At 59.3% G+C, this 57,671-nt stretch carries 48 protein-coding genes, 2 tRNA genes and 1 other RNA gene (2 of these 51 cut by a window edge); 29 read left to right on the top strand and 22 right to left on the bottom strand.

Annotation, left to right across the window (positions count from 1 at the left end; genetic code table 11):
* On the top strand, window positions 1-480 hold the 3' portion of the coding sequence (locus ACW9IB_RS04570; RefSeq protein WP_071984697.1) for a restriction endonuclease. It extends 432 nt beyond the left edge of the window; only the last 480 of its 912 coding nucleotides appear in the window; the start codon falls outside the window, past its left edge; its stop codon occupies window positions 478-480.
* Window positions 481-655: 175 nt separating this feature from the next.
* Here ACW9IB_RS04570 and ACW9IB_RS04575 read toward each other — a convergent pair whose 3' ends face one another.
* The 9 genes from ACW9IB_RS04575 to ACW9IB_RS04615 all read right to left on the bottom strand — a co-directional run bounded on the left by ACW9IB_RS04575 (window position 656) and on the right by ACW9IB_RS04615 (window position 11,109).
* The gene (locus tag ACW9IB_RS04575; protein ID WP_071984696.1) at window positions 656-2,161 is read right to left on the bottom strand and encodes a YfjI family protein; all 1,506 of its coding nucleotides are present in this window, start codon (window positions 2,159-2,161) and stop codon (window positions 656-658) included.
* A complete protein-coding gene (locus ACW9IB_RS04580) occupies window positions 2,158-2,406 on the bottom strand; it encodes a helix-turn-helix transcriptional regulator (protein ID WP_071984695.1) in 249 nt (82 codons plus the stop codon). The genes ACW9IB_RS04575 and ACW9IB_RS04580 overlap by 4 nt, the downstream gene beginning before the upstream one ends.
* A 246-nt stretch (window positions 2,407-2,652) precedes the next feature.
* Window positions 2,653-3,042: a transfer-messenger RNA gene (ssrA, locus tag ACW9IB_RS04585) on the bottom strand.
* A gap of 100 nt (window positions 3,043-3,142) precedes the next feature.
* Window positions 3,143-3,424, bottom strand: a complete 282-nt coding sequence (locus tag ACW9IB_RS04590; protein ID WP_457412543.1) for a hypothetical protein — start codon at window positions 3,422-3,424, stop codon at window positions 3,143-3,145.
* Between the two features lie 136 nt (window positions 3,425-3,560).
* Window positions 3,561-6,371, bottom strand: coding sequence for an FAD-binding and (Fe-S)-binding domain-containing protein (locus ACW9IB_RS04595; RefSeq protein WP_457412544.1), 2,811 nt, complete (start codon window positions 6,369-6,371; stop codon window positions 3,561-3,563).
* On the bottom strand, window positions 6,368-7,039 hold the full coding sequence (locus tag ACW9IB_RS04600) for a LutC/YkgG family protein (protein ID WP_457412546.1): 672 nt from the start codon (window positions 7,037-7,039) through the stop codon (window positions 6,368-6,370). The genes ACW9IB_RS04595 and ACW9IB_RS04600 overlap by 4 nt, the downstream gene beginning before the upstream one ends.
* Window positions 7,039-8,493: a LutB/LldF family L-lactate oxidation iron-sulfur protein gene (locus ACW9IB_RS04605; RefSeq protein ID WP_457412547.1), complete on the bottom strand. Its 1,455-nt coding sequence runs from the start codon at window positions 8,491-8,493 to the stop codon at window positions 7,039-7,041. Before ACW9IB_RS04605 ends, ACW9IB_RS04600 begins: the two co-directional genes overlap by 1 nt.
* Window positions 8,490-9,314: a (Fe-S)-binding protein gene (locus ACW9IB_RS04610; RefSeq protein ID WP_457365749.1), complete on the bottom strand. Its 825-nt coding sequence runs from the start codon at window positions 9,312-9,314 to the stop codon at window positions 8,490-8,492. The genes ACW9IB_RS04605 and ACW9IB_RS04610 overlap by 4 nt, the downstream gene beginning before the upstream one ends.
* 100 nt (window positions 9,315-9,414) lie before the next feature.
* Window positions 9,415-11,109 carry a lactate permease LctP family transporter gene (locus ACW9IB_RS04615; protein ID WP_457412549.1) on the bottom strand — a complete coding sequence of 565 codons (1,695 nt, stop codon included), beginning with the start codon at window positions 11,107-11,109 and terminating at the stop codon, window positions 9,415-9,417.
* Window positions 11,110-11,371: 262 nt separating this feature from the next.
* Between ACW9IB_RS04615 and ACW9IB_RS04620 the strand changes: the two genes are divergently transcribed.
* Window positions 11,372-12,139, top strand: a complete 768-nt coding sequence (locus ACW9IB_RS04620) for an FCD domain-containing protein (RefSeq protein ID WP_457365751.1) — start codon at window positions 11,372-11,374, stop codon at window positions 12,137-12,139.
* A gap of 35 nt (window positions 12,140-12,174) precedes the next feature.
* Here the strand turns inward: ACW9IB_RS04620 and smpB are convergent, their stop codons facing one another.
* Window positions 12,175-12,657 (bottom strand): SsrA-binding protein SmpB, encoded by a 483-nt coding sequence (gene smpB / locus ACW9IB_RS04625; RefSeq protein WP_457365752.1) that lies wholly within the window; start codon window positions 12,655-12,657, stop codon window positions 12,175-12,177.
* 165 nt (window positions 12,658-12,822) lie between these two features.
* Between smpB and ACW9IB_RS04630 the strand changes: the two genes are divergently transcribed.
* Both ACW9IB_RS04630 and ACW9IB_RS04635 read left to right on the top strand, forming a co-directional pair.
* A complete protein-coding gene (locus ACW9IB_RS04630) occupies window positions 12,823-13,257 on the top strand; it encodes a type II toxin-antitoxin system RatA family toxin (protein ID WP_016973780.1) in 435 nt (144 codons plus the stop codon).
* Entirely contained in the window at window positions 13,250-13,552 is a 303-nt protein-coding gene (locus tag ACW9IB_RS04635; protein ID WP_457412550.1) for an RnfH family protein, read from the top strand. The genes ACW9IB_RS04630 and ACW9IB_RS04635 overlap by 8 nt, the downstream gene beginning before the upstream one ends.
* A gap of 62 nt (window positions 13,553-13,614) precedes the next feature.
* Here the strand turns inward: ACW9IB_RS04635 and ACW9IB_RS04640 are convergent, their stop codons facing one another.
* Entirely contained in the window at window positions 13,615-14,142 is a 528-nt protein-coding gene (locus ACW9IB_RS04640; protein ID WP_457412551.1) for an outer membrane protein assembly factor BamE, read from the bottom strand.
* 98 nt (window positions 14,143-14,240) lie between these two features.
* Here ACW9IB_RS04640 and fur point away from each other — a divergent pair, with 98 nt between their 5' ends.
* Complete coding sequence (fur, locus tag ACW9IB_RS04645) at window positions 14,241-14,645, top strand: ferric iron uptake transcriptional regulator (protein WP_003194220.1); 405 nt, start codon at window positions 14,241-14,243, stop codon at window positions 14,643-14,645.
* A gap of 87 nt (window positions 14,646-14,732) precedes the next feature.
* Here the strand turns inward: fur and recN are convergent, their stop codons facing one another.
* Window positions 14,733-16,406 (bottom strand): DNA repair protein RecN, encoded by a 1,674-nt coding sequence (gene recN / locus ACW9IB_RS04650; RefSeq protein ID WP_457412552.1) that lies wholly within the window; start codon window positions 16,404-16,406, stop codon window positions 14,733-14,735.
* A gap of 254 nt (window positions 16,407-16,660) precedes the next feature.
* Here recN and grpE point away from each other — a divergent pair, with 254 nt between their 5' ends.
* The 8 genes from grpE to ACW9IB_RS04690 all read left to right on the top strand — a co-directional run bounded on the left by grpE (window position 16,661) and on the right by ACW9IB_RS04690 (window position 27,135).
* Window positions 16,661-17,221 (top strand): nucleotide exchange factor GrpE, encoded by a 561-nt coding sequence (grpE, locus tag ACW9IB_RS04655; RefSeq protein ID WP_457365756.1) that lies wholly within the window; start codon window positions 16,661-16,663, stop codon window positions 17,219-17,221.
* A 102-nt stretch (window positions 17,222-17,323) separates the two neighbouring features.
* Entirely contained in the window at window positions 17,324-19,246 is a 1,923-nt protein-coding gene (gene dnaK, locus ACW9IB_RS04660; protein WP_457365757.1) for a molecular chaperone DnaK, read from the top strand.
* Between the two features lie 319 nt (window positions 19,247-19,565).
* Complete coding sequence (gene dnaJ / locus ACW9IB_RS04665; protein WP_457412553.1) at window positions 19,566-20,690, top strand: molecular chaperone DnaJ; 1,125 nt, start codon at window positions 19,566-19,568, stop codon at window positions 20,688-20,690.
* Between the two features lie 9 nt (window positions 20,691-20,699).
* Entirely contained in the window at window positions 20,700-21,506 is an 807-nt protein-coding gene (gene dapB / locus ACW9IB_RS04670) for a 4-hydroxy-tetrahydrodipicolinate reductase (protein WP_457412554.1), read from the top strand.
* A 259-nt stretch (window positions 21,507-21,765) separates the two neighbouring features.
* The gene (gene carA, locus ACW9IB_RS04675; protein WP_457365760.1) at window positions 21,766-22,902 is read left to right on the top strand and encodes a glutamine-hydrolyzing carbamoyl-phosphate synthase small subunit; all 1,137 of its coding nucleotides are present in this window, start codon (window positions 21,766-21,768) and stop codon (window positions 22,900-22,902) included.
* A gap of 105 nt (window positions 22,903-23,007) precedes the next feature.
* On the top strand, window positions 23,008-26,229 hold the full coding sequence (carB, locus tag ACW9IB_RS04680; protein ID WP_457365761.1) for a carbamoyl-phosphate synthase large subunit: 3,222 nt from the start codon (window positions 23,008-23,010) through the stop codon (window positions 26,227-26,229).
* The gene (gene greA, locus ACW9IB_RS04685; protein WP_457365762.1) at window positions 26,226-26,702 is read left to right on the top strand and encodes a transcription elongation factor GreA; all 477 of its coding nucleotides are present in this window, start codon (window positions 26,226-26,228) and stop codon (window positions 26,700-26,702) included. Before carB ends, greA begins: the two co-directional genes overlap by 4 nt.
* A gap of 28 nt (window positions 26,703-26,730) precedes the next feature.
* Complete coding sequence (locus ACW9IB_RS04690) at window positions 26,731-27,135, top strand: MFS transporter (protein ID WP_457412581.1); 405 nt, start codon at window positions 26,731-26,733, stop codon at window positions 27,133-27,135.
* Between the two features lie 9 nt (window positions 27,136-27,144).
* Here ACW9IB_RS04690 and yhbY read toward each other — a convergent pair whose 3' ends face one another.
* Entirely contained in the window at window positions 27,145-27,453 is a 309-nt protein-coding gene (gene yhbY / locus ACW9IB_RS04695; RefSeq protein ID WP_457365763.1) for a ribosome assembly RNA-binding protein YhbY, read from the bottom strand.
* Between the two features lie 105 nt (window positions 27,454-27,558).
* On the opposite strand from yhbY, the gene rlmE reads away from it, so the two are divergent.
* The 16 genes from rlmE (at window position 27,559) to ACW9IB_RS04775 (ending at window position 43,520) form a co-directional block, all read left to right on the top strand.
* Window positions 27,559-28,209, top strand: a complete 651-nt coding sequence (gene rlmE, locus ACW9IB_RS04700; protein WP_457365764.1) for a 23S rRNA (uridine(2552)-2'-O)-methyltransferase RlmE — start codon at window positions 27,559-27,561, stop codon at window positions 28,207-28,209.
* Window positions 28,210-28,409: 200 nt separating this feature from the next.
* Entirely contained in the window at window positions 28,410-30,320 is a 1,911-nt protein-coding gene (ftsH, locus tag ACW9IB_RS04705) for an ATP-dependent zinc metalloprotease FtsH (protein WP_457365765.1), read from the top strand.
* A gap of 8 nt (window positions 30,321-30,328) precedes the next feature.
* Entirely contained in the window at window positions 30,329-31,180 is an 852-nt protein-coding gene (gene folP, locus ACW9IB_RS04710) for a dihydropteroate synthase (RefSeq protein WP_457412555.1), read from the top strand.
* Window positions 31,181-31,196: 16 nt separating this feature from the next.
* Window positions 31,197-32,534, top strand: a complete 1,338-nt coding sequence (glmM, locus tag ACW9IB_RS04715; protein WP_457365767.1) for a phosphoglucosamine mutase — start codon at window positions 31,197-31,199, stop codon at window positions 32,532-32,534.
* Between the two features lie 66 nt (window positions 32,535-32,600).
* The gene (tpiA, locus tag ACW9IB_RS04720) at window positions 32,601-33,356 is read left to right on the top strand and encodes a triose-phosphate isomerase (RefSeq protein WP_015885920.1); all 756 of its coding nucleotides are present in this window, start codon (window positions 32,601-32,603) and stop codon (window positions 33,354-33,356) included.
* Between the two features lie 4 nt (window positions 33,357-33,360).
* Complete coding sequence (gene secG, locus ACW9IB_RS04725) at window positions 33,361-33,744, top strand: preprotein translocase subunit SecG (protein ID WP_010206600.1); 384 nt, start codon at window positions 33,361-33,363, stop codon at window positions 33,742-33,744.
* 22 nt (window positions 33,745-33,766) lie between these two features.
* A tRNA-Leu gene (locus ACW9IB_RS04730) sits at window positions 33,767-33,852 on the top strand.
* A gap of 97 nt (window positions 33,853-33,949) precedes the next feature.
* A tRNA-Met gene (locus tag ACW9IB_RS04735) sits at window positions 33,950-34,026 on the top strand.
* A gap of 140 nt (window positions 34,027-34,166) precedes the next feature.
* On the top strand, window positions 34,167-34,625 hold the full coding sequence (gene rimP / locus ACW9IB_RS04740; protein WP_003235029.1) for a ribosome maturation factor RimP: 459 nt from the start codon (window positions 34,167-34,169) through the stop codon (window positions 34,623-34,625).
* 47 nt (window positions 34,626-34,672) lie between these two features.
* Window positions 34,673-36,154: a transcription termination factor NusA gene (gene nusA / locus ACW9IB_RS04745; protein WP_457365768.1), complete on the top strand. Its 1,482-nt coding sequence runs from the start codon at window positions 34,673-34,675 to the stop codon at window positions 36,152-36,154.
* Between the two features lie 27 nt (window positions 36,155-36,181).
* On the top strand, window positions 36,182-38,710 hold the full coding sequence (gene infB / locus ACW9IB_RS04750) for a translation initiation factor IF-2 (RefSeq protein WP_457412557.1): 2,529 nt from the start codon (window positions 36,182-36,184) through the stop codon (window positions 38,708-38,710).
* Window positions 38,711-38,869: 159 nt separating this feature from the next.
* The gene (gene rbfA, locus ACW9IB_RS04755; RefSeq protein ID WP_457365770.1) at window positions 38,870-39,265 is read left to right on the top strand and encodes a 30S ribosome-binding factor RbfA; all 396 of its coding nucleotides are present in this window, start codon (window positions 38,870-38,872) and stop codon (window positions 39,263-39,265) included.
* Window positions 39,266-39,268: 3 nt separating this feature from the next.
* Window positions 39,269-40,186 (top strand): tRNA pseudouridine(55) synthase TruB, encoded by a 918-nt coding sequence (gene truB, locus ACW9IB_RS04760; RefSeq protein ID WP_457365771.1) that lies wholly within the window; start codon window positions 39,269-39,271, stop codon window positions 40,184-40,186.
* Window positions 40,187-40,302: 116 nt separating this feature from the next.
* Window positions 40,303-40,572, top strand: a complete 270-nt coding sequence (gene rpsO / locus ACW9IB_RS04765) for a 30S ribosomal protein S15 (RefSeq protein ID WP_003177875.1) — start codon at window positions 40,303-40,305, stop codon at window positions 40,570-40,572.
* A 196-nt stretch (window positions 40,573-40,768) separates the two neighbouring features.
* Window positions 40,769-42,874 (top strand): polyribonucleotide nucleotidyltransferase, encoded by a 2,106-nt coding sequence (pnp, locus tag ACW9IB_RS04770; protein WP_457365772.1) that lies wholly within the window; start codon window positions 40,769-40,771, stop codon window positions 42,872-42,874.
* 298 nt (window positions 42,875-43,172) lie between these two features.
* Window positions 43,173-43,520: a BON domain-containing protein gene (locus ACW9IB_RS04775; protein ID WP_457345780.1), complete on the top strand. Its 348-nt coding sequence runs from the start codon at window positions 43,173-43,175 to the stop codon at window positions 43,518-43,520.
* Window positions 43,521-43,804: 284 nt separating this feature from the next.
* On the opposite strand, the gene ACW9IB_RS04780 is transcribed toward ACW9IB_RS04775, so the two are convergent.
* From ACW9IB_RS04780 to ACW9IB_RS04820, 9 genes are all read right to left on the bottom strand, one after another.
* Entirely contained in the window at window positions 43,805-46,735 is a 2,931-nt protein-coding gene (locus ACW9IB_RS04780) for a DUF748 domain-containing protein (protein ID WP_457412558.1), read from the bottom strand.
* A gap of 87 nt (window positions 46,736-46,822) precedes the next feature.
* Window positions 46,823-47,839, bottom strand: coding sequence for a class I SAM-dependent rRNA methyltransferase (locus tag ACW9IB_RS04785; RefSeq protein ID WP_457412559.1), 1,017 nt, complete (start codon window positions 47,837-47,839; stop codon window positions 46,823-46,825).
* A gap of 87 nt (window positions 47,840-47,926) precedes the next feature.
* On the bottom strand, window positions 47,927-49,864 hold the full coding sequence (gene acs / locus ACW9IB_RS04790; RefSeq protein ID WP_457412561.1) for an acetate--CoA ligase: 1,938 nt from the start codon (window positions 49,862-49,864) through the stop codon (window positions 47,927-47,929).
* A 105-nt stretch (window positions 49,865-49,969) separates the two neighbouring features.
* Window positions 49,970-51,634: a glucose-6-phosphate isomerase gene (gene pgi / locus ACW9IB_RS04795; RefSeq protein ID WP_457365776.1), complete on the bottom strand. Its 1,665-nt coding sequence runs from the start codon at window positions 51,632-51,634 to the stop codon at window positions 49,970-49,972.
* A 212-nt stretch (window positions 51,635-51,846) separates the two neighbouring features.
* A complete protein-coding gene (gene panC / locus ACW9IB_RS04800; protein WP_457412562.1) occupies window positions 51,847-52,698 on the bottom strand; it encodes a pantoate--beta-alanine ligase in 852 nt (283 codons plus the stop codon).
* Window positions 52,695-53,495, bottom strand: coding sequence for a 3-methyl-2-oxobutanoate hydroxymethyltransferase (gene panB, locus ACW9IB_RS04805; protein WP_457365778.1), 801 nt, complete (start codon window positions 53,493-53,495; stop codon window positions 52,695-52,697). The genes panC and panB overlap by 4 nt, the downstream gene beginning before the upstream one ends.
* 249 nt (window positions 53,496-53,744) lie before the next feature.
* Complete coding sequence (gene folK, locus ACW9IB_RS04810; protein WP_457412564.1) at window positions 53,745-54,230, bottom strand: 2-amino-4-hydroxy-6-hydroxymethyldihydropteridine diphosphokinase; 486 nt, start codon at window positions 54,228-54,230, stop codon at window positions 53,745-53,747.
* A gap of 2 nt (window positions 54,231-54,232) precedes the next feature.
* Window positions 54,233-55,636, bottom strand: a complete 1,404-nt coding sequence (locus tag ACW9IB_RS04815) for a polynucleotide adenylyltransferase PcnB (RefSeq protein WP_457412565.1) — start codon at window positions 55,634-55,636, stop codon at window positions 54,233-54,235.
* Window positions 55,637-56,333: 697 nt separating this feature from the next.
* Window positions 56,334-57,671 carry the 3' portion of a sigma-54-dependent transcriptional regulator gene (locus ACW9IB_RS04820; RefSeq protein WP_457365781.1) on the bottom strand. Its footprint extends 93 nt past the window's final position, so 1,338 of the gene's 1,431 nt are visible here — the last part of the coding sequence; its start codon lies beyond the right edge, outside the window; it ends in the stop codon at window positions 56,334-56,336.

Raw genomic sequence — 57,671 nt, forward strand, 5'->3', positions numbered from 1 at the left:
CTGGTGCAGTCACTGGCCGATGAGCTGTTGGCGCAGGTCAGGGCGGCAACGCCAGGGTTTTTCGAGCAACTGGTGGTCGATCTGATGTTGGCCATGGGCTATGGCGGTTCGCGCAAGGAGGCCGGCAAGGCGACCCAGGCCACCAACGATGACGGCATTGACGGCATCATCAAGGAGGACAAGCTCGGCCTGGACGTGATCTACCTGCAAGCCAAGCGCTGGACCAATACGGTGCATCGTCCCGAGATCGACAAGTTCATCGGCGCGCTGACCCGGCAGCGGGCACGCAAGGGCGTATTCATCACCACCTCGGAGTTTTCCGCAGGCGCACGCGAGGCGGCACTTGGCCTGGATATCAAAGTGGTACTGATCGACGGCGTCGAGCTCGCGCGGCTGATGGTCGAGAACAACCTGGGCGTGAGCGTTAAACAGGTGTACGAGGTGAAGCAGCTCGACAGCGATTACTTTGCTGAAGAGTGACTCACAACCCTGGTGGCTGGTTCAGCCCAGCAGGTACGAGGTCGGATATCACTGTTGGGCTGGCAGTTAGTATCCCAACCAGGGGGTAGGGCTACCTACAAAACCTACAGAACAAGGTTTCGTAGGTTTTGTAGGTAGCCCTGCCGGCCTTTTGAGTAAACAGGTTGGGTCGAGGCTACGTTTTTCGCCAGACATAGCGTGTCGATGGGCGGCCACCTTTCTCACCGGCAACCTCGTAGCCAACGATGAAGTCGTGTTCAACCAGAATTGCGAGCGCATTATTCACGGCGTCCTGCGAGCCCAATCCCGTCCAGTCCTTCTGGCGCACCTCTCGTGCGGTAAACGGCTCGGGTAATTTCTGCTGACGTTCCAGGAGCAACCGGGCCCCCAGTAGTGGGGCGTTAATTGCTGCACCGTACAACCGCTGTGCATGGCTCATCAGGTAGGCCGCCCAGCTAATTGCTCGGGTAGCAGCCTCTGCACTGACCACTTGCTGTCCTCCGCCGATAAGCTCGAATAGAAGTGCTAATCCGGCAATGGTCTGCGGCATTTTTAGGAAGTGGGATTGCAATGCTGGATGTAATTCTTCCCTCCGGCTTTTCTGCATGTGACGGGTATACCAAGCGTTAAATATCTCCTGTGCCTCCGGGCTGAACCTGAGTGCAGAACGAGGCTCATCGGGTATTTGGTCGAGCTGCTCGATAACCCAATCCACGCGCTCAGTGGCGGCTTTGTTCGGCCAGCGGTCCACCAGACGCCATTCGCGGACATCGTCGGGATAAACGGCGAGTTGCAGGCGCTGAATCAGGCCGTCATCCAATTCACCGCTGATCGCGGCGCGCACCAGCGATGCGATTCGTGACGGTTGAATGCCGCCGATCAAGGATAAACAGCATGACTCGATGAAAATGGTGCCGCGCCCAATGCGGTCGTAGGTGAATGAGCCGTTGCCATCGAAACATTCCAGGTAGAACGCTCGCGCAACAGAACCGTCCTCGCTCTGTATCGTCGCCAGCCAGCCTCCCAGCTCGTCACGCACAAGCAGTAGGCCGTTGGGGTTTTCGTTGAGCAGCTCGCCGAGTTTCTCGACAGTTGAGTCGTTGACGATGTACCGGCGCAGGACTGGAGCCTGCATGTCGCTGGAAAGTCTGTTCAGTTCCGCCAAAGCTGCGTTCTTGTCGCCGCTACCGAGAAGTTTTTTTGCCTTGACCTTGGCGGCGTTGCGCTCCATTTCGAGCAGCTCGCTGCTGGCCTTGTGCTCGGCCTCAGCCAGGCCGTACTGTTTTCGCTCCCTGGACTCCAGGGCATGCAGTGGGCGCAGTGCCTGTTTGAGTGCTGGCGATTTCATCGCAGATGGCCGACCGATGATGACGCCCCATTGATTGGGGACGACCATCCAGTCGTCGTGCTGTTTCGGGTGGATGGTAAATTTGCGACCCACCACGGTGCTGACAGCAACCACGAGTGCGACCCCAATAAAATCTGGCGGGCACTGGGTGCGTTCAGCGACATCACGTACATATTCCCGCAGATCGGCCGGCAATAGCTCGTCACGCCAGGGCATGACCCTAGACAGCCCGCTCGGGAGCGGCTTTGGCGCAATTTCCGGACTCAGATATGAGGCAAGTGCCGGTTCGGACATCTCTGCCAAGAACGGCGGGATCTGCTCGTGTTTGGTCATTGCTCATCTCTCTTGGAGAGATCCGGGGTGACTCCATCACGCTCGCTGATCTTGTTCTCCAGCCAGGCCTCCACCTCCGCGACGACGAAGTAAACGCCAGCCTGTTTGCTCGGGCCAAATTTGATGGGGCGAGGGAAGCTGGGATCGGTTTCGCGCAGCTTTTCGAGGCCGGAGCGGCTCTTGTCAAAGCAGTGCTGCAGAGAGGTGTGACTGATCAGGTATTTCTTGGGGGCATGTGTCGACATGTGTGGGGCTCTGTGTGTAAGTCGACTCCTATTAAATATCCTGTCCAGCCAGCTGGGGGGCGATTTCAAACCAGAAAAGCGCCGGAAAACGTTCTGTCGGTTGTTGAGGTAAAGGCGACAGCCGCGGATGGGCTTCGCGGGCAGACAGGCTGTCATAAAGCTGGCATAACCCAGCCAAAACAGCCCTAAAAGGCACAAAAAAGGCACTGTAGCTATTCGCTAAGTGCCTGATTTATATAGCTAATTTGGTGGAGCCGGGGGGATTTGAACCCCCGTCCGCCAGTACTCCGCTGTCGGTACTACATGCGTAGCCGTGTCTATTGAGTTAACCCTCAGCGACCCGACGGGCAGGGTGCTTTGGGCGAGTTGTGTAAGTTTTAGCCGCTTCGTCCACAACGTACTGCACGGCGATTCTGTTCTATATGACAATCATTTTGGGTTTACAGACATCCCCTGATGATTGCTGGGCCCGAAGGCACCAGGAGTGCATGTCAGCTGCAATTAAGCAGCGAGAGCAGCACCGTATTGGTCGTCATTGGCAACTATAAGAAGTTGCAACAGTGGATTTACGAGTTCTGTTACCAACTCGGCATGCACCTAAAGTTTCGCAACCGGCGTCGAATCCTAAACGGCCCCGTGCTTGTAACTCGTTGTTTCTTGGTGAGTGACAAGCCTGTGCAGTGTACGCCAAACGGTCACGGAAGGCCAACCCGAAGGTTGGCCTTGAGCGTTCGGGCTATTGGCCGCCTTTGGCCATGTTCTTCAGGTCTTGAATGGCCTTGGCGGATATTTCGATACATTTTTTATCGTCGCCGGCTGCGTGGGCGGCCTTGGCTTGTGATTCGGCGGTGTTGATTTCGCCACTTTTCCCGGTGCTGTCCGTGGCCAGTGTGGCTTTGCCGTCGTTGATTTGCTGCAGGTTGATCTGGCACAGGTCCTTTTCGTTACCGGCTGCAAAAACAGGGGAGGCCAGCATCGCAGCGGTAATGAACAAGCCAGCAAGAGCGGAACGCTTCATAGGGTATCTCCTTGCGAAAAAGGGCTCGACGCTGCTGGCGTTTGACCGCGGCCAGCGACATCACGGTTGAGCCTCGTGCGTCGAGGCCTATGCAGATGACTGCGCCAGCGCGCAGGGGTTCGGTTTTTTTGCAGGTTCAATGGGCGCGAGGCCGGGTTACCCGGTCTACCAGGTAGACGAGCCCGTGATAATCGATGCCGCCGTGCTGGCTCAGGCCGATCTCGCAGGTGCGGCTGGTGGAGATGCCTTCGCTGCAATATTGCACGGCGTCCTTGAGGGAGCGCAGTGAGTGGGCGTTGAGCTCCGGCGTGGTGAAGCCTTTGTCGCCGGCAAACCCGCAACAGTGGATGCCTTCTGGAATCACCACGGTGCTGGCGCAACGCCGCGCGAGGTCGATCAGCGCCTGGCTTTCTCCCAGGTGCTGGGTGCTGCACGTGACGTGGACGGCAATCGGCGCCTCCTGGGGGATGAAGTCGAGGCGATCCATCAGGTGGGTGCGGATGAAACGCACCGGGTCGTAGAGGTCCAGGCGGGTGTCGCCGAGGTCTTGAACCAGGCGCAGGGTGCAGGGGCTGGTGTCGCAATAGATCGGGTCGAGCCCGCCGCGGCTGGCGTGGAGCAGGGCGCCGATCAGTTCCTGGCGCTTGTGCTCGGCTTGTTCGGCGTAGCCTTTGGAGGCAAAGGGCTGGCCGCAGCACAGGTTGTCCTGGTTGTCGGGAAAGACGACCTGGTAACCGGCCTTTTCCAGCAGCCCACGGGTTTTGTCGTACAGCGACATTTGCTCTTTATCCCCGGCGGCCGGGCCCATGGCGCGTGAGACGCAGGCTGCCAGGTACACCACCCGTGGCCGCTCGTCGGTCACGGCGGGGCTGAAGCGAATGGCTTTTTCCGGTTGCGGCATGGCGGAGGTCCACTGGGGGATTTGCCCTTTGGACAGCCGCGTCAGGGTGCCCGACAGCTTGGCCAGGCGCGGCGCGCCGAGCAGCATGCGCGCACCGTTGGCGACGTGCAGGGTAAAGCGCGCGCCTTGCATGGCGGTGGCGAAATGGCTGGCCAGCCACTCGGCGGTTTTCGTACGGCTGGCGTCGTGGCTGCGCAGCTTTTTCACCAGGTCGCCGGTATTGATTCCCACCGGGCAGCGTTGCGCGCACAGCCCCGTGGCGGCACAGGTGTCGATACCTTGATAGTGGTAGGCCGTTTCCAATTCTTGTGTGTCGATGCCGGCGCGTTTCTTCGCCTGAATATCCCGCCAGATGACGATGCGTTGGCGCGGGCTCAAGGTCAGGCCTTTCGATGGGCACACCGGCTCGCAGAAGCCACACTCGATGCACTTATCCACAAGCTCGTCCGCCGCCGGCAGCGGCTTGAGGTGCTTGAGGTGGATCTGCGGGTCCTCGCTGAGCACCACGTCGGGGTTGAGAATGCCGTTGGGGTCGAGCAGGCGTTTGAGCTGCCACATCAGTTGGTAGGCATCGCTGCCCCATTCCAGCTCGACGAACGGCGCCATATTACGACCCGTGCCGTGCTCGGCTTTCAGCGAACCGCCAAACTCCACGGCCACCAGTTGGGCTACGTCGTCCATGAATGCCTGGTAGCGTGCGACTTCTTCCGCGCTGTTGAAGCCTTGTGTGAATACGAAGTGCAGATTGCCTTCCAAGGCGTGTCCGAAAAGGATCGCTTCGTCGTAGTTATGTTTGTCGAACAGGTCGATCAAGCGATTCACGCCGATGGCCAGTTGTTCCACCGGGAAGGTCACGTCTTCGATGATCACGGTGGTGCCGGTTTTACGCACGGCACCGACGGCAGGGAAGGTGTCTTTGCGGATGGCCCACAGACGGGCGTTTTCCTGCGGGTCTTCGGTGAAGTCGACCTGTTTCTCCACCGGGAACGGGGCGAGGGACGCCATGATCAACGCCAGTTGCTCGTGCAGCAATGAAGATGACGCCGCACGGGATTCGATCAACAGAGCGCAGGCCCCTTCCGATAGGTGTTGTACGAAAGCGGGCATGCCCGGCTTGTTCTGCACCGAGCGAAGGCTGCGTCGGTCCAGCAGCTCGACGGCCGAGACCGGCTGGGTCTTGAGCACGGTGACGGCGTTGCAGCAGGTCTCGACATCCGGGAACACGATCAGCGCCGACGCTTTGTGCGGGTGATCAACGACGGTGTCGTAGGTGACCGCGCTGATGAACCCCAGCGTGCCTTCGGAGCCTACGAGCAAGTGGCTGAGGATCTCCAGCGGGTCGTCGAAATCCACTAGGGCATTGAGTGACAGGCCGGTGGTGTTTTTCAGACGGTATTTGTGGCGGATCCTGGCCGCGAGTTCAACGTTTGCCCGCGTCTCTCGGCCCAATGTCGCCAGGCGTTCAAGCAGGGCGCGGTGCTGTTCGCGAAAGCTATTGACGCTGGCGGCATCTTCGGTGTCCAGCCGACTGCCATCGGCCAGGACCAGACGAATGCCCGCCAGGGTGTGGTAAGTGTTCTGCGCCGTGCCGCAGCACATGCCACTGGCGTTATTGGCGACGATCCCGCCAATCTTGCAGGCATTGATCGATGCGGGGTCGGGCCCGATCTTGCGCCCGAACGGGGCCAGCCAGGCGTTGGCCTGGGCACCGATCACGCCGGGTTGCAGGCGAATCTGCGTGCCTTGCCCGCGAATCTCGCGACCGTTCCAGTTGTCTCCCAGAACGATCAGCACCGAATCGCTGATGGCCTGTCCCGAGAGGCTGGTGCCCGCTGCGCGGAAGGTCACGGGTACGTGGTCCCGCTGGGCCAGTTTTAGCAGCCCGACCACTTCGTCTTCCGACTCCACGCGGATCACCAGTTGTGGGATCAGTCGGTAAAAGCTCGCGTCGGTGCCGAAAGCCAGGGTGGAAAGAGGGTCGTCGAAGCGTCGATCGTTCGGGATCAGTTGTGTGACATCAGCAAGGAAAGCGGCAGGCAGGCTCATTGGTCCTCCAGGATCAGTACCACAAGGTCCTTCGGACCATGGGCACCGTAAGCCAAGACTTGTTCGATGTCGGCGGTCTTCGACGGGCCGGACACCAGCAGCGCATTGGTGGGCATGCCCTGGGCCCAGGCGAATTGTTGCTGCACCTGATAAAAATTGTCGTGAATCTCACTGGCCTTGAGCAGCGCGAAGTGGACCGGCGGCACCAGGCTCATCAAGCGCGGTTCTTCCCGCGTCGGCCACAGAATCAGGCTACCGGTGGCGGCGATTGCTCCGAGGGTAGTCGTCAGGCTGGCGGATGTCTCGTTGAACAGCTCGGCTTTCCACGCTTCGATGGGTCGATCGTAGGCCTTGAGCAACGGCAACCGTGGGTTGTTTGCCCAGTGTTCGGTAATGCGGCGGCCGTGGGGCGTGGTGGGCGCGATCAGGAGATTGGGCAGCTTGCGCGCCGTCAGCAGGTTCGCCAGCAGAGCTGGCCAGTCGGCAGTCGTGGTCAGGTGGACCTCGGTGTGCACGGCTTCCATCAGCTTGCGCAATTGCGCGATGCGTTGCTCGGGCGGGTAGGTGTAGGCGTCTGTCACCAAGGCTTCGTCGAAGTTGTCGGGCACTGGTGTGGTGCCTGTCAGACTCTGGCGCAGCTTGCCGAGAATAGTGTGCTTGGCGCTCATCAACGCGCTCCCTGTTTGGCCAAATGCTCGCGTGCCAGCTCATGCAGCGAGCGAGCGGCGGGTTTCGGTGCGCTGTGGTGTTGTGTCCATGGCCCGAGCTGGTTGGGGGTCAGGGCGCGCAGGCGGGTGACGCCAAAGGTGAACAGGCGATACAGCGTCGGCGAACGGTTGAGCCGGGCCCAGGCGTTCCAGGCAAATCGTTCCTTGCGCGAGTATTGGCTGCCTTGGCCGCGCAGGGTCGGGTGGGCGCCGCCTGGGGCTTTTACGTTCTCTTCCCGCAGGCGGCGCAGCAGTGCCGGGATGGGGATCTTAACCGGGCACACCTCACCGCAGGCGCCGCACAGTGACGAGGCGCTGGGATGGTCCGGTACCCTGGCCAGACCGACCATGTGGGGGGTGATGATTTTTCCGATAGGGCCTGGGTAAACCTCGCCATAGGTATGGCCACCGATTCGGGTGTACACCGGGCAATGATTCATACAAGCGCCGCAGCGAATGCAGTTGAGGGTCTGGCGCAATTCGCTGTCGGCAAACGCCTGGCTGCGGCCATTATCCAACAGCACCAGGTGCACTTCTTCAGGGCCGTCTCGTTCATCGGCTTTGCGCGGGCCGGAGATCATGTTGACGTAGGTGGTGATCGGTTGGCCGAGGGCGGATCGAGTCAGCAAGGACAGCAGCGGTACCACGTCCCGCAGGTTTTCCACGACTTTCTCGATGCCGGTCACGGCGATATGCACCGGCGGCACGCTGGTCGACATCCGGCCGTTGCCTTCGTTTTCCACCAGCAGCAGGGTGCCGGTTTCGGCTACGGCGAAGTTGACGCCGGACACGCCGATGTCGGCCTCGAAGAACTTTTCCCGCAGGACGCGACGACCGATCTGAATCAGTTGGTCCACATCTTCGGTGTGCTCCACGCCCAGTTTGTCGTGGAACAGCGAGGCGACCTGACCCGCGTTCTTATGGATGGCGGGCATGATGATGTGGGACGGTTTCTCGTGGTCGAGTTGAACAATGAACTCGCCCATGTCGGACTCCAGACACTCGACGCCTTGGGCGGCGAGCACATGGTTCATGTCCATCTCTTCGCTGACCATGGACTTGCCCTTGATCACCTGGGTCGCGCCCCGTCGGCGGATGATCGACAGCACAATGTCGTTCGCCTCTTCGACCGTTTCGGCCCAATGCACGGTGACGCCGTTGCGGGTCAGATTGGCTTCCAACTGCTCAAGCAGGTCCGGCAGTTTCGATAAGGCGCGCGCACGTATGGCATTGCCCAGGCTGCGCAGGTGTTCGCGCTCGTGTGCATCGCTGAAGGACGTCGCCCGCTTGGTCATCAGCGAATCCATCGCGTTGCGAAAGTTGTTTCGTAGTTGTGTGTCAGCCAAGGCCGTATGGGCACGGCCACGAAAATCGTCTGATAGTTCGACGGCAGGGATTCGCGCGGCAGTATTCATCGCGAGCCTCCGGTTCGTTGCCATAAAAAACTGGCCAGGTGTTGCCCGCGCAGGGCGGCCTGTTGCTTTTCCAGGGCACCATTGATGTTCATCAGGCAGCCACAATCGGCACTCAGGACTTGATGCGCGCCGGATGCCTGCAATGCGCGGGTTTTGTCGGCCACCATCGCGCCGGAAATGTCTGGCATGCGCACACTGAACGTCCCGCCAAAACCACAGCATTCGCTTTCATGGCTGTGCTCCACGCGCTCGACATTGCGCAGTTGGGACAGTAGCTCACGACCATGCAGGTGGGTGTTCATTTCCCGGCGCGCGGAACAGGAGGTGTGCAGCGCTACTTTTATCGGTGCGCCGCTGTCGTGGAGTTGTACCTTGCACACGAACAGCAGGAATTCGGCAAGTTCGTAAGTGCGAGCGGCGAGGGCTTGCACCTGTTTCAGTGTATCGGGCTCATCCTTGAACAGGTCGGCATAGTGCTCGCGCAACATGCCGGCACAGGAGCCGGAGGGCACCACCACGGGGTAGTCCTCGGCGAATAATGCCAGCTGTGCGCGTGCGACTTGCCTGGCCTGTTCGGTGTAGCCCGAGGTGTAGGCCGGTTGCCCGCAGCAGCTTTGGTCCTGCGGATAGTCGACACGAATGCCCTCGCGTTCCAGCAAGTGAATCGCGTCCATGCCGGCTTCGGGATAGAACAGGTCGACCACGCAGGTGCCGAACAGGTAGACCCGCTCTGGCCTCGCGTCGGGGTACTGACGCGGCGGCGCCGGAGGTGGGGCCACGCGGGTGGCATTGGGTACGGCGTTGTAAAAAAGCTCGCTCATCAGGCGTGTTCTCCGGGTGGTCCCGGTTATCCGTCGGTCGGGGCGCCGACGGGTTGTGGAGTGTTGACGCCGGAAACGCTGCCCGGCGTCGGTGAGGGCGCTAGTGCACCAGCATGCCGGTGAACCAGTAGGCCTGGACCAGGGTGATCAGCCCGACAATCGTGGCGAAAAACAGACTGTGTTTGAGGGTGAAACGGAACAGGTCGGACTCCTTGCCTACCAGGCCGGTGGCGGCGCAGGCCACGGCGATCGATTGCGGCGAGATCATCTTGCCGGTCACGCCGCCGCTGGTGTTGGCGGCGACCAGCAGGGTGTCGTTGACACCGATCTGGTGTGCGGTGGTGGCTTGCAGCGAGCTGAACAGCGCGTTGGACGAAGTATCGGAACCGGTCAGGAAAACGCCCAGCCAGCCGAGGAACGGTGAAAAGAAGGGGAAGGCCGCGCCGGTGCCGGCCAATACCAGCGCCATGGTCGACGACATGCCGGAGTAGTTGGTGACGAAAGCGAACGCCAGCACCATGCCGATGGAGAGGATCGGCCAGCGCAGCTCGAAGAAGGTTTCTTTTAAAGTGGTAAGACCAGTTTTGATGTTGATGTTCAGCACCCACATCGAGATCAGTGCGGAGAAGAAAATCGCGGTGCCGGTGGCTGAAATCGGGTCCAGCTTGAACACCGCCGGAATGGCGGTGGGGTTGACCACGATGGGCGCGACTTTGATCACCAGTTGGTCAAGGTGAGGGATCGCGAAGTTGAACACCCAGCTGTACATCGAGCCACCTGCGACGAACATCGCCTTGAAGGGCTTGAGGGTCCAGATCGTGACCAATACGGTGAGGATCAGGAAGGGCGACCAGGCCTTGAAAATCTGCCCGAGGCTGTAGGGTGAAGCCTGTGTGTTGCGTGGCTGGCCAAAGCCGCCGACGCTGGCGGGGATGGCCGCGCTGGAGGTGGCACCGGCAATCTGCGCGCCAGCGGTGCGCTTGGGTTGCCAGACTTTGAGGAACAGGGTGAGGGCGACCAGGCTCGCGAGGGCGGAAGTGATGTCCGGCAGTTCCGGGCCGATGAAGTTGGAGGTGAAGTATTGCGTGACGGCGAAGCTCAGGCCCGCGACCAGCGCTGCCGGCCAGGTTTCGCGAACGCCGCGCAGGCCGTCCATCATGAATACCAGCCAGAACGGCACGAACAGCGACAGCAAAGGCAACTGGCGGCCGGTCATGGCGCCGATCTTGAACGCATCGATGCCCGTGACTTGGCCTGCCACGATGATCGGAATGCCCAGTGCGCCGAATGCCACCGGCGCGGTGTTGGCGATCAGGCACAGGCCGGCGGCGTACAGGGGGTTGAAGCCCAGGCCCACTAGCAGTGCGGCGGTGATGGCCACGGGAGCGCCGAAACCTGCCGCGCCTTCCAGGAACGCGCCGAAGCAGAAGCCGATCAGCAGGACTTGCAGGCGCTGGTCGTCGGTGATCGACAGGACTGAACTGCGGATGATCTCGAACTGACCGCTCTTGACCGTGAGTTTGTAGAGGAATACGGCGGCGACGATGATCCATGCAATGGGCCACAGGCCATAGGCAAAACCGTAGCCGGCGGCGGCCAGCGCCATGTCTGCCGGCATCTGGAAGGCGAAGATCGCGACCAGGATCGACAGCGCCAGGGTGATGCTGCCGGCGACGTGGCCTTTGAGGCGAAACACAGCCAGTGCCAGGAAGAAAAATACGATCGGAATGACGGCGGCCAGTGCGGACAGGCCAAGGCTGCCGAGTGGGCTGTAGAGCTGTTGCCAGGTTTGCATATGGGAGGGCCCCTAATTGTTGTTGGTCAGGCACTTTTTAATTAGCTTGGATAATTGGTAATACCAATTTACAGTCGCCGTCGGCTAGATTAAAAGCCTTGATCGGGGTGTGTCAATTTGCCGCCCGCGAAACTTTGGTCGTAAGGAGGTGAAAGGGGTGTGCTGATCGGGTGTAACGAGGGCGTTCTGATAGGTGCCGCCGACGCGGCGATAGGCCAGAATAGAGGGCCCGTCGCATGGTCGGGATCGTGGAGAGTGAGTTATGGGGTTTGATCAGGTGCGTCAGCGCCGTTTGTCTGACGATATCGTCGAGCAGCTTGAGGGCATGATCCTCGAGGGCACGTTGAAGTCTGGCGAGCGCTTGCCGGCCGAGCGTGTGTTGGCCGAACAGTTTGGTGTGTCTCGCCCGTCATTGCGTGAGGCGATCCAGAAGCTGGCGGCCAAGGGGCTGCTGATCAGTCGCCAGGGTGGCGGCAACTATGTGGCGGAATCGTTGGGCTCGACGTTCAGCGACCCGCTGCTGCATCTGTTGGAAAACAACCCGGAGGCCCAGCGCGACTTGCTTGAATTTCGCCAGACGCTCGAAGCGTCCTGTGCTTATTACGCGGCGTTGCGCGCGACTGAGGTTGACCGCGAGCGGCTGACAGCCGCCTTCGAGGCGCTGCAGGACTGCTATGCCCGTGCTGATGAAGTAAGTCGGTTGGAGGAGGGCGCTGCCGATGCGAGGTTTCATCTGGCCATTGCGGAAGCCAGCCACAACGCGGTGTTGCTGCACACTATTCGCGGCTTGTTCGACCTGCTCAAGCGCAATGTGGTGACCAACATTGGTGGCATGTACCAGCAGCGTACGGAAACCCGCGACATGCTGATCAGTCAGCACCGGGATTTGTACTTGGCGATTATCGAAGGGCGAGCCGAGCAGGCGCGCGAAGTCTCGACACGTCACTTGCTGTATGTGCAGGAAGTGTTGGAGGAAGTGCGTCAGGAGGTTCAGCGCGTGGCACGTGCGGAGCGGCGCAAAGGTCTGTAGCCAGGGCTGGGTCCGAGGCTACAGGGCGGCGAGGATTATTCTTCCTTGCCCTTGTTGCGCACGGCGCGATGCAGCTCGCGATTGGAGTCGCGTTCGCGCTCGGTGTCGCGCTTGTCGTATTCCTTCTTGCCCTTGCCCAGCGCAATCTCGCACTTGACCAGGTGCTTGCTCCAGTACCAGGACAGGCAGACGCAGGCGTAGCCTTTCTGTTGTACGGAAGCGGCGAGCTTGTCCAGTTCGCGGGCGTTGAGCAGCAGCTTGCGCGTGCGCACCGGATCGGCAATCACGTGGGTGCTTGCAGTGGTCAGCGGGGTGATATGACTGCCGAGCAGCCATGCCTCGCCGTCCTTGAGCAGCACATAGCTGTCGACCAACTGCAGCTTGTTGGCGCGCAGACTTTTTACTTCCCAGCCGGCCAGGACCAGACCAGCCTCGAAACGATGCTCGATGAAGTAATCGTGTCGCGCCTTTTTGTTTTGCGCGATGGTCCCTGTGGGGTGTTTCTTTTGTTTAGCCATAGGGGCGGCATTATAGGCAGTTGCGAGCGTGTCGGCTACGGTCAACCTGCGTGCTTGAGCGTGTTGGATGAATCCCGGACAATGCAGGCAGTTCTTTGGTTTTTTTCTTGCGCGAATTGGCTGTTCTTTCGCGATGTTTGCCTCAGCAGTGGAAATAACGCTCACATGACGACGCATATTCAACGTTCGGCATTACTGCCCTATCCGGCACAGGCGCTCTATGACCTGGTCAACGACGTGGCGCGTTACCCGGAGTTCCTGCCTTGGTGTTCGGCTGCCGAGGTGTTGGAGAGCAGTGACGAGCACATGGTGGCCAGTGTCGGCGTAGCGAAAGGTGGGCTTAGCCAGCATTTCGTCACGCGTAATGTGCTGGTACCGGGGAAATCCATTGAAATGAATTTGCAGGAGGGGCCTTTTACCCAACTGCATGGTGTGTGGGTGTTCAAGGCGCTGACGGACAAAGCCTGCAAGATCAGCCTGGACCTGTCATTTGATTACGCAGGACCGATTGTGCGGGCAACGCTGGGGCCTCTGTTCAATCAGGCGGCTAACACACTTGTGGATGCCTTCTGTCAGCGGGCCAAGCAACTGCATGGTTGAAATTGAAGTGGTGTACGCCGCCGAGGATCGCCAAGTGCTGCTCGCGTTGGCGGTGCCTGCGGCGACGAGTTTGAGAGCGGCAGTGCGCTTATCCGGTATGGCGGCGCAGTTTCCGGGAGTGGACCTGGAGGGTTGTCCTTTGGGGATTTTCGGCAAGGTGGTCGCAGACGCGACTACGCGTGCCGTGCAAGCGGGCGACCGCATTGAAATCTATCGACCTCTGCTCGCGGACCCCAAAGAGGTGCGCAGGCTGCGTGCGGCCAGGGCGGCATTGGCCAGGCAACAGTCTTCATGACATTGCCTTGCGACAGATAGCAAAAAGCCCGGCATGCCGGGGCTTTTTGTTGTACGTCGTTTTTATTGCGGGCTGGCGTCCAGAGGTTCTGGCGTTGGCACCGGTACGGTTTTCACGCCGTCGACGTCTTTCTGGATCTGATCGAGCAACGAGCCTGGCTTGGCAGGTTCTTCTGGTTTCGGCTTGTCGGCGTTCTGCGCAGGCGCGGTCACGCTATTGCCGTTGTCCTTGCCGAGCAGAGCTTCATCACGGCTGACGCCAGGCATGAAATCACCGGACAGGCTGACGAGCTGGTCATTGCCATTGAAAATGACGCTGACACGTTCCTGTTGGCGTTCACCGCCACCTGGTTGAATGCTGTAGAGATAATCCCAGCGATCGGCATGGAAAGTGTCGGTCAGCAGGGGGTTACCCATGATAAACCGTACTTGCCGTCGGGTCATTCCCGGACGCAACTGGTCTATCATATCCTGCGTGACGACATTGCCCTGCTGGATGTCGATTTTGTAAACCCCGGGGAATGAACAACCGGCGAGTGCGAGCAGTCCCACAAAGGTGAAACTGGTTAGCAAGAGCTTGGTGTTTTGCATCGGTGGGCGACTTCCACTATCTTGGCTGGGACAACGTAAACGCCGATCATACCCGTATTAAGAGAAGCTGCGAAGCAGCATCCGCGAGAAAGCTAACCATGGTTGAAAATAGCGAACTACGCAAAGCCGGTCTCAAAGTGACTCTGCCACGAGTCAAGATTCTACAAATGCTCGATTCTGCTGAGCAGCGCCACATGAGTGCCGAGGACGTTTACAAGGCGCTGATGGAGTCTAACGAGGACGTCGGCCTGGCCACGGTTTACCGTGTGCTGACCCAGTTTGAAGCCGCAGGACTGGTGGTTCGCCATAATTTCGACGGCGGTCATGCGGTGTTCGAATTGGCTGATGGTGGTCATCACGATCACATGGTTGACCTGGATACCAACGAGGTTATCGAGTTCACCAGTCCGGAAATCGAAGCTCTGCAGCACAAGATCGCTGAGGAGCACGGCTTCGATTTGGTTGACCACAATCTGGTCCTGTACATCCGTAAGAAAAAGTAAAAAGCGCTGCAGATTCACTTTGCAGAACGATCGAAGGCGACCTCAGGGTCGCCTTCGTGCTTTCTACTATAAAGAAGCCGTTTCAGCTCAAGCCTTCGCCGCCACGACCATTTTCTTCGCGTGCGCCAAAGACTCCTTGGTCAAGTCGATGCCGCCCAGCATCCGTGCCACCTCTTCCACGCGTTCCGATTTGTTCAGCTTGGACACGGCTGTGTGGGTTGCGTCGCTGTTCCTGACCTTGTGTACAAACAGATGCTGATGCCCTTGGGCTGCCACTTGCGGCAAGTGAGTTACCGTGAGCACCTGGCCTCGATCCCCGAGGCGACGCAGTAGCTGGCCGACGATCTCTGCCGTGGGACCGCCGATGCCCACGTCCACTTCGTCGAATACCAATGTGGGCACGCGTGAGGTCTGTGCGGTGATCACCTGGATGGCCAGGCTGATACGTGAAAGCTCGCCGCCAGACGCTACTTTCGCCAAGGCCTTGAGCGGTTGCCCGGGGTTCGCGCTGACCAGCAGCTCCACTTGCTCAAGGCCGTGGGGTTGTAGCTCATCACTGGTGTTGGCATGCAGCTCGATGCTGAAGCGACCGCCAGGCATGCCCAGGCGCTGGATTTCCTGCTCTACAGCACTGGCGAGGCTGGTGGCCGCCTGCTGGCGCAAATCGCTCAGTTCGCGAGCCTTTTCCTGGTAATGGCGGGCGAAGGCGGTGAGTTCATCGTTCAGGCGCTCGATAGATTCGTCGTTGGCGTTCAGTGTTTCGATTTCATCCAGCAGTTTTTGCTGCATCGTGGCCACTTCGGTGGGTTGGATGCGGTGTTTGCGCGCCAGGGTGTAGATGGTGTCCAGGCGTTCTTCTATTTCCTGCAGGCGTGCCGGGTCAGCGTCGAAATGGTCCAGGAAGCGGTTGAGTTCGCCAACGGCTTCTTCTACCTGAATCTGTGCGCTGGTCAACAGGGTCGTGGCTTCAGTGAGTGCGCCGGAAGCACTGTTTACGCTGGAAAGGCGATTGAGGCTGGCGGTCAGGGCATTCAGCACGTTGCCTGAGTCGCTTTCGCTGCATTGCTCGACCACTTGGCGACAAATACCCAGCAAGGTCTCGGCGTTGGTCAGGTTTTTATGTTCCTGTTCCAGTTGCTCCAGTTCGGTCTCACCCAGCCCCAGGCTTTCCAGCTCTTCCAGCTGATAACTCAATAACTGGTGGCGCGCGCGTTGCTCATCGCCGGAGTTGGACAGGCGCTCCAGCTCTTGTCGGGTCTGTCGCCAGCGTTGTGCGGCCAGTTGCACCTGTCGCGCCAGGTCGGTGGCGCCCGCGTATTCGTCGAGCAGGCGGCGATGGGTGTCGGTCTTCAGCAGGGATTGGTGTTCGTGCTGGCTGTGAATGTCGATCAGTAGTTCGCCCAGGGCTTTCAGGTCGCCAAGGGGGCAGGGGGTTCCATTGATATAGCCGCGGGAGCGTCCTTCGGCAGTGATGACACGACGCAGGATGCAGGGCCCTTCGTTATTCAGGTCGCGCTCGGCCAGCCAGGCTTCGGCCTCGGGAATGTCCGAAAGGTCGAAGGTCGCCAGGATATCGGCCTTGTCCGCGCCTGGGCGTACGACACCGCTGTCGGCGCGATCACCGAGGGTCAGCCCCAGGGCATCGAGCATGATCGACTTGCCGGCGCCGGTCTCGCCCGTGATGACGCTCATCCCGCGATCCAGTTCAAGATCCAGGTGTTCGACGATGGCGTAGTTGTGTACGGACAGGTGCACGAGCATGAAGGCCGCTCCCAGGCTTTAGGTCTGGTTATTTATACAGTGTTTTGTTTGGGGCTGACAATCCTGGCGCTTAGCTCGATTTGCTTGAGTGAACATTGTTTTTAGCGCGATCAGGCATTGAGAGGCGGGAAATGAGGAGCGACTGCTGAAAGGCTTTTGGTCATCGGCATGCCCTTGAACCTGAAAATTGTGGCCCCATATACCGGAACAGAAGCGCGAGATGAGTTCGCGCATGATTTTGAGAGGAGAAATCTATGGCTGACGAACAGACGCAGGATACGCAAACTCCAGACGCCAATCAGGCTGCCGGCGACGAACTGGCGACCCGTGTGCAAGTGCTCGAAGAGCAATTGGCTGCTGCGCAGGACCAGTCTTTGCGTGTCGCCGCCGATCTGCAGAACGTCCGTCGCCGTGCCGAGCAGGATGTGGAAAAGGCCCATAAGTTCGCGCTGGAAAAATTCGCAGGCGATCTGCTGCCGATCATCGACAGCCTGGAGCGCGGGCTTGAGTTGTCCAGTCCGGATGATGAAAACATCCGTCCGATGCGCGAAGGGATCGAGCTGACCCTGAAAATGTTCCAGGACACCCTGAAGCGTTATCAGCTGGAAGCTATCGATCCACAAGGCGGCGAGCCGTTCAACGCTGAGCATCACCAGGCAATGGCCATGCAGGAAAGCCATGACCTTGAGCCGAACAGTGTTCTGAAGGTGTTCCAGAAGGGTTACCAGCTCAACGGTCGTTTGTTGCGCCCGGCGATGGTGGTGGTGAGCAAGGCGCCTGCGCCCGTTACACCTTCTATTGATGAGCAGGCTTGAAATCCGCCGCAACGCCCTCATCTATAAGTCAAGCGTTTAAGTGCTACCGCAGTTGGCCCCAACCGCTGCGGCAACCAAATCTAAAGTTTCGGGAGAGTTAACATGGGCAAAATTATCGGTATCGACCTGGGGACCACCAACTCCTGCGTCTCCGTGCTGGAAAACGGCGTAGCCAAAGTGATCGAGAACGCCGAAGGCGCGCGTACCACTCCGTCGATCATTGCATACGCCAATGATGGCGAGACCCTGGTTGGCCAGTCGGCCAAGCGTCAGGCGGTGACCAACCCGCACAACACTCTGTACGCGGTAAAGCGTCTGATCGGTCGCAAGTTCGACGAAGAAGTCGTACAGAAAGACATCAAGATGGTGCCGTACAAAATCGTCAAGGCTGACAACGGTGACGCCTGGGTTCAAGTGAACGACAAAAAAATGTCGGCACCGCAAATCTCGGCCGAAGTCTTGAAAAAGATGAAAAAGACTGCCGAAGATTACCTCGGCGAAGCCGTGACCGAAGCGGTAATCACCGTTCCGGCCTACTTCAACGACAGTCAGCGCCAGGCGACCAAAGATGCCGGTCGCATCGCGGGCCTGGACGTAAAACGTATCATCAACGAACCGACCGCAGCGGCTCTGGCCTACGGTATGGATAAGGCCAAGGGCGATCACACCGTGATCGTTTATGACCTGGGCGGCGGCACCTTTGACGTTTCCGTGATCGAGATCGCTGAAGTCGATGGCGAGCACCAGTTCGAAGTGTTGGCCACCAACGGTGACACGTTCCTGGGTGGTGAAGACTTTGACATCCGTCTGATCGACTACCTCGTTGACGAGTTCAAGAAAGAAAGCGGCATGAACCTCAAGGGTGACCCGCTGGCAATGCAGCGTCTGAAAGAAGCTGCCGAAAAAGCCAAGATCGAGCTGTCGTCCAGCAACGCAACCGACGTGAACCTGCCTTACATCACGGCAGACGCCACCGGTCCTAAGCACTTGAACGTGAAGATCTCTCGCGCCAAGTTGGAAGCGTTGGTCGAAGACCTGGTTCAGCGCACCATCGAGCCGTGCCGCATCGCTCTGAAAGACGCCGGTATCGACGTGGGTGCTATCAATGATGTGATCCTGGTCGGCGGTCAGACCCGTATGCCGCTGGTACAGCAGAAAGTGACCGAGTTCTTCGGCAAGGAAGCACGTAAAGACGTGAACCCTGACGAAGCAGTTGCCATGGGTGCTGCCATCCAGGGTGCGGTACTGGCTGGTGATGTGAAAGACGTGCTGCTGCTGGACGTGAGCCCGCTGACCCTGGGTATCGAAACCATGGGCGGCGTGATGACCGCGCTGATCGAGAAAAACACCACGATTCCTACCAAGAAATCGCAAGTGTTCTCGACCGCCGATGACAACCAGGGCGCCGTGACCATTCACGTGCTGCAGGGTGAGCGTAAGCAAGCTGCGCAGAACAAGTCCCTGGGCAAGTTCGACCTGTCCGAGATTCCACCGGCTCCACGTGGTGTGCCGCAAATCGAAGTGACCTTTGACATCGACGCCAACGGCATTCTGCACGTTGGTGCGAAAGACAAGGCTACCGGCAAAGAGCAGAAGATCACCATCAAGGCCAACTCCGGTCTGTCTGATGAAGAAATTCAACAGATGATTCGTGATGCTGAAGCCAACTCTGAAGAGGACAAAAAGTTCGAAGAGCTGGCTGCTGCCCGTAACCAGGGTGATGCCTTGGTTCACTCGACGCGCAAAATGGTCGCTGATGCAGGCGACAAGGTGACCGCTGAAGAGAAAGCTGCCATCGAAGCTGCTGTGGTTGCCCTGGAAGCTGCCGTTAAAGGCGACGACAAGGCTGCCATCGAAGCGAAGGTTGAAGAGCTGTCGAAAGTCTCAGCGCCGGTTGCCCAGAAAATGTACGCCGAACAAGGTCAGCCAGCTGACGGTGCTGCGCAGCACGCAGAGCCTGAAGCCAAGCACGACGACGTTGTCGATGCCGAGTTCGAAGAAGTAAAAGAAGACCAGAAGAAGTAACTTGGTCGCCCGGTTGACCGCTATCAAGCGGTGACTGGTAGGATGTCGCCGCGCGGGAGCTTGCTCCCGCGTTGGCGTGTCTGGGGTATGCGAATTTTTACAGCATGCGACAGCGTTCGGATGCTGGCGGTGTGATCGGGAATGCTCCTGCTTTCCGAGCAGTAAATACCGCACTTTTGGCCGGGTCCCTGGCTAAAAAGTAGTAATGACCAGGATCGTTGAATTGACGTGAGTTGGGTCCGGGCCTGTATTGGGGCTCAACGAGTTTGGCAAGGCTCAGGAGGGTCTGGCTGAACGTCCTATAAGAGTGCAAAGACTTATGGCAAAGCGTGACTATTACGAAGTGTTGGGTGTGGAGCGCGGTTCCAGCGAGGCGGACCTGAAAAAGGCTTACCGTCGCCTGGCGATGAAGCACCACCCGGACCGTAATCCGGATAGCAAAGAATCCGAAGAGCTGTTCAAAGAGGCCAACGAGGCCTACGAATGTCTGTCTGACCCTAACAAGCGTGCGGCCTACGACCAGTATGGCCATGCAGGTGTCGACCCGAGCATGGGCAGCGGCGGTGGCGGTTTTGGTGGTCAGAATTTCTCCGATATCTTCGGTGATGTGTTCAGCGACTTTTTCGGTGGTGGCCGTGGTGGTCAGCGTGGTGGTGCCCAGCGTGGCAGCGACTTGCGCTACACCCTGGAGTTGAATCTGGAAGAAGCCGTGCGCGGTACCAGCGTCAACATCCGTGTGCCGACGCTGGTCAACTGCAAGCCGTGCGATGGTTCGGGGGCGAAGAAAGGTTCGTCGCCGATCACCTGTCCGACTTGCGGCGGTATTGGTCAGGTCCGCATGCAGCAGGGTTTCTTCTCGGTGCAGCAGACCTGTCCGCGTTGCCATGGCCAGGGCAAAATCATTTCCGATCCGTGCGACTCCTGCCATGGCGAAGGGCGTGTCGAAGAGTACAAGACGCTGGCGGTGAAGGTGCCGGCCGGCGTGGATACCGGTGACCGCATTCGCCTGTCCGGCGAGGGCGAGGCGGGTACTCAGGGTGGACCTACGGGCGACCTGTATGTGGTGATCAATGTGCGCGAGCACTCGATCTTCCAGCGTGACGGCAAGCACCTGTTCTGCGAAGTGCCGATCAGTTTTGTCGACGCAGCCCTGGGTGGGGAGCTGGAGATTCCGACTCTCGACGGCCGGGTCAAGCTGAAGATTCCCGAGGGGACCCAGACCGGCAAGCAGTTCCGTATTCGTGGCAAGGGCGTTGCGCCGGTGCGCGGTGGTGGGGCGGGCGACCTGATGTGTCGTGTGGCGGTGGAAACACCGGTCAATCTCAATCGCCGCCAGCGTGAACTGCTTGAAGAGTTCCGTAGCTCGCTGGAAGGCGATGACTCCCATTCGCCGAAGACTACTGGCTTTTTCGACGGCGTGAAGCGCTTCTTTGGCGACCTCTAAGGAATGAATATGCGACGTATAGCCGTGATGGGCGCTGCAGGGCGCATGGGCAAGACGCTGGTCGAGGCTGTGCAGCAGCGTTCTCCGGCTTCCGGGCTGACGGCGGCGATCGTTCGTCCTGGCAGTACCTTGATTGGTGCGGATGCCGGTGAGTTGGCTTCGCTGGGGCGCATTGGCGTTTCGTTGTCGGGCAGTCTCGAGCAGGTGGCTGAAGAGTTCGATGTGCTGATCGACTTCACCCTGCCAGAGGTTATGCTGAAAAACCTGGCCTTCTGTCGCAAGGCGGGCAAGGCCATGGTGATCGGTACCACGGGTTTGACGGCGGAGCAGAAGCAGTTGTTGGTCGAGGCGGGCAAGGATATTCCAATCGTCTTCGCGGCCAACTTCAGCGTGGGTGTGAACCTGTCGCTCAAGCTGCTGGATCTGGCGGCGCGTGTGCTGGGGGATGAGGCGGACATCGAGATCATCGAGACCCATCACCGGCACAAGATTGATGCTCCGTCGGGTACCGCGCTGCGCATGGGTGAGGCCATTGCTGATGCGTTGGGTCGCGACTTGTCGAAGGTCGCGGTGTACGGTCGTGAAGGGCATACCGGTGCACGTGCGCGCGACACCATCGGTTTTGCGACTGTGCGCGGTGGTGACGTGGTGGGGGATCACACGGTGCTGTTCGCAACCGAGGGCGAGCGCCTGGAAATCACCCATAAGGCTTCCAGCCGCATGACGTTCGCCAAGGGGGCGGTACGTGCTGCGCTCTGGCTGGACGGTCGCGAACCGGGGCTGTATGACATGCGTGACGTGCTGGATCTGCACTAATCAGTCGCTAAAACGGGGTCTCGGGCTTATACTTTGGCCCCGTTTTCAACCGCTAAGCGACGTCCTGTCGCATTCCTCTGCCTTTAAGGCTCTTTAGCGGTGGACCAAAAAAGCCTTTTTCTGTAAGCTACAGCTTTAGTGTGTCCACTAAAAGCGCGCAGAATAATTCAGTGAACAAGCGGGGTGACGTGTCCATACGTCACTCCGCTTTTTTACAACCTGCGATCGCCCTTTCAGGCTTTATTTACGGGAGGTCTTCTTGACTAAGCCAGCCATACTCGCCCTTGCTGATGGCAGCATTTTTCGCGGCGAAGCCATTGGAGCCGACGGTCAGACCGTTGGAGAGGTGGTGTTTAACACCGCAATGACCGGCTATCAGGAAATCCTTACCGATCCTTCCTACGCCCAACAGATCGTTACCCTGACTTACCCGCACATCGGCAATACCGGCACTACACCGGAAGACGTCGAGTCTGACCGTGTCTGGTCGGCCGGCCTGGTGATTCGTGACTTGCCACTGGTGGCGAGCAACTGGCGTAACACGTTGTCGCTGTCGGACTACCTGAAGGCCAACAATGTTGTAGCCATCGCTGGCATCGACACCCGTCGCCTGACTCGTATCCTGCGCGAGAAAGGCTCGCAGAACGGCTGCATCCTGGCCGGTGACAACATCACCGAAGAAGCCGCGATTGCCGCAGCGCAAGGCTTCCCGGGTCTGAAGGGCATGGACCTGGCGAAAGTCGTCAGTGTCAAAGAGAAATACGAGTGGCGCTCCACGGTCTGGGACTTGAAGACCGACAGCCACCAAACCATCGAAGCCGCCGAGTTGCCCTACCATGTTGTGGCCTACGACTACGGCGTCAAGTACAACATCCTGCGCATGCTGGTCGAGCGCGGCTGCCGCGTGACCGTGGTGCCTGCACAAACCCCGGCCAGCGATGTGCTGGCACTGCAACCGGACGGCGTGTTCCTGTCCAACGGCCCGGGCGACCCTGAGCCTTGCGACTACGCGATCCAGGCCATCAAAGACGTGCTGGAAACCGACATTCCGGTGTTCGGCATCTGCCTGGGTCACCAGCTGTTGGCTTTGGCCTCCGGCGCCAAGACCCTGAAAATGGGCCATGGCCACCACGGTGCCAACCACCCGGTGCAAGACCTGGACACTGGCGTTGTAATGATCACCAGCCAGAACCACGGTTTTGCCGTGGATGAAGCGACCTTGCCGGGCAATGTCCGGGCGATTCACAAGTCGCTGTTCGACGGTTCCCTGCAAGGCATCGAGCGTACCGACAAGAGCGCGTTCAGCTTCCAGGGCCACCCTGAAGCCAGCCCGGGCCCGAACGACGTTGCGCCGCTGTTCGACCGTTTCATCAATGAGATGGCTAAGCGACGCTGAGTGAGCGGCCCGAGGGCGGCCCCGCAATGCGGTGGCCCCTTCAGGCTCTGCAAAGATTGTTCAAGACGGCTTGCCGACTGACCTGCGGATTTGAGTGACAAACCCATGCCAAAACGTACAGACATAAAAAGCATCCTGATTCTCGGCGCTGGCCCGATCGTGATCGGCCAGGCCTGCGAATTCGACTACTCCGGCGCCCAGGCCTGTAAAGCCCTGCGCGAAGAGGGCTACCGCGTCATCCTGGTGAACTCCAACCCGGCCACCATCATGACCGACCCGGCCATGGCCGACGCTACCTACATCGAGCCGATCAAGTGGCAGACCGTTGCCAAGATCATCGAAAAAGAGCGTCCGGACGCACTGCTGCCGACCATGGGCGGCCAAACCGCACTGAACTGCGCCCTGGACCTGGAACGCGAAGGTGTTCTGGAAAAATTCGGCGTAGAGATGATCGGCGCCAACGCCGACACCATCGACAAGGCTGAAGACCGTTCGCGTTTCGACAAGGCCATGAAGTCCATCGGCCTGGCGTGCCCGCGTTCCGGTATCGCTCATAGCATGGAAGAAGCCAATGCGGTCCTGGAGACCCTGGGCTTCCCTTGCATCATCCGTCCGTCCTTCACCATGGGCGGCACCGGTGGTGGTATCGCGTACAACCGTGAAGAATTCGAAGAAATCTGCGCCCGTGGCCTGGACTTGTCGCCGACCAAGGAGCTGCTGATCGACGAGTCGCTGATCGGTTGGAAAGAGTATGAAATGGAAGTTGTCCGCGACAAAAAGGACAACTGCATCATCGTCTGCTCCATCGAAAACTTCGACCCGATGGGCGTGCACACCGGTGACTCGATCACCGTGGCGCCAGCACAGACCCTGACCGACAAGGAATACCAGATCCTGCGTAACGCCTCCCTGGCGGTACTGCGCGAGATCGGCGTGGAAACCGGCGGTTCCAACGTTCAGTTCGGTATTTGCCCGAACACCGGCCGCATGGTCGTGATCGAGATGAACCCGCGTGTATCCCGCTCCTCGGCCCTGGCGTCGAAAGCCACTGGTTTCCCGATTGCCAAAGTCGCGGCCAAACTGGCTGTGGGTTACACCCTGGATGAGCTGTCGAACGACATCACCGGCGGCAAGACTCCGGCATCCTTTGAGCCGTCCATCGACTACGTGGTGACCAAGCTGCCGCGCTTTGCCTTCGAGAAATTCGCTCAGGCAGATGCCCGCTTGACCACCCAGATGAAGTCGGTGGGTGAAGTGATGGCCATCGGCCGGACCTTCCAGGAGTCCCTGCAGAAAGCCCTGCGTGGCCTGGAAGTGGGCGTGTGCGGCCTGGATGAGAAGCTCGACCTGAGCAACCCGGACAGCATGAGCGTGCTCAAGCGTGAACTGACCGTACCGGGCGCCGAGCGTATCTGGTACGTAGCGGATGCGTTCCGTGCAGGCCTGAGTGTCGAAGACATTTTCGGCATGAACATGATTGACCCTTGGTTCCTGGTGCAGATCGAAGATCTGATCAAGGAAGAAGAGAAGGTCAAGACTCTGGGGCTGGCCAGCATCGACCGCGACATGATGTTCCGCCTCAAGCGCAAGGGCTTCTCCGATCAGCGTCTGGCCAAGTTGCTGGGCGTCACCGAGAAAAACCTGCGCACCCACCGCCACAAGCTCGAAGTGTTCCCGGTCTACAAGCGCGTTGACACCTGCGCGGCCGAGTTCGCCACCGACACCGCTTACCTGTATTCCACCTACGAGGAAGAATGCGAGGCAGCGCCGTCCGGTCGCGACAAGATCATCATCCTGGGTGGTGGTCCCAACCGTATCGGCCAGGGTATCGAGTTCGACTACTGCTGTGTGCACGCCGCGCTGGCCCTGCGTGACGACGGGTACGAGACCATCATGGTCAACTGCAACCCGGAAACGGTTTCCACCGACTACGACACCTCCGACCGTCTGTACTTCGAACCGGTGACCCTGGAAGACGTGCTGGAAATCGTGCGTGTCGAGAAGCCAAAAGGCGTGATCGTGCAGTACGGTGGCCAGACCCCGCTGAAACTGGCGCGTGCCCTGGAAGCAGCCGGCGTGCCGATCATCGGCACCAGCCCGGACGCCATCGACCGTGCGGAGGACCGTGAGCGCTTCCAGCAAATGGTCGAGCGCCTGAATCTGCGTCAGCCACCCAACGCCACCGTGCGTAGTGAAGATGAAGCCATCCGTGCCGCCAGCAAGATCGGCTATCCGTTGGTGGTGCGTCCGTCCTATGTGCTGGGTGGTCGGGCGATGGAAATCGTCTACCAGGAAGAAGAACTCAAGCGTTACCTGCGTGATGCGGTGAAAGTGTCCAACGACAGCCCGGTGCTGCTGGATCACTTCCTCAACTGCGCCATCGAAATGGACGTGGACGCGGTTTGCGACGGCACCGACGTGGTGATCGGCGCGATCATGCAGCACATTGAACAGGCAGGTGTTCACTCCGGTGACTCCGCTTGCTCGCTGCCGCCTTACTCGCTGCCGGCGCACATCCAGGACGAGATGCGTGAGCAGGTCAAGAAGATGGCGCTCGAACTGGGCGTGGTCGGCTTGATGAACGTGCAGTTGGCGTTGCAGGGCGAGCAGATCTACGTGATCGAAGTGAACCCGCGTGCCTCGCGTACCGTACCGTTTGTGTCCAAGTGCATCGGCGTTTCCCTGGCGATGATCGCGGCGCGCGTCATGGCCGGTAAAACCCTGAAAGAATTGGGCTTCACCAAGGAAATCATTCCGAACTTCTACAGCGTGAAAGAGGCGGTGTTCCCCTTCGCCAAATTCCCTGGTGTGGACCCGATCCTGGGCCCGGAAATGAAGTCCACCGGTGAAGTGATGGGTGTGGGCGACACCTTCGGCGAGGCATTCGCCAAGGCCCAGATGGGCGCCAGCGAAGTGCTGCCGACCGGCGGTACCGCGTTCATCAGCGTGCGTGACGACGACAAACCACTGGTTGCAGGCGTGGCGCGTGATCTGATCAACTTGGGTTTCGAAGTCGTGGCCACCGCCGGGACCGCCAAGCTGATCGAGGCTGCCGGCCTGAAAGTGCGTCGCGTGAACAAGGTGACGGAAGGCCGTCCACACGTGGTCGACATGATCAAGAATGACGAAGTCACCCTGATCATCAATACCACCGAAGGTCGCCAGTCGATCGCGGATTCCTACTCCATTCGCCGTAACGCCCTGCAGCACAAGATCTACTGCACCACCACCATTGCTGCTGGCGAAGCTATCTGCGAAGCGCTCAAGTTCGGTCCGGAAAAGACCGTGCGTCGCTTGCAGGATCTACACGCAGGATTGAAGGCATGACCAAATACCCAATGACCGTCCAGGGCTTCAAGGCCCTGGAAGAGGAGCACGCCCATCTGACCAAGGTCGTCCGTCCGAAGCTGAGCCAGGACATCGGTACGGCCCGCGAGTTGGGTGACTTGAAGGAAAACGCCGAATACCATGCTGCTCGCGAGCAGCAGGGTATGGTCGAGGCGCGTATTCGTGACATCGAAGGCCGTCTGCAGAACTCGGTGGTGATTGACGTCACCACCATTCCCAAGACAGGCAAGGTGATTTTCGGTACGACCGTGGAAATTGCCAATGTCGAGACGGATGAAAGCGTGACTTACCACATCGTGGGTGAGGACGAGGCTGACATCAAACAAGGCAAGATCTCTGTAGGTTCGCCGATTGCCCGCGCCTTGATCGCCAAGGAAGAGGGTGATGTGGTGGCCGTCAAGACGCCAAGTGGCGTGATCGAGTACGAGATTGTCGAAGTTCGTCACATCTGAAAGACGGCGCCCGCTACGTGCGGGCGCCATGCTTTGGCAGTTCGCCCAGATGCTTTGGGTGGGCGGCCTTTGGCTATTGCATATGGGTGTACTGCCGGCGTTGGGCTTGATTGGCCTTGCGCCGTTGCTGATCGATGAGATCGGCGGATTATTGAGTGCGCTGCTGGTGGGATTTGCGGCGGCGTGCGTGACGCTTCAAGCGCTTGTGCTGGTCAAGGCCGAGGGTTTGGGCAGTTTGTGGCGGGATATGCGCGGCCAGTTGCTGCTGATGGCACTGTATGCGTGCGCAATGTTTTGCCTGGTGCGTCTGTTTTGGCCCGAGGCGTTGCGCTGGCAGTTGTTCAGCTATCTTGTGTTGGGCCTTTCAGGTTTGCTGCTGGTCTTGCAGCCGGCGCCGGGATGGAGTGGCAGGGCGTGCGAGGCACGCCCGTGACCCTTTTCTTCACTTGAAGCGATGAACGTTCGACAGTTGTTTGTTAACGTCGAAGTTGCGGCGGTACAGCAGTGCCATCTTGCCGATGATTTGCACCAGATCAGCCTTGCCAGCCTTGCCCAACTCCGCGATGGCGGCCAGGCGGGCTTCGCGGTCGAGGATGTTGACCTTGACCTTGATCAGTTCATGATCGCTGAGTGCGCGTTCGAATTCGGCTAAAACACCTTCAGTCAGACCATTGTCAGCCACAATCAGAACTGGTTTCAGATGGTGGCCAATGGATTTGTACTGTTTCTTCTGCTCTGGAGTGAGCGGCATAATCTGACCTCTGCGTCTGATCTTGTAAAAAGCGGCGGCCAGTTTACCCGAGCGAGTCCGGGACCGCCCACTTAATCACGACCGGTTTTATTTTCGAGGTGGCCCGTGGCCCGTTCCAAAACCAGCCTTAACTGGCTAAAAGAACATTTCAACGACCCTTACGTCAAAAAGGCACAGAAGGACGGCTATCGTTCGCGCGCCAGCTATAAGCTGCTTGAGCTGCAGGACAAAGACAAGTTGTTCCGTCCCGGTATGAGCGTGATTGACCTGGGTGCGGCCCCGGGTGGCTGGTCGCAGGTGGCCAGTCGTCTGATTGGTGGGCAAGGCCGGTTGATCGCATCCGATATCCTCGAGATGGACAGCATCCCGGATGTAACCTTCGTTCATGGCGACTTTACCGAGGATGCCGTACTGGCGCAGATCCTGGAGGCCGTAGGAAATTCTCAGGTAGACCTTGTGATTTCCGACATGGCCCCCAATATGAGTGGATTACCGGCTGTCGATATGCCGCGAGCCATGTTCCTCTGCGAGTTGGCATTGGATCTGGCGGGTCGGGTACTGCGTCCGGGCGGAGATTTCCTGGTCAAGGTCTTCCAGGGTGAGGGCTTCGACGAGTACCACAAGAACATCCGCAAACTGTTCGACAAGGTGCAGATGCGCAAGCCGGACTCCTCGCGGGACCGCTCGCGCGAACAGTACTTGTTGGCACGGGGTTTCCGGGGCATCGAAGGTGCTGCCAGCGATGAGCGTCTTTGAGAGTTTGAGGGAGGCCGATAGGTTTTTTTATATCGCTTTCGTCACGAAGCTTTACGAATATTGTGTAGTCAAAGTTTCACAAAGGGTTACAGACGGCGCCTGCCAGAGTTGTAGGTAATGTAGTAAGTTAGGCCGGTGAATATCATGCGAAGCGCGCGCCAGTAGCGGAGCTTGCTTCAGAGGGTAGTTAATTGAACGATATGGCAAAGAATCTGATCCTGTGGTTGATCATCGCGGCTGTCCTGGTGACGGTGATGAACAACTTCTCCAGCCCTAACGAACCACAGACCCTCAACTATTCCGACTTCATCCAGCAAGTCAAGGATGGCAAAGTCGAGCGCGTGGCGGTTGACGGCTTCGTTATCACCGGCAAACGCAACGACGGCGACAGCTTCAAGACCATTCGTCCGAATATCCCGGATAACGGCCTGATCGGCGATCTGGTGGATAACCACGTGGTTGTCGAGGGCAAGCAGCCTGAACAGCAGAGTATCTGGACCCAGTTGCTAGTCGCCAGCTTCCCGATTCTGGTGATCATTGCCGTGTTCATGTTCTTCATGCGCCAGATGCAAGGGGGCGCGGGAGGCAAGGGCGGCCCGATGAGCTTTGGCAAGAGCAAGGCGCGTCTGCTTTCTGAAGATCAAGTGAAAACCACCCTGGCCGACGTGGCGGGTTGCGACGAGGCGAAGGAAGAGGTCGGGGAACTGGTCGAATTCCTGCGCGACCCGGGCAAGTTCCAGCGTCTGGGTGGTCGCATTCCACGTGGCGTGCTCATGGTAGGGCCTCCGGGTACCGGTAAAACCCTGCTGGCCAAGGCGATTGCCGGCGAAGCGAAAGTGCCGTTCTTCACCATTTCCGGCTCTGACTTCGTTGAAATGTTCGTCGGTGTCGGCGCAAGCCGTGTTCGAGACATGTTCGAGCAGGCCAAGAAACACGCTCCATGCATCATCTTCATCGATGAAATCGACGCCGTTGGCCGCCATCGTGGTGCTGGCATGGGCGGTGGTCACGATGAGCGCGAGCAGACGCTCAACCAGTTGCTGGTAGAGATGGACGGCTTTGAGATGAATGACGGGATCATCGTCATTGCAGCCACCAACCGTCCGGATGTGCTCGACCCTGCGCTGCTGCGTCCGGGCCGCTTCGACCGTCAGGTGGTGGTGGGCTTGCCGGATATCCGTGGTCGCGAGCAGATCCTGAAAGTACACATGCGCAAAGTGCCTATGGGCGATGACGTGGCTCCGGCCGTGATCGCCCGTGGTACCCCGGGTTTCTCCGGTGCTGACCTTGCCAACCTGGTGAACGAAGCTTCGTTGTTCGCCGCGCGTGTCGGCAAGCGTATTGTCGAGATGAAAGAATTCGAGCTGGCCAAAGACAAGATCATGATGGGCGCCGAGCGCAAATCCATGGTCATGTCCGAGAAAGAGAAGCAGAACACCGCGTATCACGAGGCGGGTCACGCCATTGTGGGGCGCGTTGTGCCTGAGCATGACCCGGTCTACAAGGTGTCGATCATCCCGCGTGGTCGTGCGCTGGGTGTCACCATGTTCCTGCCGGAAGAGGATCGTTACAGCCTCTCCAAGCGTGCACTGATCAGTCAGATTTGCTCGCTGTACGGTGGTCGGATCGCGGAGGAAATGACACTGGGCTTCGATGGTGTGACCACGGGCGCTTCCAACGACATCATGCGTGCGAGCCAGATTGCGCGGAACATGGTGACCAAGTGGGGGTTGTCGGAAAAACTCGGTCCCTTGATGTATGCCGAAGAAGAAGGCGAAGTGTTCCTGGGGCGTGGCGGCGGTGGTCAGAACGCCAGCTTCTCCGGTGAGACGGCCAAGCTGATCGACTCTGAGGTGCGTAGCATCATCGACCAGTGCTATGGCACCGCGAAGCAGATCCTGACGGATAATCGCGACAAGCTGGATGCCATGGCGGATGCGCTAATGAAGTACGAGACGATTGACTCGGATCAGATCGACGACATCATGGCGGGTCGCGAGCCTCGTGAGCCTCGCGATTGGGAAGGCGGTTCGGGGACTTCTGGCACTCCGCCAGTGGTTCGAAACGAGCGCCCTGAAGCCCCGATCGGCGGTCCCGCAGCTGACCACTAAGGTTTGAAATGACTTCTGCGTTGTCCTCGACCCGATTGCCTTGCGGCAATCGGGTTCTTGATTTGGCCCATACACATGTCATGGGCATTCTGAATGTAACCCCCGATTCCTTTTCCGATGGCGGCCGCTTCAGCCAGCTTGACGCAGCTTTGCGCCATGCCGAGGCGATGGCGGCGGCTGGTGCGACGCTGATCGACGTGGGAGGGGAGTCCACCCGTCCAGGTGCCCGCGTTGTCTCTCCTCTGGAGGAGCTTGAGCGGGTTGCGCCTATTGTCGAGAGAATGGCTCGAGAGCTGGATGTGATCATCTCGGTGGATACCTCGACGCCGGCCGTGATGCGCGAAACCGCACGCCTTGGTGCTGGCTTGATCAATGATGTGCGCTCCCTGCAGCGCGATGGCGCCCTGGATGCGGCTGCGGCCACGGGGTTGCCGGTGTGTCTGATGCATATGTTGGGCGAGCCCGGCAATATGCAGGACAGCCCGCACTATGATGATCTTGTGGGCGAGGTCTCGGGCTTTCTGGCTGATCGCATCAGTCAGTGCGCTGCGGCAGGAATTCCTGCTGACCGGATCATCCTTGATCCGGGGTTTGGCTTTGCCAAGACCCTTCAGCACAACCTGAGCCTGTTCAAGCATATGGAAGCACTGCATGCCCTTGGTCGGCCCTTGTTGGTCGGTGTTTCACGCAAGAGCATGATAGGGCTGGCGTTGAATCGCCCGGTGGGCGAGCGGTTATACGGCGGCCTGGCGCTGGCGGCGCTGGCCATGGCCAAGGGCGCGCGTATCCTGCGTGTCCATGACGTCGCTGAAACCGTGGATGTGGTACGCATGATTGCCGCTGTAGAATCGGCCGAATAAGAATGATGGAGCACTTATGACTAAAAAATACTTTGGCACCGACGGTATTCGTGGTCGGGTCGGCGAGTTTCCGATTACTCCAGATTTCATGCTCAAGCTCGGCTGGGCGGCAGGCATGGCGTTCCGCAGTATGGGCGCGTGTCGCATCCTGGTCGGTAAGGACACCCGTATTTCGGGTTACATGTTTGAGTCGGCGTTGGAGGCAGGTCTGTCCGCCGCTGGTGCGGATGTGATGCTGCTCGGGCCAATGCCGACGCCGGCGATCGCTTACCTGACGCGTACCTTTCACGCTGAAGCCGGTATTGTGATCAGTGCTTCGCATAACCCGCATGACGACAATGGCATCAAGTTTTTCTCCGGCCAGGGCACCAAGCTGCCGGACGAGATCGAGCTGATGATCGAAGAGTTGCTGGATGCGCCGATGACGGTGGTCGACTCCAGCAAGTTGGGCAAGGTTTCGCGTATCAACGATGCTTCGGGCCGCTATATCGAGTTCTGCAAAAGCAGTGTGCCGACCAGTACCAACTTTGCCGGTTTGAAGATCGTCGTCGACTGCGCGCACGGCGCGACCTACAAGGTGGCGCCGAGTGTATTCAAGGAGTTGGGGGCGGATGTGACGGTGCTGTCGGCCCAGCCCAATGGCTTGAACATCAACGAAAACTGCGGCTCCACCCATATGGAGCAACTGCAGGCCGCCGTCCTGGCCGAGCATGCCGACCTGGGTATCGCGTTCGACGGTGATGGTGATCGCGTGCTGATGGTGGACCATACAGGCACTATCGTCGACGGCGATGACCTGTTGTTCATCATTGCGCGTGATCTGCACGAGCGTAACAAGCTGCAAGGCGGTGTCGTCGGTACGCTGATGAGTAATCTGGGGCTTGAGCTGGCCCTGGCCGATCTGGGAATTCCTTTTGTTCGTGCCAACGTGGGCGACCGTTATGTGATTGCCGAGCTGCTGGAGCGTAACTGGCAGGTGGGCGGTGAAAACTCCGGGCATGTCGTGTGCTTCCAGCACACCACCACGGGTGATGCGATCATTGCCGCGTTGCAGGTTCTGCTTTCGTTGCGTCGTCGTGAAGAGAGCCTGGCCCAGGCGCGCCAAGCTTTGCGTAAATGCCCGCAAGTGCTGCTCAACGTGCGTTTTGCCGGCGGCGAAAATCCGATCGATCACCCTGCTGTCAAAGAAGCTTGTGAGCGTGTGACGCTCGCTATGGCGGGCCGTGGGCGAGTGCTGCTGCGTAAGTCCGGCACAGAGCCTCTGGTGCGTGTCATGGTCGAAGGTGACGATGAAAATCAGGTTCGCGGCCATGCCGAAGACCTGGCAAAACTGGTAACTGATGTTTGCGCCTGAATTCGGCTTGCCAGTGATGATGTGGTTGGGTAACATCTGCGCCCACTTTGACCGACGAGGTACAGCATGCGTCGCACTATGGTAGCTGGTAACTGGAAGATGCACGGTACCCGCGCCAGTGTCGCTGAGCTGATCAATGGCCTTCGTCACCTGGCTTTGCCTAGCGGTGTCGATATCGCGGTTTTTCCGCCTTGCTTGCATATCACCCAAGTGGTTGATGGCTTGAAAGGCAAGTCGATTCAAGTCGGTGCGCAGAATTCTGCGGTGGAAGCGATGCAGGGTGCGTTGACCGGTGAGATTGCGCCGAGTCAGTTGGTTGATGCGGGTTGTTCCTATGTGCTGGTTGGGCACTCCGAACGCCGTCAGATGATGGGCGAACGTGATGGGACGCTCAATCGCAAGTTTGCAGCAGCACAGGCTTGTGGCCTGATTCCAGTGTTGTGCATAGGGGAGACCCTGGAGCAGCGTGAGTCGGGCAAGACTCTTGAGGTTGTCTCGCGTCAGCTGGGCAGCATCATCGAGGAGCTGGGTGTAGGTGCTTTTGCGAAAGCAGTCATTGCATACGAGCCGGTCTGGGCCATTGGCACCGGGCTGACTGCTACACCGCAACAAGCGCAGGATGTGCACGCCGCCATCCGCGCGCAGTTGGCGGCAGAGAATTCTGAGGTCGCACAAGGTGTGCGTCTTCTATACGGCGGCAGCGTGAAGGCGGCCAATGCGGTCGAACTGTTCGGCATGCCGGATATCGATGGGGGGCTCATTGGTGGAGCTTCCCTGAATGCAGATGAGTTCGGTGCGATCTGTCGCGCCGCGGGAAACTGAAAAAATGCTGGAAACAGTCGTAGTCGTTTTTCATCTGTTGGCTGCCCTGGGCGTAGTTGCCCTGGTTTTGTTGCAACAGGGTAAAGGTGCGGATGCTGGTGCGTCTTTCGGTGCAGGTGCTTCAAATACTGTGTTCGGAAGCCAAGGTTCCTCTACCTTTCTTAGTAAGTTTACTGCTATACTTGCCGCCGGTTTCTTCATAACCAGCTTGGGGTTAGGTTACTTTGCTAAAGAGAAGGCTCATGTGCTGACTCAAGTAGGTTTGCCAAACCCAGCGGTGCTGGAAGTACCAAAAGCAAAACCGGCTTCTGATGATGTCCCGGTGCTTCAAGAGCAAAAGTCGGCTACTCCAGCGACTGACGTACCTCCAGCTCAAGAGCAGAAGTAAGAAGGGTTGTAAACGCTGTATTGCCGAGGTGGTGGAATTGGTAGACACGCAACCTTGAGGTGGTTGTGCCCATAGGGTGTAGGGGTTCGAGTCCCCTTCTCGGTACCAATTAGTCAGGAGAGCCCGCAATTGCGGGCTTTCTTGCAGGTGGAAGGTTACATTGACCCTGCAAGGGATCGGTCGTATACTTCCGCCCCAGCTTTGTCGCGGGGTGGAGCAGTCTGGTAGCTCGTCGGGCTCATAACCCGAAGGTCGTCGGTTCAAATCCGGCCCCCGCAACCAGTTTTAGCGGAGCCCCTTTTAAGGGGCTTTTTGTTAGCTGGACACTTTCAACGCCGCTGTTCGACGGCGTTTCAAGGATGGGCGTTTCGCCCATTTTTTTATTTTGCACAGCATGCACATACATGCACGAGGGGGTTCAGGTGTCGAGCAAGCTAGAAGAGTTGCAGGCCTTGTTGGCCCCGGTGGTCGTGGCCCTAGGCTATGAATGCTGGGGTATTGAGTTTTCGGCTCAAGGTCGCCACTCAATGTTGCGCGTTTATATCGATAAAGAGGGCGGCGTGCTGGTGGACGATTGCGCCATTGTCAGCCGTCAGATCAGCGGTGTGCTGGATGTTGAAGATCCAATCTCCGTTGAATACACCCTCGAAGTTTCCTCGCCAGGCATGGAACGCCCACTGTTCACTATTGATCAGTTTGCAAAATTTGCCGGTGAACAAGTGAAGATCAAGCTGCGATCTCCCTTTGAAGGGCGGCGCAACTTTCAGGGCCTTCTGCGCGGTGTAGAAGAACAGGATGTCGTGGTGCAGGTAGAAGACCATGAGTTCCTGTTGCCGATCGATATGATCGACAAGGCCAATATTATTCCCAGTTTTGACTGAGACGCGGATCCCGCGGATCCAATGGCTTGCGAAAGGCGAGGCGTACGATGAGCAAAGAAGTACTGCTGGTTGTTGAGTCGGTATCCAATGAAAAGGGCGTACCGGCAAGCGTGATTTTTGAAGCGCTGGAGCTGGCCCTGGCCACTGCTACCAAAAAGCGTTTTGAAGACGAAGTTGATCTGCGTGTGGAAATCAACCGCCACACCGGTGCCTATGAGACGTTCCGTCGCTGGACGGTCGTCGAAGAAAACGATCTTGATGATCCGGCCATCGAAACCTGGCCAAGCAAGGTTGCGCAAACGCACCCGGGCGCCAGCGTGGGTGATGTCGTCGAAGAAAAGATCGAGTCGATCGAATTCGGCCGCATTGCTGCACAGACCGCCAAGCAGGTCATCGTGCAAAAGGTTCGCGAAGCCGAGCGTGCCCAAGTCGTTGACGCCTATCGCGAGCGCTTGGGTGAAATCATCTCCGGTACCGTGAAGAAGGTCACCCGCGACAACGTGATCGTTGACCTTGGCAACAACGCCGAAGCGTTGCTGGCCCGCGAAGACATCATCTCCCGTGAGACCTTCCGTGTCGGCGTGCGTCTGCGCGCGCTGCTCAAGGAAATCCGCACCGAAAATCGCGGCCCTCAGCTGATCCTGTCGCGTACCGCGCCGGAAATGCTGATCGAGCTGTTCCGTATCGAAGTGCCGGAAATCGCCGAAGGCCTGATCGAAGTCATGGCAGCGTCCCGCGACCCGGGCTCTCGCGCCAAGATCGCTGTGCGCTCCAAAGACAAACGCATCGACCCGCAAGGCGCGTGCATCGGTATGCGCGGCTCGCGTGTCCAGGCCGTGTCGGGTGAGTTGGGTGGCGAGCGTGTCGATATCGTGCTGTGGGACGATAACCCGGCGCAGTTCGTGATCAACGCGATGTCGCCGGCTGAAGTGGCGGCAATCATCGTTGACGAGGATGCCCATGCCATGGACATCGCCGTCGGCGCAGACAACCTGGCTCAAGCCATTGGTCGTGGTGGTCAGAACGTGCGTCTGGCTAGCCAACTGACCGGCTGGACCCTGAACGTGATGACCGAATCGGACATCCAGGCTAAGCAGCAAGCTGAAACCGGCGACATCCTGCGCAACTTCATCGACGAGTTGGAAGTCGACGAAGAGTTGGCACAGGTGCTGGTAGATGAAGGTTTCACCAGCCTGGAAGAGATTGCCTACGTACCGTTGGAAGAAATGCTCAACATCGACGGCTTTGACGAAGACATCGTCAACGAGCTTCGCGCTCGTGCCAAGGATCGTTTGTTGACTAAAGCCATCGCTACTGAGGAAAAGCTGGCAGACGCCCATCCGGCCGAAGACCTGCTCTCGCTTGAGGGTATGGACAAGGATTTGGCGATGGAACTGGCGGTGCGCGGCGTAATTACCCGCGAAGACCTGGCCGAGCAGTCTATTGACGACCTGCTCGACATCGACGGCATTGACGATGATCGTGCCGGCAAGTTGATCATGGCCGCCCGAGCCCATTGGTTCGAGTAATTAGGCGCGGCCTGAGGAGAGAAGTGCATGACGCAAGTCACGGTGAAACAACTGGCCGATGAGGTCAAAACACCGGTAGAGCGCCTGTTGCAGCAGATGCGTGAGGCAGGTCTGCCGCACACCGCCGCCGATGAAGGTGTGAGCGACAGTGAGAAGCAGTCTTTGCTGACTCACTTGAAGAGCAGCCACAAGGCGAAAGTGGAAGAACCGCGCAAGATTACATTGCAGCGCAAAACCACCAGCACCCTGCGGGTTGCTGGTAGCAAGAGCATCAGCGTTGAAGTACGCAAGAAGAAAGTCTTCGTACAGCGCAGCCCGGAAGAAATCGAAGCCGAGCGCAAACGCGAACTGGATGAGCGTCGCGCAGTAGAAAATGCTGCCCGTCAGAAGGCTGAAGAAGAAGCCAAGCGTCGCGCCGAAGAAGAAGCGCGTCGCCAGCCTGCTGCTGCGCAACCTGCCGTCACCGAAGCAGTTGCTGCTCCTGCCGTTGCCGCGCCTGTCGAGCCTGTGCGTGAAGCCGCTCCGGTTGCCCCTGCTCCGGCACCTGCTGCCGACCGCAAGCGCGACGAGCCGCGTCGTCCGGACAAACCACGTGCCGACGATAACAACCGTCGCGGCGGTGGTGGCGATGGCGAGCGTAAAAACGCTCCGCATCGTGCCTCGGTCAAAGAGAAAGCACCTGCTCCACGCGTTGCCCCACGTACTACCGACGAAGAAAGCGATGGCTTCCGTCGTGGTGGTCGCGGCAAGGCCAAGCTGAAGAAGCGCAACGCCCACGGTTTCCAGAGCCCGACCGGCCCTGTCGTGCGTGAAGTGAAGATCGGCGAGACCATCACTGTGGGCGACCTCGCCCAGCAGATGTCGGTCAAGGCTGCTGAAATCATCAAGTTCATGTTCAAGCTGGGTACACCGGCCACCATCAACCAGGTACTGGATCAGGAAACTGCCCAGCTTGTGGCTGAAGAGTTGGGCCACAAAGTGACCCTGGTCAGTGACACCGCCCTGGAAGATTCCTTGGCTGAGTCCCTGAAGTTTGAAGGTGAGGCGGTCTCCCGTGCACCGGTTGTGACCGTAATGGGGCACGTTGACCACGGTAAGACTTCCCTGCTCGACTACATCCGTCGTGCCAAGGTTGCTGCTGGCGAAGCCGGTGGTATCACCCAGCACATCGGCGCATACCACGTTGAAACCGACCGTGGCATGGTGACGTTCCTCGATACCCCGGGTCACGCTGCGTTTACCGCCATGCGTGCCCGTGGTGCCAAGGCGACCGACATCGTGATCCTGGTGGTTGCAGCGGACGACGGCGTGATGCCGCAAACCATCGAGGCTGTCCAGCACGCTCAGGCGGCTGGCGTTCCTCTGGTGGTTGCAGTGAACAAGATCGACAAGCCGGGTGCCGACCTCGATCGCATCCGCAGCGAACTGTCGGTTCACGGCGTGACATCGGAAGATTGGGGTGGCGACACGCCTTTCGTACCCGTCTCGGCGAAGATGGGTACCGGCGTTGACGAACTGCTCGAAGCTGTTTTGCTGCAGGCTGAAGTGCTGGAACTGACCGCCACCCCATCGGCCCCAGGTCGTGGTGTCGTGGTTGAGTCCCGTCTCGACAAGGGCCGTGGCCCGGTTGCGACCGTTCTGGTTCAAGACGGTACCCTGCGCCAAGGCGACATGGTGCTGGTCGGTTCGAACTACGGCCGTGTACGTGCGATGCTCGACGAGAACGGCAAGCCTATCAAGGAAGCTGGTCCTGCGATTCCGGTCGAGATTCTCGGCCTGGACGGTACGCCGGACGCTGGCGACGAGATGAGTGTGGTGGCCGACGAGAAGAAGGCCCGTGAAGTTGCTCTGTTCCGTCAAGGCAAGTTCCGTGAGGTCAAGCTGGCCCGTGCTCACGCCGGCAAGCTGGAAAACATCTTCGAGTCCATGGGCCAGGAAGAGAAGAAGACGCTTAATATCGTCCTCAAGTCCGACGTTCGTGGTTCTCTGGAGGCGTTGCAAGGCGCCCTGAATGGCCTGGGTAACGACGAAGTGCAAGTGCGCGTGGTCGGTGGCGGTGTCGGTGGTATCACCGAGTCCGACGCCAACCTGGCATTGGCTTCCAATGCTGTACTGTTCGGCTTCAACGTGCGTGCCGATGCCGGCGCTCGCAAGATCGTCGAGCAGGAAGGTCTGGACATGCGTTACTACAACGTCATCTACGACATCATCGAAGACGTCAAGAAAGCCCTCACCGGCATGCTTGGCAGCGACGTCCGGGAGAACATCCTGGGTATCGCCGAAGTACGTGACGTGTTCCGTTCGCCGAAGTTCGGTGCGATTGCCGGCTGCATGGTGACCGAAGGTACCGTGTACCGTAACCGTCCGATCCGCGTACTGCGTGAAGACATCGTTATCTTCGAAGGCGAGCTGGAATCCCTGCGCCGCTTCAAGGATGACGCGTCCGAAGTGCGTAACGGCATGGAGTGCGGTATCGGCGTCAAGAGCTACAACGACGTCAAGGTCGGTGACAAGATCGAAGTCTTCGAGAAGGTTCAGGTTGCTCGCAGCCTCTGACTCACGGACTTCAAGGGCCACAGCGCGTGTGGGCATGTACATGCCCTGCGCGGTGTCCGGACTCTAAACGCAACGCCCGGTCTGGCTTTTGTCAGGCCGGGCGTTTGCCGCTTTCAGACCCCACGGCTTTCGCCGTGTGGCAGTAACAGGTAACAAGACATGGCAAAAGAATACAGCCGTACCCAGCGTATCGGCGATCAGATGCAGCGTGAGCTGGCACAGTTGATTCGTCGTGAAGTCAAAGACCCGCGCGTCGGCCTGGTCACCATCACCGCTGTTGACGTCAGCCGCGATGTGGGCCACGCCAAGATCTTCATCACCGTGATGGGCCAGGAAAACGGCGATGACATCGCCCAGACCATCAAAGTGCTCAACTCGGCAGCAGGTTTCCTGCGCATGCAACTGGCCCGTGAGATGAAGCTGCGCAGCGTTCCGCAGTTGCATTTCCACTACGACGAAAGCGTTGCGCGTGGCGCACACCTGTCTGCGTTGATCGAGCGCGCGGTGGCTGAAGACAGCCAGCATGCGCCAGCACCTGAAGACGCCAAGGAGTAAGCGGTGGCTCAGGTCAAACGTATCCGTCGTAACGTCAGCGGTATCATCCTGCTGGACAAGCCGCTGGGCTTTACCTCCAACGCGGCCTTGCAAAAGGTCCGCTGGCTGCTCAACGCCGAGAAGGCCGGGCACACCGGCAGTCTCGATCCTCTGGCCACCGGTGTGTTGCCGTTGTGCTTTGGCGAGGCAACCAAGTTCTCCCAATATTTGCTCGACTCCGACAAGGGTTACGAAACCCTGATGCAACTGGGCAAGACCACCACCACGGCCGATGCCGAAGGTGAGGTTTTGCAGGTGCGTGACGTGACCGTTGGTCGAGTTGATATTGAGGCTGCCTTACCCGGTTTTCGTGGAGAAATCAGCCAGATACCGCCGATGTACTCGGCGCTCAAGCGGGATGGGCAGCCTCTTTACAAGTTGGCGCGTGCGGGCGAAGTAGTGGAGCGTGAACCACGTTCTGTTACTATTGCGCGCTTGGAATTGCTCGCCTGCGAAGGCGACACCGCCCGCTTGGCCGTGGACTGCAGCAAAGGCACCTATATTCGTACCCTGGTGGAAGATATTGGTGAAAAGCTCGGTTGCGGCGCGTACGTTGCAGAACTGCGACGCACCCAGGCCGGACCTTTCAGTCTGGCCCAGACGGTCACACTGGAAGAGTTGGAAGCGGTACATGCCGAAGGCGGCAATGAAGCAGTCGATCGCTTCCTGATGCCATCGGACAGCGGTTTGCAGGATTGGCCCTTGCTGCACTTCTCGGAGCACAGCGCGTTCTACTGGCTCAATGGCCAGCCGGTACGTGCCCCGGATGCACCGAAGTTCGGCATGGTGCGGGTACAGGATCACAATGGTCGCTTCATCGGGATCGGTGAAGTGAGCGAAGACGGGCGCATCGCGCCACGTCGACTGATTCGGTCAGAATGACCGAACGAGGGTGGCTGTTAACAGGCACGGTCACTTCCTCATTTTTAGATACAGGGATTTGTCCCTGGCCTGTTGAGACCGCCCCTTGGGGGGTCTCCTGAAAGAAGGATTGCCTCATGGCTCTCGACGTTCAAGAAAAAGCACAAATCGTTGCTGACTACCAGCAGGCTGTTGGTGACACTGGTTCGCCAGAAGTGCAAGTTGCACTGCTGACCCACAACATCAACAAGCTGCAAGGTCACTTCAAGGCCAACGGTAAAGATCACCACTCCCGTCGTGGTCTGATCCGCATGGTAAACCAGCGTCGTAAGCTGCTGGACTACCTGAAAGGCAAGGATCTGGGTCGTTATCAGACTCTGATCGGTCGCCTGGGTCTGCGTCGCTAATAAGCGATTGCGCTAGAGGTTGGTTGTCTGCCGTGCGTCAGTGGGATTTCCGCTGGCGCATGGTAGGCTCCCAGCCTCAAGTTTTATCTGGACACACGTTTTACCCCTGGACGAGCGTTGGGCCGACTCCCGACATTGCCCAAGAATTTCGCAAGAAGACAAGTTCCCCCAAGAGCCACAAAGAAGGTAGGACACCGTGAACCCGGTTATCAAAAAATTCCAGTTCGGTCAGTCGACCGTTACCCTCGAGACAGGCCGTATTGCCCGTCAAGCCTCCGGCGCAGTGCTGGTTACCGTTGACGATGACGTCACCGTTCTGGTGACCGTTGTTGGCGCCAAGACCGCTGACCCAAGCAAAGGCTTCTTCCCACTGTCCGTTCACTACCAGGAAAAGACTTACGCTGCCGGTAAGATCCCTGGCGGTTTCTTCAAGCGCGAAGGCCGTCCTTCCGAGAAGGAAACCCTGACTTCCCGACTGATCGACCGTCCGATCCGTCCGCTGTTCCCAGAAGGCTTCATGAACGAAGTGCAGGTTGTCTGCACCGTGGTTTCCACCAGCAAGAAGACCGATCCGGACATCGCTGCGATGATCGGTACCTCGGCTGCACTGGCCATCTCCGGCATTCCTTTCGATGGCCCGATCGGCGCTGCCCGCGTTGCGTTCCATGAAAGCACCGGTTACCTGCTGAACCCGACTTACGAACAACTGGCCGCTTCCAGCCTGGACATGGTCGTTGCCGGTACCGAAGAAGCCGTACTGATGGTGGAATCGGAAGCCAAAGAGCTGACCGAAGACCAGATGCTGGGCGCTGTACTGTTCGCCCACGACGAATTCCAGTCGGTCATCAAGGCTGTCAAAGAGCTGGCCGCTGAAGCTGCCAAGCCAACCTGGACCTGGGCTCCACAAGCTGAAGCCACCGAACTGCTGGGCGCTATCCGCTCCGAGTTCGGCGCTGCCATCTCCGAGGCCTACACCATCACCGTCAAGGCCGACCGTTACGCGCGCCTGGGCGAGCTGAAGGATCAGGTTGTAGCCAAGCTGTCCGGTGAAGAAGGCCAGCCTTCCGCCGGTGACGTCAAAGCTGCATTCGGTGAAATCGAATACCGCACCGTTCGCGAAAACATCGTCAACGGCAAGCCGCGTATCGACGGTCGCGACACCCGCACTGTGCGCCCGCTGAACATCGAAGTCGGCGTTCTGCCGAAAACCCACGGTTCGGCACTGTTCACCCGTGGCGAAACCCAGGCCCTGGTCGTTGCGACCCTGGGTACTGCCCGTGACGCCCAACTGCTGGACACCTTGGAAGGCGAGAAAAAAGACCCCTTCATGCTGCACTACAACTTCCCTCCGTTCTCGGTGGGCGAGTGTGGTCGTATGGGCGGTGCGGGTCGTCGCGAAATCGGTCACGGCCGCCTGGCTCGTCGTTCGGTTCAGGCCATGCTGCCGGCGGCTGATGTGTTCCCTTACACCATTCGTGTCGTATCGGAAATCACCGAGTCCAACGGTTCCAGTTCCATGGCTTCGGTCTGCGGTGCTTCCCTGGCACTGATGGACGCCGGTGTACCGATGAAGGCGCCGGTGGCTGGTATCGCCATGGGCCTGGTGAAAGAAGGCGAGAAATTCGCGGTTCTGACCGACATTCTGGGTGACGAAGACCACCTGGGCGACATGGACTTCAAGGTAGCCGGTACCGCCAAAGGCGTGACCGCGCTGCAGATGGACATCAAGATCAAAGGCATCACCGAAGAAATCATGGAGATCGCCCTGGGCCAAGCCCTGGAAGCTCGCCTGAACATCCTCGGTCAGATGAACCAGATCATTGGTCAATCGCGTACCGAACTGTCGGCCAACGCTCCGACCATGATCGCGATGAAGATCGACACCGACAAGATCCGTGACGTCATCGGTAAAGGCGGCGCGACCATCCGTGCCATCTGTGAAGAGACCAAGGCTTCGATCGACATCGAAGACGACGGCTCGATCAAGATCTTCGGCGAAACCAAAGAAGCCGCAGAAGCTGCGCGTCAGCGCGTTCTGGGCATCACTGCCGAAGCCGAGATCGGCAAGATCTACGTTGGCAAGGTTGAGCGCATCGTCGACTTCGGCGCGTTCGTGAACATCCTGCCGGGCAAGGACGGTCTGGTTCACATCTCCATGCTGAGCGATGCTCGTGTTGAGAAAGTGACCGACATCCTGAAAGAAGGCCAGGAAGTGGAAGTGCTGGTACTGGACGTGGACAACCGCGGTCGTATCAAGCTGTCCATCAAGGACGTAGCAGCAGCCAAGGCGTCGGGCGTTTAATCACTCCCGTCTTCACGCTGAGAAAAAGGATCCTTCGGGATCCTTTTTTTATGGCGACAGGAAAGTGAAGCGAAATCAGCCGTTTACCCGGCGATAAAAACTGCAAGTTGCATGCAGGCAGGATGGCTTTCATGCAAGTTGCACGATTCTGAAAAATGCATAAATTTTTAACTTGTTGATTTAAAACAGTTTTATGGGTCGGTAAGACTTGGCACAGCGCCTGCAACATTAAGAGTAACCCTGCAGCATCAATCAAGTAGTCACGCTGCAGACTTTCGAAAAAACAGGAGTTACTCGTATGAAGAAGTTCGCTATCGCTGCTGCAACTGCCACCGCGCTGACCCTGACCATGGCTAACGTTGCGTTCGCCCAGACTTCACAGGCTCCAATGGTTGTCGCCGCGGGTGAAGTGACCAAGGCCAAGGAAGCGACCTCCGACACCTGGATCACCACCAAAGTGAAAAGTGACCTGGTTACCGAGAAAGGCATTCCTGGCACCGACATCAAAGTCGAAACCAACAAAGGCGTAGTGTCCCTGTCTTCGACCGTAGCCATTACCGAAGCACAGAAAACCACCGCGGTGAACATCACCAAGAAAATCAAAGGCGTTAAAGCTGTATCGGCCGATGGTCTGAAAGCAGAGTAACGCAGCATTTTCGTTTGAACTGAATAGCGGCGGCTAAGGGTGAGCTAGATATCCACCCAATGCACCTCTGGAGTTCATGCGACCGACCACAAGGATGTGGTCATTACAGGCCCCGGCACTTGTGTCGGGGCCTGTTCTATTTCAGGGCGCATAAAATCGTCATCGTGGCCAGAATTCAATGTGGGAGCGGGCTTGCCCGCGAAGGCGTGGTGTCAGCTGACGGATTGGTCGACTGATTCACCGCATTCGCGGGCAAGCCCGCTCCCACATTTGGATTTGTGTTGTTATTCGGCGTCCAGATGCATGGGTGTGACGACCCGGCCATCCTTCTCGGCCTGACCCAGGTTCGCGTCAATGAAGTACACCCGGTCATCTTCCAACTGACCTTTGTCCACCAGATAGTCCTTGATCGTGCTTGCGCGGTCCTGGCCCAGTTGGCGCAGCAGGACGTCACTGGAGCTCCAGAACTTGATCACGCCTTCACGCAGCTTCGCAGAGCGCTCGTCGTAGCTCAGATCCTTCCACTCGGCAGGCGGCTGCTGCTTCAGACGAGTACGATAGATGCCTTCCAGCAGCGGCGCTTTCTCTTTCTCCGGTACGACCAGCAGCGATGCCTGGGCCGGGACTTTGTCGCCACGGCGTTGCAGGATCTTGTAGTAGTTGTACTGGTATTCACGCTCCAGGCGTTGTGCTGCCAGAAATGGACCGTCGCTGCTGGCGGCGGCGGTGCCTTCAATTTCCAGGCGTAGGGCCGGACGTTCTTTCAATGCCTTGGCCAGGCTGTTCAAGGCGCCTTCGGCATCCTTGCTCAAATCGCTGGAGCCGGCGGCGAAAGACACATTCCCCAGGTCTTCCGCGCCACCGCCACTGATCAGCCCACCAATGAACTTGAAGGGCGCGGTGGCCGCGCGTACCACCAGGTTGCGCAGGGTTTGCCACACAATCGGCATCACGCTGAATTGCGGGTTGTTCAGGTCACCGCTCACTGGCAGCTCGATGGAGATCTTGCCGTCAACGTCCTTCAGCAGGGCTATCGCCAGGCGAATCGGCAAGTCCACGGCATCGGCACTGTCGACTTTCTCGCCCAGCTGCAATTGTTCGACCACCACTTTGTTTTCAGCCTTCAACTGGCCCTTGGTGATCACATAGTGCAGGTCGAGGTTGAGGCGGCCCTTGCGGATACGGAACCCTGCGAACTTGCCGGAGTAGGGCGTCAGGGTGGTCAGTTCGACGCGTTTGAAGCTGGTGGCGATATCCAGCGCGGCCATCGGATCGAACGGGTTCACGCTGCCCTTGATGGTGACCGGCGCATAACGGTCCACCTTGCCCTTGATGTCGACGCTGGCCGGTTTGGCCTGGCGGCTGTCGATGGTACCGATCTGCCCGTTGAGCTGTTGAATCGCCGTCGCAAAGTTGGGCGTGAGGCTGAAGTCGGCAAAGTTGGCCGAACCGTCGTTGATCGCAATCTGGCCGATGCGGATGCCCAGTGGTTTTTCCTTGCTCGCCGATTTGCTCGCCGACTTGGCACCGCTGTCGGCGGGTTGCGGGATCAGCAAGTCATCGACGTTGGTGGTGTGGTCGTCGTTGATCATGAAGCGCGCATAGGGTTGCAGCAGGTTGACCTTGTCGATCGACAGGCTCTCGCCGTGCTGGTAATTCAAGCCTTCGACCACCAGGCGCTGCCATTTGACGAAGTCACGGGTCTTGAGGGTATCCAGGGTGTGCAGCTGGTCCACCTGGGCCCGGCCAGTCACTTGCAGTGCCAGGGGCTCGGTACTTTTCAGGTTCACATCCAGGTTGCTGCCCAGCATGCCGCTGCGCAGTTCAAGGCGAATGAACGGGCTGATATAGGACTGAGCGACCCGCAGGTCTAGGTCCTGAGTATTCACTTTCAGCTTGGCACTGACCGGGTTGAGATTGACCTCGCCGGTTGCCTGGATCTTGCCCTGCTTGCCCAGGCCGCTATCGACTTTCAAGGTGAAGGGGCTCTGGTTGAGGCTATCGAAGTTCTGCACGTCGATGTTCAGCGGGCCCAACTCCAGTGCGACCGCCGGCTTGGCCTGTCGGTCCGCCAGATGCACCTGGTAATTGCGCAGTTGCACGTCCTTGAGCAGTACTTGCCAGGGTTTGGCAGGGGCCTTGGGTTCGGCCTTGGGCGAGTCGGCGGTGGCCGGCGCAGTGGCGGGTTCGGGTTTCCGGTCCGGCTTGCTCGGTTGGCCGGCAAACAGTTTCTGCCAATCCAACTGGCCATCCGCCTCACGCGCGGCCCAGGTTTCCAGCTTGTTGCTACGGATTTTGCCGACCATCACTTGCTGCTTGGCCAGGTCTATCGTCGTTTCGCTGACGTCCAGGCGCTCCAGGCGCACCAACGGGCGGCCATCCGGCGCCTTGATGGCGAAGGGAGCAATGCTGGCGCTGGTGTCGGTCAGGTTCAGCGCGGTCTCTTTGGCCAGGCTGAATTTATAAGCCGTACTGAAGTTGAGCACACCGTCTTCAAGCACCAGTGGCAGGGCGTCGCGCACGTAGGGCCACCAGGCTTTCATCTTGCCATCGGTGACTTTCAGCGTGCCTTCGGAGGTGATCGGCACCAGGCTGAAGTTACCTTTCCAGTCGATTTGCCCGCCTTCCGGCCCGGCGGCGACCAAGGTCATATCGGCATTGTCTTCGGGCAAGGTGCTGAGGTTCTTCAGCTCGAAGTCGAGTTTGTCGTAAAGGAATTCGATGGGCTCGCTGGGGCGCAAGTCTTCAAAGTGCACATAACCGCTGGCCAGCTTGATGCTATCGATGCGCAGCGGGAAGGGTTTGGCGTCGGGATCGGCCGGGGTCGGCTCGCTGGGCGGGAGTTTGAACAGTTGCGCCAGGTTCAGCTGGCCGGACTTGTCGAACAGCACTTCGGTCTTGGGTTTGTCCAGTTGCACATCTGCCAAGTGCAGGGCACGGGTCCACAGGCTATCGAGTTGCAGGTTGGCATAGAGGCGCTCAAAGCCCAGTTGTTCCTTGCCCGGCTCGCCGATTTTCAGGCCCCACAGGGTCAGTTCCAGGCTGAACGGGTTGAGTTCGATCCGTTCGATGCGCGCCGGCACCGTGGCGTAGTTGGCCAGTTGTTGGTTGGCAATGCGAAGGGCGATGCCAGGGAGAATCAGGAAGCCCAGCAGGCTGTACAAGGCAAGGGCGGTCAGCAAGGCGCCAGCGGCGCGAATCAATCCTTTGGGCATGGGGCGGCGCCATCTATGTCAAACAAGAATGCCTTGGAGTATGGCACGGCTTTTCGGTTCCGAAGAGTCGGGCCTTTGGGAAACATCCTACAGTTGCAGTATCAGCGTCTTCAGGGGGGGCTGATGATCGTGGGAGGGGAAATCCGCGCCCGGCGTCATGATGCTCCAGTCCCGTACCGGACGGCCGGCTTTTTCCGCGCAGCGCAGCACCTGGTCGCGCCAATCGTCCATGCCGACCTTTGCCAGATTGTTGCAGCAGATCAACACGCCGTTGTCTGCGGTCGCCAGAAGGGCTGGCTTGAGCAGGCTCTGGTAGTCGCGCAGCAAGTCGACGGTGCCGAACGCACTCTTGGCCCAGGCCGGCGGGTCCAGCAGGACCAGGTCATATTGACGTTGCTCCAGGCGTGGATAGCTCGGCAGTTTTTGCCCGCGACGCTGGGTAATCGGCAAGCCGGCCAATTGGCGGATGGCCGGGAAGTAATCGGATTGCACAAAGTGCATCTCGGGCAATTGCGGGTTCAGGGCGCCGTTCTCGCGCCCGACCGCCAGGTTACCCTCGGCGAAGTCCAGGTTGCATACCTCGCGGGCCCCGCCGGCGGCGGCGCTCAAGCCCACGCCGCAGGTGTAGGCGAACAGGTTGAGCACACTTTTGCCGGCACTGTGGTCCTTGACCCAGCCCCGGGTATTGCGCAGGTCCAGGAACAGCAACGGGTCCTGCCCGGCATGGCGCCCGCGTACGCGGTAGTTGAGACCCCACTCGTGGCCGATCAGGTCCTCCAGCGCAGACGGTTCAGCTTTGTATACCGTGTCCTCACGGTCGATCCGCGAGTTGCCACGGGAGCGGTCGTTGTACACCAGCCGCAATTCCAGGCCCATGTACTGGCTGACTTGCTGGTGCAAGTCCAGCAGATCTTCGGTTTGCAACGACTGGTGAAAGCTCTGCACCAGCAATTGCGGGCCGTAGCGGTCGATGGTCAGGCCGCCGGCCCCTTCCTGGCTGCCGTGGAACAGGCGATAACAGTCGGTGCCCTGGGCGTGCAACTCGTTGATCAGGTCTTGGCGATGATCGAGGGCGGCGCGCAGCGCCTGATTCAAGGAGGACATGGAGCGTGTTTTGCTCTGGATAAAGATGGGCGCGGAGTTTAGCAGCTATGGGCGGCGGCCTACATCAGGCCGGCCGCCCTCTGCGTCTTATCGATTCAGGCGCTTGTCGATAAGCCCCTCTACCACGCTGGGGTCGGCCAGGGTCGAGGTGTCGCCCAGGCTGTCCAGTTCATTGCAGGCGATCTTGCGCAGAATCCGCCGCATGATCTTTCCGGAGCGGGTTTTCGGCAGGGCCGGTGCCCACTGGATCAGCTCCGGCTTGGCAAAGCTGCCGATTTCCTTGCTGACCAGATCCAGCAAGTGTTTTTTCAGCTCTTCGCTGGGTTCCACACCGTTCATGGGCGTTACAAAGGCATAGATGCCTTGTCCCTTGACGTCATGGGGATAGCCCACCACGGCGGCCTCGGCGACCAGGTCATGCAGCACCAGCGCGCTCTCCACCTCGGCGGTACCGATACGATGGCCGGACACGTTGATCACATCGTCGATACGCCCGGTGATCCAGTAATCGCCGTGTTCATCGCGCCGCGCGCCGTCACCGGTGAAGTAGTAGCCGGGGTAGGGCTTGAAGTAGGTATCGATCATGCGCTGCGGGTCGCCGTAGACACTGCGAATCTGCCCCGGCCAGCTGGCCTTGATTGCCAGCACGCCACTGCCGGCGCCGCTGAATTCCTTGCCGTGCTCATCCAGCAGCACGGGTTGTACGCCAAACATCGGCTGGGTCGCGCAGCCCGGCTTGATGCGCTGGGCGCTCACCAGGGGGCTGAGCATGATGCCGCCGGTTTCGGTCTGCCACCAGGTGTCCACGATCGGGCAGCGTTGCTCGCCCACGGCGTTGAAATACCAATCCCAGGCTTCCGGGTTGATCGGCTCACCGACGCTGCCCAGCAGACGCAAGCTGGCGCGGGAGGTGTTTGCCAGCGGCGCCTGGCCTTCACGCATCAGGGCCCGCAGGGCGGTAGGGGCGGTGTAGAAGATGTTCACCTGATGTTTGTCGATCACCTGCCAGAAGCGCGAACTGTCCGGATAGCTCGGGACCCCTTCGAACATCAGTGACGTGGCGCCATTGGCCAGCGGGCCGTACACGATATAGCTGTGGCCGGTGACCCAGCCCACGTCGGCCGTGCACCAGAACACTTCGCCGTCGCGGTAGTCGAGCACGTATTTGAAGGTCATCGCCGCCTGCAGCAGGTAACCGCCAGTGGTGTGCAGTACGCCCTTGGGTTTGCCGGTGCTGCCGGAGGTATAGAGGATGAACAGCGGATCCTCGGCGTCCATCGGCTCGGGCGGGCAATCATCGCTGGCTGCGTCCAGCGCTTGCTGGTACTTGAGGTCACGGCCTTCGCTCCAGTTCACGCTCGCGCCGGTGCGCTCCACCACCAGCACGGTACTGACATTCGGGCAACTGGCGAGGGCCTTGTCGACGTTCTGCTTCAGCGCTACCGGCTTACCGCCGCGCACGCCTTCATCGGCAGTGATCACCGTGCGGCAGTCGGCATCCAGGATGCGGTCACGCAGCGCATCCGGCGAGAAGCCCCCAAACACCACCGAATGCACGGCGCCGATTCGTGTGCAGGCCAGCATGGCGTAGGCGGCCTCCGGGATCATCGGCATGTAGATGCACACCCGGTCGCCTTTCTTCACGCCACGGCTTTTCAACACATTGGCCAGGCGACTGACGTTTTGATGCAGTTGGCGGTAAGTGATTTTGGAAGACTTTGTCGGATCGTCGCCCTCCCAGATGAAGGCCGGTTGATCAGCGCGTTGCGCCAGGTGGCGGTCGATGCAGTTGTAGCTGACGTTCAGTTGCCCGCCCGCAAACCATTGTGCCGCGCCGGTCTTGATGTCCGAGTGCTGAACGGTGTGCCAGGGTTTGATCCAGTCGAGAAAGCCTTTGGCCTGTTCGCCCCAGAAGGTGTCGGGCTGTTCGATGGATTGGCGGTAGAGGCGCTGGTAGTCCTCTTGACTGAGTTGCGCAGCCCGGCGGACGGCATCGGCGGTGGGGAACGTGCTGATATCGAACATGAGCGATCCTTATTCTTGTTTTTGCGACAAGCGATAAAGATGCACCCTGTGGCGGGAGGGTTCAAGGCCAACGTCCAAACGCACGTTGGCCTTGAGGGACCGGCATCAGCCGCGATGACGACCGCGGAAGTAGTTGATCAGGCCCTGGGTCGAGGCATCTTCGGCTGAAGTTTCCTCGGCGCCGGTCAAGCGGTTGTAGACGCCCTTGCCCAGTTCCTTGCCCAATTCCACGCCCCATTGGTCGAAGGCGTTGATGCCCCAGATCACGCTCTGCACGAACACTTTGTGTTCATACATGGCCACCAGTGCGCCCAGGCGACGCGGGCTGATGCGCTCGACCACCAAGGTGTTGCTCGGGCGGTTGCCCGGGATCACCTTGTGCGGTGCCAGCTTCTGTACCTCGGCTTCCGCCAGGCCTTTGTCGCGCAGCTCGGCTTCGGCTTCGCTGCGGGTCTTGCCGAGCATCAGCGCCTGGCTCTGGGACAGGCAGTTGGCGTACAGCCACTGGTGGTGGTCGGATACCGGGTTGAAGCTGACGATCGGTACGATGAAGTCGGCCGGAATCAGTTGGGTGCCCTGGTGCAGCAACTGGTGATACGCATGCTGGCCGTTGCAACCCACGCCGCCCCAGATGACCGGGCCGGTGTCGGTGGCCACGGGGGTACCGTCCTGGCGCACGCTTTTGCCGTTGGATTCCATGTCCAGCTGCTGCAAATGCTTGGTGATGTTACGCAGGTAGTGATCGTACGGCAGGATCGCGTGGCTCTGCGCGCCCCAGAAGTTGCCGTACCAAACGCCCAGCAGGCCCAGCAGCACCGGCATGTTCTGTTCGAAAGGGGCGTTCTGGAAGTGCTGGTCCATGGTGTAGGCACCGGACAGCAGCTCCTTGAAGTTGGACATGCCGATGGCCAGCGCAATAGGCAAACCGATCGCCGACCACAGCGAATAACGACCGCCGACCCAGTCCCACATCGGGAAGATGTTCTCTTCGCGGATGCCGAAGGCCACGGCCGCCGCGTTGTTGCTCGAAACGGCGATGAAGTGGCGATACAGCTCGGCTTCCGAGCCGCCCTGGGCCAGGTACCAGGCGCGGGCGGCCTGGGCGTTTTTCAGGGTTTCCAGGGTATTGAAGGATTTCGACGAGACGATGAACAACGTGGTCTCGGCGCGCAGCTTCATGGTCAGTTCGTGGAACTCGCTGCCGTCGATGTTCGCCAGGTAGTGGCAACGCACGCCTTTGTGGGCATAGGACAGCAGCGCTTCGGACACCAGCTCGGGGCCGAGGAAGGAGCCACCGATGCCGATGTTCACTACGTCGGTGATCGGTTTTTCGGTGTAGCCACGCCACAGGCCGTCGTGGATGCGGCCGACCAGGTCGGTGATCTGGTTCAGCACCTTGTGCACGTCGGGCATGATGTTCACGCCGTTGACCGACAGCTTGTCACCTACCGGGCGACGCAGGGCGGTGTGCAGGGCAGGGCGGCCTTCGGAGGAGTTGACCGGCTCGCCAGCGTACAGCGAGTTGATCGCGTCCTTGAGGCCGACTTCCTTGGCCAGGCCCACCAGCAGGTCACGGGTTTCGCTGGTGATCAGGTTTTTCGAGTAATCGAGGAAAAGTCCGCAGCTGCTCAAGGTGAACTGGGAGAAACGCTGAGGATCGGCATTGAACGCGTCGCGCATGCTGAAATCCTGCATGGCTTGGCGATGTTGATTGAGCGCTTGCCAGGCGGGCAGAGCGGTAACGTCATGAGGAGTGCGGTAGTACGCCATCGCTGCGGGTTTCCTTTTATTACGGGGACTGCCTTTAGGACACTTCAAAGCCCGGAACGTCCTGCTTTCATCAAGCGGCCGATTCCAGACAGCGCTAACCAGGAGCGCAGGGCGATTACATTAAACCTAGCGTGTCGATATGTCTTGGCTTTGTCTGCGCTGAGGCCGGTACTTTTTTATACCGGCCTCGCGAGGAGAGCAACAGGAGGGAGTCAGTCGAGGGTCAGGTGCAGGTTGTCGATAAGGCGGGTGTTGCCCAGATAAGCGGCGACCAGCACCACGATATCCCGATCGTCGGGCGTGGCGGGGCGCAGGTGGACGCCCTGGCGCACTTCGAGATAGTCCATTCGCAGGCCTGCCGCTTCGATCTGCTTGATCTGGTCGGCGCGCAACCTGGCGAAGTCGCGCTCACCGACCTTGATGGCCGTGACTATCTGGCTGAGGCTGCGGTACAGCACCGGAGCGATGGCGCGCTGCTCTTCGGTGAGATAGCCGTTGCGCGACGACAGCGCGAGACCGTCGTCGGCGCGCACGGTGGGCTCGCCGATGATCTGGATCGGCATGTTCAGGTCATGGACCATGGCGCGGATCACGGCCAGTTGCTGATAGTCCTTCTGGCCAAACACGGCCATGTCCGGCTGCACCATGTTGAACAGCTTGCTGACCACGGTGGCCACGCCCTCGAAATGCCCGGGACGGCTGGCGCCGCACAGGCCTTCGGACAATTGCGGCACGCTGACGCGGGTCTGACCCGTCATGCCACCGGGGTACATTTCTTCGACGGTCGGTGCGAACAGCAGGTTGCAGCCGGCTTGCAGCAGCTTTTCCTGATCGGCGGCGAGGGTGCGGGGGTATTTGTCCAGGTCTTCGCCGGCGCCGAACTGCAGCGGGTTGACGAAGATGCTCGCGACCACGAAGTCTGCCTGTTGCGCGGCTTTGGCCACCAGCGTGGCATGACCGCTGTGCAGGTTGCCCATGGTGGGCACGAAGCCAATGCGTTTGCCGGCACTGCGTGCGTGAGCCACGGCTGCGCGCAATTCGCGTACGGTCTTGACGGTATTCATGCGGAGAATCCGTGTTCGGCGCCGGGGAAAGTCACGCCTTTGACTTCGGCCACATAGGCACTGAGTGCGGCGTGAATGCTGTCCTGGCCGGCCATGAAGTTCTTCACGAACTTCGGCACGCGGCCACTGATCGACAGGCCGAGCATGTCATGCAGCACCAGCACCTGACCATCGGTAGCCGGGCCGGCGCCAATGCCGATCACCGGCACTTTGACCGCTTGAGTGATTTCGGCGGCCAGCTCGCTGGGCACGCACTCCAGCAGGATCATCGCCGCGCCGGCTTGTTCCAGGGCAATGGCATCGGCGCGCATCTGGCGCGCCTGGGCCTCATTGCGACCCTGTACCTTGTAGCCGCCGAGGATATTCACGGATTGCGGCGTCAGCCCCATGTGCGCGCACACGGGCACGCCTCGCTCAGCCAGCAGGCGAATCGACTCGGCGAGCCACGCGGCGCCTTCCACCTTGATCATATGGGCACCGGCCTGCATCAGCTTGCCGGCATTCTGGAACGTCTGTTCAGGGGTGGCGTAACCCATGAACGGCAAATCGGCAATGATGAAGGCGCCATCGTTGCCGCGTTTGACGCTGGCAGTGTGATAGGCGAGATCATCGGTGGTTACTGGCAGGGTGCTGTCATTCCCTTGAAGAACCATGCCCAGGGAGTCGCCCACCAACAACACTTCAACCCCGGCCTGGCAACTGGCATGGGCAAAGGTGGCGTCGTAGCAGGTCAGCATGGTGATTTTTTCACCCTTGAGCTTGAGGCTCTGCAGGGTGGTCAGGGTAATGTCTGGCATGAAAAGAGTCCTCATTCAGGCGCTTGGAACCAGCGAGTAACGCGCGTGAGTCTTCGTTTATACAGGCGCACTTTCTTCAGAGCAGTGCTTATAAGGCCTGGATTGCGCCCTTTAGCGCCGGGTTGGCGGCAGCGGGACGCCTATAGTCGTGAGGAGGACACGGGAAGTCAATTGGATGTGTTACCGCATTGTTACGCATGGGGTGTTACCCCTGTTACTGATGCGGTTCAGCTTCTGCAGGAGAGGGCGTCAAACTGAAGGGGTGCGTTCCAGGCCGACGAATGGGCATGCAGCCAGCAGCTCGCTGAGCTGTTGGCCGTCGGGTAGCTGCAAGGTGCTCGGTGCCAGCTCTGCCAGCGGGTACAGCACGAACGCGCGCAGGTGCATTTGGTAGTGAGGCACTTTGAGGCGCGGTTCATCGATCGCGCGATCGCCGAACAGCAGGATATCCAGGTCCAGGGTGCGTGGGCCCCAGCGCTCCAGGCGTTCCCGACCCTGATCGTTTTCGATGGCCTGCAGGGCATCGAGCAGTTCCAGGGGGGCGAGGCTGCTGTCCACGGCGGCGACTGCATTGGTATAACGCGGTTGGCCCGGGAGTAACGAATCGCTTTGATAGAAGGCGGACACCCCGGCGAGTGTGGTGCCGGGCAGCAACGCCAGTGCCTCGACGGCGCTGCGCAGTTGCTGATCCGGGGCAGCCAGGTTGCTGCCCATGCCGATGTAGATGCGTTCCACGTTTATTCGCCCGCAGCGCCCGAGGCGTCGACGGCGCTTTGTTTGCGCTTGGTATTGCTGCGCCGGCGTTTTTTCGGGCCTTCGCCTGCACCATCACCTTTGCTGCCCAATTCGCGAATCATTTCGCGGCGCCCGCTGTCATTGGCGTCCTGGTAGTCGGTCCACCAGTCGCCCAGGCCGTCGGTCTGCTCGCCGGCGCTTTCACGCAGCAGCAGGAAGTCGTAGCCGGCACGGAATCGCGGGTTGTCCAGCAACTGGTCGGCACGCTTGCCACTGCGACGCGGCAAGCGTTCCTGCATGTCCCAGATCTCACGGATCGGCAGCGTGAAGCGCTTGGGAATGGCAATGCGTTGGCACTGTTCGGTAATCAGCTCATGCGCGGCTTCCTGCATGGCCGGAATCGGCGGCATGCCACGGTCTTGCAGGCGCAGTACGCGTTTGGGCAGGGCTGGCCACAAGAGGGCTGCAAACAGGAACGCCGGCGTCACCGGTTTGTTCTGTTTGATGCGCAGGTCGGTGTTGATCAGTGCTTCGCTGATCAGGGTATGGGTATAAGTCGGGTTGTGTTCCAGGGCCTCGGCGCTGGCCGGAAACAGCGGGTCGAACAGTTGCAGGTCGACGAGCATTTCAAAGGTGTCAGCCGCATGGCCCGAAAGGAACAGCTTGAGTACTTCTTCGAACAGGCGCGCTGAAGGGATTTCCCGAAGCATGGGGGCCAGGTCACGAATCGGCGACGCAGTGTGTTTCTCGATGCCGAAATTCAGCTTGGCGGCAAAACGTACCGCCCGCAGCATGCGCACCGGGTCTTCCTGGTAGCGCTGTGTCGGGTCGCCGATCAGGCGGATCAGGTGGTTGCGAATATCATGTACGCCGTTGGCGTAATCGAGAATGCGTTCGCTGACCGGGTCGTAATACAGGGCGTTGATGGTGAAGTCGCGGCGCTGCGCGTCTTCTTCCAGGGTGCCGTAGACGTTGTCACGCAGGATGCGTCCGCTTTCGTTGCGGGAAGACTGGTTGGTGTCTTCCTCTTCATCGCTTTGCGGATGGCCGGCGCGGAAGGTCGCGACTTCGATGATTTCGCGACCGAAGTGGATATGCACCAGTTTGAAACGGCGACCGATAATGCGCGCGTTGCGAAACTCGGCGCGTATCTGCTCGGGCGTGGCGCTGGTGGCAACGTCGAAGTCCTTGGGTGTGATGTTGAGCAGCATGTCACGCACGCACCCGCCCACCAGATAAGCCTGGTAGCCGGCGTTCTGCAAACGTTCGACGATGTTCACTGCATAACGGCTGAATTGAGCCCGTTGCAGCGAATGCTGGCTGCTGTTGAGCACTTCAGGCGTGCTGCGTTTGTGTTGCGTACGACGCAAGGGAGAACGGAATGACTGGAACAACTTCTTCAGCATGGGATGCACTGTTTGAAGGAATGTTCGGCCATAACGAAGAATGACCGCATGATGGGCGGGGATTCTAGCATTTAGTCAGGGGATGGTGTAGGAACAAGCTACAGGCATTGCGCCATAAGCCTTTGCGCGTCAAACGCCGGAAACTACAAGGGGAGCCGAAGCTCCCCCAGAAGTAGTTGCGTGCTCTTTTTTTATTATGGTGTCGGGCTTCTTGTTTTTGTTGATCGCCCTTGTCATGAGGCTGCACCTTCATGACACTCCCAATCGGGAGTCAAGAGCAAACGGATTGCTTTGGTCGCTGTGTTGCTGATCTACGATCCAACCAGTTCAGGCTCTGCCTTAGGGCAGTTTTTGTTGTTCTCGGCCTGGTTGCGGGGCAAGCCCCAAATGCAACGCCTCTCCAAAAGAATCAGTTAGCTGCGCCTCCGCCGTGTTGTTTTTATTGTGCGTGAGTCGATTCGTCTTATTTTTATTGTCTTGTACAGAGCTTGTTATTGTTTTTGTACTAAGCATATAGCAGGGTGCGTGCCAACTTTTGCACCGGCCAACAAAACCGGGGGGTTGAGGAGGATTCAGATTTTTGGCGGACGAAAAAAAGCCGGGGTTTCGTTACCGTAAGCCCCGGCTTTTGTTACGTGAAAAATCCGCGGTAACAGTTTTTTCACATCTGAGGGTGTTACCTGTGGAGGCGTGCGCCTCAGCTCTCGCTGGCGACCCCGGTCTTGCGCCGTGGAATGCCCAGGCGCTGGCGCCGTTCCCACAGGCACTTGCGGCTCACACCCAATTTGCGCGCCAGTTCGGTCTCGGTCATATGGTCTTGATGTTCGAGGACGAAATGCTGGAAGTAGTCTTCCAGTGACAGGTCTTCCGTCGGCTCGTGGCTGGTATTGCTGGCGCCGCCCTGTTGCGGGGCCAGGCCGATGAAATCATCGTCTTCCAGATCGCCCAGCTCGATGTCGATACCCAGCAGGTCGGCGGAAATTTCCGCGCTTTCCGACAGAATCACCGCGCGTTCGACCGCGTTCTCCAGTTCCCGCACGTTACCCGGCCAGGAGTAATGCCGAATCGCCTGCTCGGCGTCCGCCGCGAACTTCAGGTCAGTGCGGTTGATGCGTGCGCTCTGACGTTGCAGGAACGCGTTGGCGATCTCGTTGACGTCGGCACCGCGCTCGCGCAGGGCCGGCAGCTTCAGCGCGATCACGTGCAGGCGGTAATACAGGTCTTCACGGAACTGGCCGACCTTGGCCAGGCTTTTCAGGTCGCGGTGGGTGGCGGCGATCAGGCGCACATCGACTTTCTGCGATTGCACCGAGCCCACGCGGCGAATTTCACCTTCCTGCAACACACGCAGCAAGCGTGCCTGGGCTTCGAGGGGCAACTCGCCGATTTCATCGAGGAACAGCGTGCCGCCGTCAGCGGCTTCCACCAGGCCCGCTCGCCCGGCGCTCGCGCCGGTAAAGGCGCCTTTCTCGTGGCCGAACAGCTCGGATTCGATCAAGGACTCGGGGATGGCTGCGCAGTTCACCGAAATCATCGGCGCCTTGGCGCGTTTGGACAGGTTGTGCAGGGCACGGGCCACCAGTTCCTTGCCGGTCCCGGATTCGCCCTGGATCAGTACATTTGAGTCGGTTGGCGCGACTTTGCGGATTTTACCGTACAGGTCCTGCATCGGAGGGCAGGAGCCGATGATGCCGATTTCGCCGTTGCTGTTGTCGACTCCCGGCTTGTCGGCAGCTTTGCCTGCCGGACGCTGCTCGGCGGGCGCGCTGCTGGCCGACTGACGGTCACGCAGGATGCGCGCCACGGCCTGGAGCATTTCATCATGATCGAACGGCTTGGCGATGTAATCCACCGCGCCCATCTTCATGGAGTCCACCGCCGAGCGCAGGCTGGCGTAGCTGGTCATGATCAGCACCGGAGTGCCTTGGCCAAGCTTGATCAACTCGGTGCCAGGCGCACCCGGCAGGCGCAGGTCACTGACAATCAGGTCGAACGTAGGGATGCTGAAACGCTCCTGGGCTTCCTGCACCGAGCC

The sequence above is a fragment of the Pseudomonas sp. SDO524_S393 genome (genome assembly GCF_054071875.1).

What these genes read in the sequence shown, in the direction of transcription:
- ACW9IB_RS04575 (WP_071984696.1), bottom strand. Translation starts at nt 2,161, where the DNA reads ATGACCAAACACGAGCAGATCCCGCCGTTCTTGGCAGAGATGTCCGAA.
- ACW9IB_RS04580 (WP_071984695.1), bottom strand. Translation starts at nt 2,406, where the DNA reads ATGTCGACACATGCCCCCAAGAAATACCTGATCAGTCACACCTCTCTG.
- ACW9IB_RS04590 (WP_457412543.1), bottom strand. Translation starts at nt 3,424, where the DNA reads ATGAAGCGTTCCGCTCTTGCTGGCTTGTTCATTACCGCTGCGATGCTG.
- ACW9IB_RS04595 (WP_457412544.1), bottom strand. Translation starts at nt 6,371, where the DNA reads ATGAGCCTGCCTGCCGCTTTCCTTGCTGATGTCACACAACTGATCCCG.
- ACW9IB_RS04600 (WP_457412546.1), bottom strand. Translation starts at nt 7,039, where the DNA reads ATGAGCGCCAAGCACACTATTCTCGGCAAGCTGCGCCAGAGTCTGACA.
- ACW9IB_RS04605 (WP_457412547.1), bottom strand. Translation starts at nt 8,493, where the DNA reads ATGAATACTGCCGCGCGAATCCCTGCCGTCGAACTATCAGACGATTTT.
- ACW9IB_RS04610 (WP_457365749.1), bottom strand. Translation starts at nt 9,314, where the DNA reads ATGAGCGAGCTTTTTTACAACGCCGTACCCAATGCCACCCGCGTGGCC.
- ACW9IB_RS04615 (WP_457412549.1), bottom strand. Translation starts at nt 11,109, where the DNA reads ATGCAAACCTGGCAACAGCTCTACAGCCCACTCGGCAGCCTTGGCCTG.
- ACW9IB_RS04620 (WP_457365751.1), top strand. Translation starts at nt 11,372, where the DNA reads ATGGGGTTTGATCAGGTGCGTCAGCGCCGTTTGTCTGACGATATCGTC.
- smpB (WP_457365752.1), bottom strand. Translation starts at nt 12,657, where the DNA reads ATGGCTAAACAAAAGAAACACCCCACAGGGACCATCGCGCAAAACAAA.
- ACW9IB_RS04630 (WP_016973780.1), top strand. Translation starts at nt 12,823, where the DNA reads ATGACGACGCATATTCAACGTTCGGCATTACTGCCCTATCCGGCACAG.
- ACW9IB_RS04635 (WP_457412550.1), top strand. Translation starts at nt 13,250, where the DNA reads ATGGTTGAAATTGAAGTGGTGTACGCCGCCGAGGATCGCCAAGTGCTG.
- ACW9IB_RS04640 (WP_457412551.1), bottom strand. Translation starts at nt 14,142, where the DNA reads ATGCAAAACACCAAGCTCTTGCTAACCAGTTTCACCTTTGTGGGACTG.
- fur (WP_003194220.1), top strand. Translation starts at nt 14,241, where the DNA reads ATGGTTGAAAATAGCGAACTACGCAAAGCCGGTCTCAAAGTGACTCTG.
- recN (WP_457412552.1), bottom strand. Translation starts at nt 16,406, where the DNA reads ATGCTCGTGCACCTGTCCGTACACAACTACGCCATCGTCGAACACCTG.
- grpE (WP_457365756.1), top strand. Translation starts at nt 16,661, where the DNA reads ATGGCTGACGAACAGACGCAGGATACGCAAACTCCAGACGCCAATCAG.
- dnaK (WP_457365757.1), top strand. Translation starts at nt 17,324, where the DNA reads ATGGGCAAAATTATCGGTATCGACCTGGGGACCACCAACTCCTGCGTC.
- dnaJ (WP_457412553.1), top strand. Translation starts at nt 19,566, where the DNA reads ATGGCAAAGCGTGACTATTACGAAGTGTTGGGTGTGGAGCGCGGTTCC.
- dapB (WP_457412554.1), top strand. Translation starts at nt 20,700, where the DNA reads ATGCGACGTATAGCCGTGATGGGCGCTGCAGGGCGCATGGGCAAGACG.
- carB (WP_457365761.1), top strand. Translation starts at nt 23,008, where the DNA reads ATGCCAAAACGTACAGACATAAAAAGCATCCTGATTCTCGGCGCTGGC.
- greA (WP_457365762.1), top strand. Translation starts at nt 26,226, where the DNA reads ATGACCAAATACCCAATGACCGTCCAGGGCTTCAAGGCCCTGGAAGAG.
- ACW9IB_RS04690 (WP_457412581.1), top strand. Translation starts at nt 26,731, where the DNA reads ATGCTTTGGCAGTTCGCCCAGATGCTTTGGGTGGGCGGCCTTTGGCTA.
- yhbY (WP_457365763.1), bottom strand. Translation starts at nt 27,453, where the DNA reads ATGCCGCTCACTCCAGAGCAGAAGAAACAGTACAAATCCATTGGCCAC.
- ftsH (WP_457365765.1), top strand. Translation starts at nt 28,410, where the DNA reads ATGGCAAAGAATCTGATCCTGTGGTTGATCATCGCGGCTGTCCTGGTG.
- folP (WP_457412555.1), top strand. Translation starts at nt 30,329, where the DNA reads ATGACTTCTGCGTTGTCCTCGACCCGATTGCCTTGCGGCAATCGGGTT.
- glmM (WP_457365767.1), top strand. Translation starts at nt 31,197, where the DNA reads ATGACTAAAAAATACTTTGGCACCGACGGTATTCGTGGTCGGGTCGGC.
- tpiA (WP_015885920.1), top strand. Translation starts at nt 32,601, where the DNA reads ATGCGTCGCACTATGGTAGCTGGTAACTGGAAGATGCACGGTACCCGC.
- secG (WP_010206600.1), top strand. Translation starts at nt 33,361, where the DNA reads ATGCTGGAAACAGTCGTAGTCGTTTTTCATCTGTTGGCTGCCCTGGGC.
- nusA (WP_457365768.1), top strand. Translation starts at nt 34,673, where the DNA reads ATGAGCAAAGAAGTACTGCTGGTTGTTGAGTCGGTATCCAATGAAAAG.
- infB (WP_457412557.1), top strand. Translation starts at nt 36,182, where the DNA reads ATGACGCAAGTCACGGTGAAACAACTGGCCGATGAGGTCAAAACACCG.
- rbfA (WP_457365770.1), top strand. Translation starts at nt 38,870, where the DNA reads ATGGCAAAAGAATACAGCCGTACCCAGCGTATCGGCGATCAGATGCAG.
- rpsO (WP_003177875.1), top strand. Translation starts at nt 40,303, where the DNA reads ATGGCTCTCGACGTTCAAGAAAAAGCACAAATCGTTGCTGACTACCAG.
- ACW9IB_RS04775 (WP_457345780.1), top strand. Translation starts at nt 43,173, where the DNA reads ATGAAGAAGTTCGCTATCGCTGCTGCAACTGCCACCGCGCTGACCCTG.
- ACW9IB_RS04780 (WP_457412558.1), bottom strand. Translation starts at nt 46,735, where the DNA reads ATGCCCAAAGGATTGATTCGCGCCGCTGGCGCCTTGCTGACCGCCCTT.
- ACW9IB_RS04785 (WP_457412559.1), bottom strand. Translation starts at nt 47,839, where the DNA reads ATGTCCTCCTTGAATCAGGCGCTGCGCGCCGCCCTCGATCATCGCCAA.
- acs (WP_457412561.1), bottom strand. Translation starts at nt 49,864, where the DNA reads ATGTTCGATATCAGCACGTTCCCCACCGCCGATGCCGTCCGCCGGGCT.
- pgi (WP_457365776.1), bottom strand. Translation starts at nt 51,634, where the DNA reads ATGGCGTACTACCGCACTCCTCATGACGTTACCGCTCTGCCCGCCTGG.
- panC (WP_457412562.1), bottom strand. Translation starts at nt 52,698, where the DNA reads ATGAATACCGTCAAGACCGTACGCGAATTGCGCGCAGCCGTGGCTCAC.
- panB (WP_457365778.1), bottom strand. Translation starts at nt 53,495, where the DNA reads ATGCCAGACATTACCCTGACCACCCTGCAGAGCCTCAAGCTCAAGGGT.
- ACW9IB_RS04815 (WP_457412565.1), bottom strand. Translation starts at nt 55,636, where the DNA reads ATGCTGAAGAAGTTGTTCCAGTCATTCCGTTCTCCCTTGCGTCGTACG.